This window comes from Microbispora sp. KK1-11, assembly GCF_006874435.1.
Taxonomy (GTDB): Bacteria; Actinomycetota; Actinomycetes; order Streptosporangiales; family Streptosporangiaceae; genus Microbispora; species Microbispora catharanthi.
This window is the reverse complement of record NZ_VIRJ01000004.1, coordinates 286,792-340,618: the sequence shown is the minus strand read 5'-3', so window position 1 is coordinate 340,618 and position 53,827 is coordinate 286,792. Positions and strand designations below refer to the sequence as shown.

The 53,827-nt window shown below is 72.0% G+C and carries 47 protein-coding genes and 2 rRNA genes (1 of these 49 cut by a window edge); 34 read left to right on the top strand and 15 right to left on the bottom strand.

What is annotated here, in order from left to right:
• From FLW16_RS09175 to FLW16_RS09165, 3 genes are all read left to right on the top strand, one after another.
• Positions 1-84 (top strand): 23S ribosomal RNA (locus FLW16_RS09175); the annotation flags it as partial.
• A 65-nt stretch (positions 85-149) separates the two neighbouring features.
• Positions 150-266, top strand: a 5S ribosomal RNA gene (rrf, locus tag FLW16_RS09170).
• A gap of 1,869 nt (positions 267-2,135) precedes the next feature.
• The gene (locus tag FLW16_RS09165; protein WP_260615071.1) at positions 2,136-3,248 is read left to right on the top strand and encodes a hypothetical protein; all 1,113 of its coding nucleotides are present in this window, start codon (positions 2,136-2,138) and stop codon (positions 3,246-3,248) included.
• A 92-nt stretch (positions 3,249-3,340) separates the two neighbouring features.
• Here the strand turns inward: FLW16_RS09165 and FLW16_RS09160 are convergent, their stop codons facing one another.
• Complete coding sequence (locus tag FLW16_RS09160) at positions 3,341-4,267, bottom strand: MBL fold metallo-hydrolase (RefSeq protein ID WP_260615070.1); 927 nt, start codon at positions 4,265-4,267, stop codon at positions 3,341-3,343.
• Positions 4,268-4,371: 104 nt separating this feature from the next.
• Here FLW16_RS09160 and FLW16_RS09155 point away from each other — a divergent pair, with 104 nt between their 5' ends.
• Positions 4,372-4,899, top strand: coding sequence for a single-stranded DNA-binding protein (locus FLW16_RS09155; RefSeq protein ID WP_142559527.1), 528 nt, complete (start codon positions 4,372-4,374; stop codon positions 4,897-4,899).
• On the opposite strand, the gene FLW16_RS09150 is transcribed toward FLW16_RS09155, so the two are convergent.
• Positions 4,874-6,100 (bottom strand): DUF1015 domain-containing protein, encoded by a 1,227-nt coding sequence (locus tag FLW16_RS09150; RefSeq protein ID WP_260615069.1) that lies wholly within the window; start codon positions 6,098-6,100, stop codon positions 4,874-4,876. The genes FLW16_RS09155 and FLW16_RS09150 overlap by 26 nt on opposite strands.
• Positions 6,101-6,277: 177 nt before the next feature.
• Between FLW16_RS09150 and FLW16_RS09145 the strand changes: the two genes are divergently transcribed.
• Both FLW16_RS09145 and FLW16_RS09140 read left to right on the top strand, forming a co-directional pair.
• The gene (locus tag FLW16_RS09145) at positions 6,278-6,619 is read left to right on the top strand and encodes a M48 family metallopeptidase (protein WP_260615068.1); all 342 of its coding nucleotides are present in this window, start codon (positions 6,278-6,280) and stop codon (positions 6,617-6,619) included.
• A 20-nt stretch (positions 6,620-6,639) separates the two neighbouring features.
• A complete protein-coding gene (locus FLW16_RS09140; RefSeq protein WP_142559524.1) occupies positions 6,640-7,644 on the top strand; it encodes an HAD-IIA family hydrolase in 1,005 nt (334 codons plus the stop codon).
• Between the two features lie 210 nt (positions 7,645-7,854).
• Here the strand turns inward: FLW16_RS09140 and FLW16_RS09135 are convergent, their stop codons facing one another.
• Positions 7,855-8,202, bottom strand: a complete 348-nt coding sequence (locus tag FLW16_RS09135; RefSeq protein WP_142559523.1) for an SCP2 sterol-binding domain-containing protein — start codon at positions 8,200-8,202, stop codon at positions 7,855-7,857.
• Positions 8,203-8,708: 506 nt separating this feature from the next.
• On the opposite strand from FLW16_RS09135, the gene FLW16_RS09130 reads away from it, so the two are divergent.
• The 13 genes from FLW16_RS09130 to FLW16_RS09070 all read left to right on the top strand — a co-directional run bounded on the left by FLW16_RS09130 (position 8,709) and on the right by FLW16_RS09070 (position 22,530).
• Positions 8,709-8,930 (top strand): hypothetical protein, encoded by a 222-nt coding sequence (locus tag FLW16_RS09130; RefSeq protein WP_142559522.1) that lies wholly within the window; start codon positions 8,709-8,711, stop codon positions 8,928-8,930.
• Positions 8,931-9,009: 79 nt separating this feature from the next.
• Positions 9,010-9,819, top strand: a complete 810-nt coding sequence (locus FLW16_RS09125) for a TlyA family RNA methyltransferase (RefSeq protein WP_142559521.1) — start codon at positions 9,010-9,012, stop codon at positions 9,817-9,819.
• 25 nt (positions 9,820-9,844) lie between these two features.
• Positions 9,845-10,792 carry an NAD kinase gene (locus FLW16_RS09120; protein ID WP_142559520.1) on the top strand — a complete coding sequence of 316 codons (948 nt, stop codon included), beginning with the start codon at positions 9,845-9,847 and terminating at the stop codon, positions 10,790-10,792.
• A 182-nt stretch (positions 10,793-10,974) separates the two neighbouring features.
• Positions 10,975-12,744 (top strand): DNA repair protein RecN, encoded by a 1,770-nt coding sequence (gene recN / locus FLW16_RS09115; protein WP_142559519.1) that lies wholly within the window; start codon positions 10,975-10,977, stop codon positions 12,742-12,744.
• A 393-nt stretch (positions 12,745-13,137) separates the two neighbouring features.
• Positions 13,138-14,334 (top strand): putative cytokinetic ring protein SteA, encoded by a 1,197-nt coding sequence (gene steA, locus FLW16_RS09110; RefSeq protein ID WP_260615080.1) that lies wholly within the window; start codon positions 13,138-13,140, stop codon positions 14,332-14,334.
• Positions 14,331-15,308: a copper transporter gene (locus FLW16_RS09105; RefSeq protein ID WP_142559517.1), complete on the top strand. Its 978-nt coding sequence runs from the start codon at positions 14,331-14,333 to the stop codon at positions 15,306-15,308. The genes steA and FLW16_RS09105 overlap by 4 nt, the downstream gene beginning before the upstream one ends.
• A gap of 52 nt (positions 15,309-15,360) precedes the next feature.
• Positions 15,361-16,314 carry a hypothetical protein gene (locus FLW16_RS09100; RefSeq protein ID WP_142559516.1) on the top strand — a complete coding sequence of 318 codons (954 nt, stop codon included), beginning with the start codon at positions 15,361-15,363 and terminating at the stop codon, positions 16,312-16,314.
• 82 nt (positions 16,315-16,396) lie between these two features.
• Positions 16,397-18,055 carry a murein biosynthesis integral membrane protein MurJ gene (gene murJ / locus FLW16_RS09095; protein WP_142559515.1) on the top strand — a complete coding sequence of 553 codons (1,659 nt, stop codon included), beginning with the start codon at positions 16,397-16,399 and terminating at the stop codon, positions 18,053-18,055.
• Between the two features lie 46 nt (positions 18,056-18,101).
• Entirely contained in the window at positions 18,102-19,214 is a 1,113-nt protein-coding gene (locus FLW16_RS09090) for a glycosyltransferase family 4 protein (RefSeq protein ID WP_142559514.1), read from the top strand.
• Between the two features lie 280 nt (positions 19,215-19,494).
• Positions 19,495-20,508: a TerC family protein gene (locus FLW16_RS09085; protein ID WP_185949328.1), complete on the top strand. Its 1,014-nt coding sequence runs from the start codon at positions 19,495-19,497 to the stop codon at positions 20,506-20,508.
• 138 nt (positions 20,509-20,646) lie between these two features.
• Positions 20,647-21,306, top strand: a complete 660-nt coding sequence (locus FLW16_RS09080) for a phosphatidylserine decarboxylase (protein WP_142559568.1) — start codon at positions 20,647-20,649, stop codon at positions 21,304-21,306.
• The gene (gene pssA / locus FLW16_RS09075; RefSeq protein WP_142559513.1) at positions 21,293-22,132 is read left to right on the top strand and encodes a CDP-diacylglycerol--serine O-phosphatidyltransferase; all 840 of its coding nucleotides are present in this window, start codon (positions 21,293-21,295) and stop codon (positions 22,130-22,132) included. Before FLW16_RS09080 ends, pssA begins: the two co-directional genes overlap by 14 nt.
• 101 nt (positions 22,133-22,233) lie before the next feature.
• Positions 22,234-22,530 (top strand): hypothetical protein, encoded by a 297-nt coding sequence (locus FLW16_RS09070; protein WP_030507339.1) that lies wholly within the window; start codon positions 22,234-22,236, stop codon positions 22,528-22,530.
• A 106-nt stretch (positions 22,531-22,636) separates the two neighbouring features.
• Here FLW16_RS09070 and menC read toward each other — a convergent pair whose 3' ends face one another.
• From menC to FLW16_RS09050, 4 genes are all read right to left on the bottom strand, one after another.
• Complete coding sequence (menC, locus tag FLW16_RS09065; protein WP_142559512.1) at positions 22,637-23,737, bottom strand: o-succinylbenzoate synthase; 1,101 nt, start codon at positions 23,735-23,737, stop codon at positions 22,637-22,639.
• A 67-nt stretch (positions 23,738-23,804) separates the two neighbouring features.
• Positions 23,805-25,211 carry a gluconate:H+ symporter gene (locus FLW16_RS09060; RefSeq protein WP_142559511.1) on the bottom strand — a complete coding sequence of 469 codons (1,407 nt, stop codon included), beginning with the start codon at positions 25,209-25,211 and terminating at the stop codon, positions 23,805-23,807.
• A gap of 144 nt (positions 25,212-25,355) precedes the next feature.
• On the bottom strand, positions 25,356-26,000 hold the full coding sequence (locus tag FLW16_RS09055) for an MBL fold metallo-hydrolase (RefSeq protein ID WP_142559510.1): 645 nt from the start codon (positions 25,998-26,000) through the stop codon (positions 25,356-25,358).
• A 12-nt stretch (positions 26,001-26,012) separates the two neighbouring features.
• On the bottom strand, positions 26,013-26,813 hold the full coding sequence (locus tag FLW16_RS09050) for a maleylpyruvate isomerase family mycothiol-dependent enzyme (RefSeq protein ID WP_142559509.1): 801 nt from the start codon (positions 26,811-26,813) through the stop codon (positions 26,013-26,015).
• Between the two features lie 271 nt (positions 26,814-27,084).
• Here FLW16_RS09050 and uvrA point away from each other — a divergent pair, with 271 nt between their 5' ends.
• The 11 genes from uvrA to FLW16_RS08995 all read left to right on the top strand — a co-directional run bounded on the left by uvrA (position 27,085) and on the right by FLW16_RS08995 (position 40,168).
• Complete coding sequence (gene uvrA, locus FLW16_RS09045) at positions 27,085-29,925, top strand: excinuclease ABC subunit UvrA (RefSeq protein WP_142559508.1); 2,841 nt, start codon at positions 27,085-27,087, stop codon at positions 29,923-29,925.
• A gap of 165 nt (positions 29,926-30,090) precedes the next feature.
• A complete protein-coding gene (locus tag FLW16_RS09040) occupies positions 30,091-30,531 on the top strand; it encodes a Rieske (2Fe-2S) protein (protein ID WP_142559507.1) in 441 nt (146 codons plus the stop codon).
• A 275-nt stretch (positions 30,532-30,806) separates the two neighbouring features.
• The gene (gene uvrC / locus FLW16_RS09035; protein ID WP_142559506.1) at positions 30,807-32,828 is read left to right on the top strand and encodes an excinuclease ABC subunit UvrC; all 2,022 of its coding nucleotides are present in this window, start codon (positions 30,807-30,809) and stop codon (positions 32,826-32,828) included.
• Between the two features lie 260 nt (positions 32,829-33,088).
• Entirely contained in the window at positions 33,089-33,958 is an 870-nt protein-coding gene (gene rapZ, locus FLW16_RS09030) for an RNase adapter RapZ (protein ID WP_142559505.1), read from the top strand.
• A gap of 222 nt (positions 33,959-34,180) precedes the next feature.
• On the top strand, positions 34,181-35,140 hold the full coding sequence (gene yvcK, locus FLW16_RS09025) for a uridine diphosphate-N-acetylglucosamine-binding protein YvcK (RefSeq protein ID WP_142559567.1): 960 nt from the start codon (positions 34,181-34,183) through the stop codon (positions 35,138-35,140).
• 63 nt (positions 35,141-35,203) lie between these two features.
• A complete protein-coding gene (whiA, locus tag FLW16_RS09020) occupies positions 35,204-36,184 on the top strand; it encodes a DNA-binding protein WhiA (RefSeq protein WP_139573156.1) in 981 nt (326 codons plus the stop codon).
• Positions 36,185-36,418: 234 nt separating this feature from the next.
• Positions 36,419-37,423 carry a type I glyceraldehyde-3-phosphate dehydrogenase gene (gene gap / locus FLW16_RS09015; protein WP_142559504.1) on the top strand — a complete coding sequence of 335 codons (1,005 nt, stop codon included), beginning with the start codon at positions 36,419-36,421 and terminating at the stop codon, positions 37,421-37,423.
• On the top strand, positions 37,423-38,610 hold the full coding sequence (locus FLW16_RS09010; protein ID WP_142559503.1) for a phosphoglycerate kinase: 1,188 nt from the start codon (positions 37,423-37,425) through the stop codon (positions 38,608-38,610). Before gap ends, FLW16_RS09010 begins: the two co-directional genes overlap by 1 nt.
• On the top strand, positions 38,611-39,390 hold the full coding sequence (gene tpiA, locus FLW16_RS09005; RefSeq protein WP_142559502.1) for a triose-phosphate isomerase: 780 nt from the start codon (positions 38,611-38,613) through the stop codon (positions 39,388-39,390).
• Positions 39,391-39,514: 124 nt separating this feature from the next.
• The gene (secG, locus tag FLW16_RS09000) at positions 39,515-39,745 is read left to right on the top strand and encodes a preprotein translocase subunit SecG (RefSeq protein WP_142559501.1); all 231 of its coding nucleotides are present in this window, start codon (positions 39,515-39,517) and stop codon (positions 39,743-39,745) included.
• Positions 39,746-39,820: 75 nt separating this feature from the next.
• Positions 39,821-40,168, top strand: a complete 348-nt coding sequence (locus FLW16_RS08995; RefSeq protein ID WP_079319880.1) for an RNA polymerase-binding protein RbpA — start codon at positions 39,821-39,823, stop codon at positions 40,166-40,168.
• Between the two features lie 45 nt (positions 40,169-40,213).
• On the opposite strand, the gene FLW16_RS08990 is transcribed toward FLW16_RS08995, so the two are convergent.
• Positions 40,214-41,101 carry a LysR substrate-binding domain-containing protein gene (locus FLW16_RS08990; protein ID WP_142559500.1) on the bottom strand — a complete coding sequence of 296 codons (888 nt, stop codon included), beginning with the start codon at positions 41,099-41,101 and terminating at the stop codon, positions 40,214-40,216.
• 116 nt (positions 41,102-41,217) lie between these two features.
• On the opposite strand from FLW16_RS08990, the gene FLW16_RS08985 reads away from it, so the two are divergent.
• Positions 41,218-42,111 (top strand): MBL fold metallo-hydrolase, encoded by an 894-nt coding sequence (locus tag FLW16_RS08985; protein WP_142559499.1) that lies wholly within the window; start codon positions 41,218-41,220, stop codon positions 42,109-42,111.
• Between the two features lie 29 nt (positions 42,112-42,140).
• On the opposite strand, the gene FLW16_RS08980 is transcribed toward FLW16_RS08985, so the two are convergent.
• Complete coding sequence (locus tag FLW16_RS08980) at positions 42,141-42,782, bottom strand: response regulator transcription factor (protein WP_142559498.1); 642 nt, start codon at positions 42,780-42,782, stop codon at positions 42,141-42,143.
• Positions 42,779-44,692 (bottom strand): histidine kinase, encoded by a 1,914-nt coding sequence (locus FLW16_RS08975; RefSeq protein ID WP_185949327.1) that lies wholly within the window; start codon positions 44,690-44,692, stop codon positions 42,779-42,781. Before FLW16_RS08975 ends, FLW16_RS08980 begins: the two co-directional genes overlap by 4 nt.
• 167 nt (positions 44,693-44,859) lie before the next feature.
• Here FLW16_RS08975 and FLW16_RS08970 point away from each other — a divergent pair, with 167 nt between their 5' ends.
• The gene (locus tag FLW16_RS08970; RefSeq protein WP_142559496.1) at positions 44,860-45,462 is read left to right on the top strand and encodes a hypothetical protein; all 603 of its coding nucleotides are present in this window, start codon (positions 44,860-44,862) and stop codon (positions 45,460-45,462) included.
• Positions 45,463-45,475: 13 nt separating this feature from the next.
• On the opposite strand, the gene FLW16_RS08965 is transcribed toward FLW16_RS08970, so the two are convergent.
• Both FLW16_RS08965 and FLW16_RS08960 read right to left on the bottom strand, forming a co-directional pair.
• Positions 45,476-47,083, bottom strand: a complete 1,608-nt coding sequence (locus FLW16_RS08965) for an amidohydrolase (protein WP_142559495.1) — start codon at positions 47,081-47,083, stop codon at positions 45,476-45,478.
• 11 nt (positions 47,084-47,094) lie between these two features.
• Entirely contained in the window at positions 47,095-48,492 is a 1,398-nt protein-coding gene (locus tag FLW16_RS08960; protein WP_142559494.1) for an FAD-binding oxidoreductase, read from the bottom strand.
• 196 nt (positions 48,493-48,688) lie between these two features.
• Here FLW16_RS08960 and FLW16_RS08955 point away from each other — a divergent pair, with 196 nt between their 5' ends.
• On the top strand, positions 48,689-49,765 hold the full coding sequence (locus FLW16_RS08955; protein ID WP_142559493.1) for a GNAT family N-acetyltransferase: 1,077 nt from the start codon (positions 48,689-48,691) through the stop codon (positions 49,763-49,765).
• A gap of 71 nt (positions 49,766-49,836) precedes the next feature.
• On the opposite strand, the gene FLW16_RS08950 is transcribed toward FLW16_RS08955, so the two are convergent.
• Positions 49,837-50,385 (bottom strand): YciI family protein, encoded by a 549-nt coding sequence (locus FLW16_RS08950; RefSeq protein WP_142559492.1) that lies wholly within the window; start codon positions 50,383-50,385, stop codon positions 49,837-49,839.
• Between FLW16_RS08950 and FLW16_RS08945 the strand changes: the two genes are divergently transcribed.
• Positions 50,384-51,325 carry a hypothetical protein gene (locus FLW16_RS08945; RefSeq protein ID WP_142559491.1) on the top strand — a complete coding sequence of 314 codons (942 nt, stop codon included), beginning with the start codon at positions 50,384-50,386 and terminating at the stop codon, positions 51,323-51,325. The genes FLW16_RS08950 and FLW16_RS08945 overlap by 2 nt on opposite strands.
• Before the next feature lie 65 nt (positions 51,326-51,390).
• Here FLW16_RS08945 and FLW16_RS08940 read toward each other — a convergent pair whose 3' ends face one another.
• On the bottom strand, positions 51,391-52,041 hold the full coding sequence (locus FLW16_RS08940) for an SLATT domain-containing protein (RefSeq protein ID WP_142559490.1): 651 nt from the start codon (positions 52,039-52,041) through the stop codon (positions 51,391-51,393).
• Positions 52,042-52,179: 138 nt separating this feature from the next.
• On the bottom strand, positions 52,180-53,827 hold the 3' end of the coding sequence (locus FLW16_RS08935) for a pentapeptide repeat-containing protein (protein WP_142559489.1). Its footprint extends 3,521 nt past the window's final position; only the last 1,648 of its 5,169 coding nucleotides appear in the window; its start codon lies beyond the right edge, outside the window; its stop codon occupies positions 52,180-52,182.

Genomic DNA, 53,827 nt, shown 5'->3' with positions numbered 1-53,827 from the left:
GAGATGATGGGGTTGATAGGCCGGAAGTGGAAGCGCAGTAATGTGTGGAGCTGACCGGTACTAATAGGCCGAGGACTTGACCATGATGTGCTCGCGTTCACTATGTGATCTCAGAGACAGCAACCGTGTGGTTGTGTGTTTCGTGGGGTTACGGCGGTTATAGCGGTAGGGAAACACCCGGTTACATTCCGAACCCGGAAGTTAAGCCTGCCAGCGCCGATGGTACTGCACCGGGGACGGTGTGGGAGAGTAGGACGCCGCCGGACAATCTTTTGGGAGGGCCACCCCGGTTTGGGGTGGCCCTTCCGCGTTTATGAGGCCATTTCTTCACCAGGCCGAAACCCGCGTCGACGGGGAGCGAAAGCTCCTGTCGAGGCCCGGGCGGTGGTGATGGCGCGCTAGGCTGGCAGTGCCGGGCCACCCCCACGGGTGGCCTTCGTCGCATCGGACGAGAAGCGAAGGCTGCGGCGGCCGCGATCTCAGCGGACCTGCGGCGCAAACAACATGTCTTCCCTGGAACTCATCGGGTATGGGGCAGATCCCCAATAGTCAGAACAGCGGGAAGACAGAGCCCTGCGGCCGGCGAACCGGACGCGGTGAGCAAGCAACAGAGGACAGAAGTGAACAGAGAAGACGGGCGCGACGGCGCGGGCCGTGGCGAAGACAACCGCGAAGAGAGCAGAGACCGGGCTGAGCGCGCCGGAGGATTCCGCGGTAACGGAGGAGGCGGCGGCTTCGGCGGTCGCTATGGACAGCGGCGGGAAGGCTTCCGGAGCGACCGCGGCGAGCGTGGCGAGCGTCCGTTCCAGTCCGACAGGCGCGGCGACCGTGGCGAGCGCCCGTTCCAGTCCGACAGGCGCGGCGACCGCGACCAGGGCGGATCGTCCGGGGGACGCTTCGGTTCGCGTGATCGTGGCGACAGGGCGACCGGTTCCTATGGGAATCGCGACAGGCGTGATGGTTATCGCGACCGGGATGACCGCGGTCGCCGTCCCTTCGGTAGTGGGGATCGCACAGGTGGCCGCACCGACAATCGCGGCGGGTACCGCGACCGCGACGGAGGGCGGAGCTTCGAGCGCGGAGGCGACCGGCCGCGCGGGGCCGGCGGATTCGAAGGACGCAGGGAAGCCGGAGGCTCCGAAGGACGCGGGGAGCGCGTCTATCAGGACCGGGACTCCTTCCGCAACGATCGGCCGCGCCGCTCCTACGGAGACCGCGACGGCTCCCGAGGCGGTCAGGGCTTCCGGGATCGCGAGGAACGAGGCGGACGCCCGTTCCGCTCCGACGACCGGGGCAGCCGGCCGTACGGTGAGCGCCGCACGGATCGGCGGGAGGGCGGCGGGTACGGAGACCGCCCGCAGCGCCAGGGCGGCGGTTTCGGCGGGCGCTACGGCTCCCGCGAGCGCGACGGCCGTGAGGGCCGGGAAGGACGCTCTTTCACGCCTCGGTACGAGCGCGGCGATCGTGACGCGTCTGGCAGCCGCCCGCCGCGACGCACGGACCAGGAGCGCGGTTACGGCCGCGACGACAGGGGCGGAAGCGGATACGAGCGCCAGGACCGTCCCCGGCGTCCGTACGGCGATCGAGGTGGCGATCGGGGCACCGATCGAGGCTTCGGCGGCGAGGAGCGGCCGCGGCGTTCGTTCGGCGACCGCGACGACAGGGGCGGCGGGGACAGGCCCAGGCGCCCCTACGGGGACCGGCAGGACGCGGGTGGCGCCCCCCGGTACCGTGACCGGGACTCGTTCCGCGACAGGCCGAGCCGTACGTCGGGAGACAGGCCCGGCGGGTCCTTCCGGGATCGCGACGACAGACGTCCGGGCCGCGACCTTGAGGAGGGAGCGCGGACGTTCCGCGGGCGTGAGTCGGGCTCCGGTGACCGGCCACGGCGCCAGTTCGGCGACGATCGCGGTGCCCGGCCGTTCGGCGGCAGGGACCGTGACGAGTCCAGGCCGTTCAGCGGCGACCGCGGCGCGGCGCGTCCCTTCAGCCGCGACGAGCGGGGCGGCAGCCGTAGCCGTTACGGCAGGCCGGACGAGCCGACCAGGCCGAGAACGCGGGAGGAGATTCCTCCGCTCGACCCGGACATCACGCCGGACGAACTGGACAGGGAGGCGCGTGCGGAGCTTCGCTCGTTGCCGAACGACCTGGCGGACCTCGTGGCCAGCCACCTCGTGGCGGCCACCCGTGCGCTGAGTGCGGAGGATCCGGAGAAGGCCTACGAGCACGCCAAGGTGGCCCGCCGCTTCGCGGGCAGGATCGGCGTGGTCCGCGAGGCCACCGGGATCGCCGCCTATCACGCGGGTCAGTACGCCGAGGCGCTGGGCGACCTCCGGGCCGCCCGACGGATCAGCGGCTCGGACGAGTACCTGCCGATCATGGCGGACTGTGAGCGTGGGCTCGGGCGGCCCGAACGCGCGCTCGACCTCGTCCGGTCGCGTGAGGCCGAACGGCTGGACCGCGCGGGCAAGATCGAGCTGGCCATCGTGGAGTCCGGGGCCCGTCGCGACCTCGGTCAGCACGACGCGGCCGTGATCACGCTGCAGCGGGTTCCCGAGTTGCGTGACCCTCAGCCGAAGCCGTGGTCGGCACGCCTCGCATTCGCGTACGCGGACGCCCTGGCCGACGCGGGGCACGAGGAAGCGGCGACCGACTGGTTCGCTCGTGCCATGGCGTTCGACGAGGACGGCGAGACCGATGCGGCCGAACGCTACGCCGAACTGACCGGCGGACTCATCGAGGACCTGGAGGAGGACTACGACGAGTCCGGCGCCGAGTCCGGTGACCTCCTGGACGACGACCTTGCCGACGATGAAGAGGACACCGGCGACGAGGGCGTTCGAGAGGCGGTCAAGGACGAGGAGGCTGAGGAGGACGAAGCGGACCTCCCCGGCGGCCCCCGGGAGGACGACCTCTCCGACGAGGACGATCTGACCGAGGACCCGGAGGACGGCGACTCCGCGGGCGACGATGCGGCCGCGACGTCCTCGGCCGGCGAGGTGTCCGCACCAGTGGCGCCTGTGGCGACGCCGGCATCGGGCGGCGAGGTGTCCGCACCGGTAGCGCCTGGGGCAACGCCGGCATCGGGTGGCGAGGAGACGCGCGCCGCCGATGAGGGGGCCGAGCAGCCTTCCGCCAAGAGCGCGCCGTCCTACGGCCCCGCGTTCATCGAGCCGAACTTCGGCGACGTGCTCGACGGCCCCGAGGACGCCGAGGACACCGAGGATCGGGCGAAGCGCCAGCCCTGACGTTCCGAACGGGCGCCGCCTCGGCGGCGCCCGTTCACTTTCCCGGGAGAAGCCGCGCCTCAGGGACCCGGTCTTCCTGGGAGGGCCGTGAGTCAGCCCGGGGTGCGATCCAGCCAGTGCATGATCCCCGCGACGTTCGACGGCGCGCCGCTCAGCAGCTCGAACTGCTCGGCGGTGGTCTCGTCGGCGCGTAGCGCGGCGTACCGCTCCCGCGTCCGGTCGCGCACCATGGCGACGGCGTGATCGAGGTCGAGTCCCTCGTCCCTGGCCCGTCTGGTGAGGTCCACCCAGATCCGGAGCTCCTCTGCCGACCGTTCGAGGGTCGAGGGCACGTCCTCCACCGGTCCGTAGTGGCTGAACAGCAGCCGCTGTGGTCTCAGGGCCGTGAACAGCGCGATCGAGCCGAGGGCGACGTCGAGGTCGAAGTCCGGCGGCGGCGTGGCGGGCCGCAGGTCTCCGGTCTCGGGCAGATACACACCGGCGGCGTCGCCCACGTACAGGTCGCCGGTGAGCGAGTCCAGCAGGCCGACATGGTGCTTGGCGTGGCCGGGGGAGTAGTGGCTCGCCAGCGTGCGGCCGTTGCCCAGATCGACCGTGCCGGTGTCGCCGAGGGCCCTGATGCGGGCGGCGTCGGTCGGCGCCAGAGTGCCGAACAGTACGTCGAGCTTGTCGCCCCAGACCATCTTGGCACTCGCCATGAGCCGGGAGGGATCGGCGAGATGACGGGCGCCCTTCTCATGGACGACGATCTCCGCGGAGGGATAGTAGTCCGCGATGTCTCCTACGCCGCCGGCGTGATCCAGGTGGATGTGGGTGACCACGACGGTCGCGAGGTCGTCCGGTCCCACCCCGAGGGAGGACAGGGCGTCCCTGACCACGGGAGCCGAGGTCGAGGTGCCCGTCTCGACGAGGCAAGGGCGGTCGCCGAGGATCAGATAGCCCGCGGTGATGCCGGAATAGCCCGCCATCCGCGTGTCGATCTCGTAGACGTCGCCGCCGAGTGGAGTCACGTTGTCCACAGCCCACTCCTGAAACTAGAACCGGTATTCACAGAATGGCATTCAGGGCCGCGCCGGCCCAACCTGGTCACAGATAGTGATCTCCACGGCAGAGAGGAGATCACATGCACCGCAACGAGGTGGTGCTGGCCGGGCGGCTGTCCATGGAGCCGGCACACCGGGAACTGCCGAGCGGAGCCCTGCTGACGCAGTGGCGTCTCGCGGTCCGCAGGCCGGGGAGCCGCTCGGGCCATCAGCGGTCGGACGCGATCGAGTGCGCGACGCTCGACGACGGCGTGCGCGACATGCTGAGCGGCTGGCGACTCGATGATCTGGTCGAGGTGGAAGGCGCGCTGCGCCGCCGCTGGTGGCGTGGCGGCAGCCGCTACGAGATCGAGGTCCGTACGGCACGCCGCGTCGAACCGGCCGCGCCCCGCGGCAGGCCACGCAGGAGAACGCCCCACGCCGATGACGACACCGCCGCCGAGACCGGTCAGGCCGGTGCTGCCGAGGTCGCCGATGCATGTGCGACCGGCGAGGCGTCCTCCGGTGGTGAGGCGTGCTCCGGTGGTGAGGCGTGCTCCCACCGGGACGACACCGTCTCGGCGGAGCCCGGCGACGAGGTGGTCAGTCAGCGGCGAAGGTCCGCATGACCAGGCCCGTCCGGGGCTTGGGGCCGAACGAGGTCGACTTGCGAGGCACCCGCTCACCCTGTGCCGCGACCGTGAGGACGTCCTCCGTGGACAGCGGATTCAGCAGCACCGCCGTCCCGCCGAGCCGGCGCGCCCTCTCCACGGCGGCGAGCGGGTCGTGGTGCACGACCATCACCGACTGGTCGCTGTCGGTGATCCCCCACACCTTGGGCAGGAGGAACGTCGTGAGGACCGAGGTGTCGAGCATCCGCCACCGTGGGGACTGCCCCGACGGCATGGCGTGCTCGACCTGCAGCGGGTCCGGATCCGTCAGCAGATGGGCGGGTCCCTCGCCGGCGAGCACGAAGGCGGGGCCGGTCGCCGTGGCGAGACCCGCGAGGGCGTCCTCGACCAGGGGGAACTCGTGGACCTGCCAGGCGCCCTTGGCCCGGGCGGCGGCCTCCTGCAGGGGCAGCCCCGGGATGACACGGTGGATGGCCCTGAGGTCGGGCGGGTAGGCCGTGGAGTCGACCAGGTACGCCAGGCCGTAGTCCCAGGGGCCGGGACCCACGTGGTCCTTCTGCAGCGCCTCGTAAGTGGCGTAACGGTGGTGACCGTCGGCGATCAGCGCCTGTCGATCACGCAGGTCCTCCGCGACGGCTTCGATCTCGTGGGGGTCGGTCACCGCCCAGAGCCGGTGGTGCACGCCCTCACGGGTGCGGACGTCCATAAGGGGGAAACGCTGTGTCGCCACGTCGTCGACGAGCCGGGAGGCGGTGCCCCCGCCTTCGTACAACAGGAAGATCGGCTCGAAGTTGGCCTGTGTCGCCCGCATCAGGGCGAGCCGGTCGGCGACGGGCTCCGGCAGGACGTTCTCATGCGGAAGGATCGCGGTCGACCCGATCCCGACGCCTCCGATGAGGCCCCGCTGCAGGAAGCCGACGCCGCTCTGCTCGTACACGTACAGGCCGGGCAGGGAGTCGACCGTCAGCACTCCGTCGGCGAGCCACTCGCTCAACGTGGCGCTCGCCTCGCCGTAGTGGCTGATCCCGGGAAGGATCAGGCGCACTACGTTGTTCGGATGACGACTGAGCAGTTCCCGCAGTTCGTCAGGAAAGATGAGATCGTACGGCGGGGAGGTGACTGCGGCCAGATCGTCCACCGCGTAACGGACGCCGTGGAACGGACGTAGCACCAGTCCCGCCCGTTCAGAACTCTCCATACCGGGCATGTTGCCATAAGTGCCCGGACTCCCCGACGCTGCGGTGCCCGGTTGCTTGTGAAATCGGAGTGCAGGAGGGCTTACCCCATGATCGAAGGACGAAACGAGGCCTCTGCTTCTTCCAATGATCCGGGCGGTACGCCTTCCGGCGGCGTCTATGAGTGGTTCAAGCGTGGCATGAAACTGCTCGAAGAGGGGAGCCCGGCCGCGGCGGCGGCGATCCTGGAGCACGCCGTACGGGCCGAGCCCGACTCGCGCAGTATCCGCGAGGCCCTCGCGCGGGCCCAGTTCAACTCGAAGCGCTACGACGAGGCCGCGGGGAGTTTCCGCTGGATCGTCGACGCCAACCCCGCCGAGGACTACGCCTACTTCGGTCTCGGCTTGTCACTGTGGCGCAGCGGAGACATCGAGGGGGCGCAGGAGCCGCTCGCGGTGGCGGTGGCGATGCGCCCCGACCTGCGGCACTACGTGTCCGCGCTGAAGCAGGTCAGGGCCACGCTGCGGGCGAGGCGGGCGTGACCGTAGGCCATACTTCCGACATGCCAGAAACCACCGGCGTGCTCGTGGACGCCTACGACACGCTGCTGCTCGATCTCGACGGTGTCGTCTACCTCGGCAAACACGCGGTCCCCGGCGCCCCCGAGGCGCTGGTGAAGGCCCGGGACCAGGGCGTGCGGCTCGCGTTCGTGACGAACAACGCGTCCCGCACGCCGGGGGCGATCGCCCAGCACCTCAGCCATCTGGGCATTCCGGCCGCCCCGCAGGACGTGGTGACGTCCGCGCAGGCGGCGGCCCGGCTGGTCGCCGAGCACGTGCCTGGGGGCTCCGCCGTCCTGGTGGTAGGAGGCATGGGACTGCGGATGGCCCTGCGCGAGCACGGCCTGCGCCCCGTGACCACGGCCCTGGACGCGCCCGCCGCCGTGGTGCAGGGCATCGCCGACAACCTGTCCTACGGGCTGCTGTGCGAAGGGGCGCTCGCCGTACGCCAGGGGGCGTGGTTCGTCGCGGCCAACGGCGACACGACCATGCCGACGGGCCGGGGCGAGCAGCCGGGGAACGGGTCGATGAGCCGCGTGATCGCCACCGCGACCGGCGTCGAGCCCGTGGTCGCGGGCAAGCCTGAGCCGCCGCTGCACCGCGAGTCGATGATCCGCACCCGCGCCGAGAGGCCGCTGATCGTCGGCGACCGGCTCGACACCGACATCGAGGGCGCGACCAGGGCCGGTGTCGACAGCCTGCTCGTGCTGACCGGCGTCGCCACTCCTTTGGACGTGCTCACCGCCGCTCCCCATCACCGTCCCACCCACATCGCCGCCGACCTGTCCGGCCTGCACGTCCCCGTGGTCCCCGTACGGTGTGGCTCGGAGGGCTGGACCTGCGGCGGGTGGACGGCCGCGTGGCAGGACGGGGAGCTCGTGCTCTCCGGGGAGGGCGACCCCGTCGAGGGGCTGCGCGCGGCGTGCGCCGCCACCTGGGACGCGGCGGGGGACGGCCAAGCGGACGAGGACGCGGTGAAGGCCGCCCTGGCGGCGCTCGGCCGCTGACCGACGTGGTGGCAGCGTCGCCCGGCGATCGCGTTTCGCGGTCCAGGCCCCGCCTTCTGCACGGCGGGGTCTCGGCGCGGGGTGCGTCACGGTTCGGGCCGGAATCTGGGCGCGGGGTGCATCACGGTTCGGGCCAGGGTCTCGGCGCGGGGTGCGCCGCGGTTCGGGCCAGGGTCTCGGCGCGGGGTGCGTCGCGGTTCCGGCCAGCGGTCAGAGGAGTTTGCGAAGGCGCAGCAGATCTCCGAGGCTCGCGTCGATCTTGACCCGGCCGCCCAGCAGCGCGCGGCCCATGTCGAGCTCGCCGTTGACCATCGAGACCAGGTCCTCGCTCTTGAGCGTCAGCTTGACCTCGGCGGGCCGGCCGTCCCCCGGGGGCACCTCCTTGAAGGGGTCGAGCCCGCCCCGGTGGATGCGACCGTAGAAGGTCACGCCGAGGTCGGAGATCCGGCAGGCCAGCCGGCGTTCGACCACGTGCTTGGCACGGTCCTCCTCGCTTATCTCGTCGAAGTGCTCGACGAGTTTGTCCAGCGCCGCCCGGCATTCCTCGACGGTCGCCATGCGCCTGCCTTTCTCCTCGCGGACCGTGTCTTCTCGCGGACCGTGTCTCCTTGAAACCGCGCACGGATCACCGGTCGACGATGTGATTCCCCTCTACCTACCGACAGTAGCTTTCCACGAGCGGCCTGCGCGAAATCCGCGTCGGGTCATGGAAAGGTCACGGCACGCGCCCGGCGGTCCGCGAGCCGTAGATTTCGCAACCAAAGGGACCACGAGATGAGCATGGCCTCCCTCAGGCACCTGAGGCGAGATCATCGGGGGAGGGCCCGCGGTCCCCAGTGGAACGGCCGGACGGCGCACGATCGTCGGTGGGGTCCGATAGCGTCGAGGCGACCAGCCGCAGGGGCTCGTACGGAGACCCGCGGCATGGCCGCGTGCCGTCCGGCGACGTCCGGGACCCGATCCGGCGAGAGCCGGGCCGAAGCCCCGGATCGAGCGTGCGGCCGCGCACGGGGAAGCGTCACAGGCAAGCGTGACGGGGCAGCTGATCGGAGCGGGAAGGGACCATGACGGACAGCGGGATCGCGGCCGGGGAGCACCTCGCCTCGGGCGCCGACGGCGTGCAGGCCGCGTTGTCGCCCCTCGGACGGCTGGCTCACGCGCCGGTGTCCGAGCACGTGGGCGTCTTCGAACAGGTCCTCACCGGCCTCGAAGCGGTGCTCGCGTCCGTGGAGGACGCCGGCGGACGGCAGCCCGAGGCGCACGGCGGCCGGGAGAGCGGTCGGTGAGCGCCACGGGAGCGGCCGCGGACGCCGCGAGCCGGGCGCAGGTCCGGACGGCACGGGACGGCGCGGCGGGGCGGGCCCGATGAAGCGTGTCCGGCTGGACAGCGAGCTCGTCCGCCGCGGGCTCGCCCGGTCCAGAGAGCAGGCGGTCCAGCTCATCGAGGCGGGCCGGGTCAGTGTCGGAGGCCAGGTGGCGGGCAAGGCGGCCACGCAGGTGGACACGGCCGCCCCCATCGTGGTCGCCGAGACGGCCGAAGGCCCCGACTACGTGTCCAGGGGCGCCCACAAGCTGCTCGGCGCGCTGCGCGCGTTCGAAGGGCTCAACGTCGAGGGACGCCGGTGCCTCGACGCGGGAGCCTCGACCGGCGGCTTCACCGACGTGCTGCTCAGGCACGGCGCCGCCCACGTGCTCGCGGTCGACGTGGGGTACGGCCAGCTCGCCTGGTCGCTGCGTACGGACGAGCGGGTCACGGTGATGGAGCGGGTCAACGTCCGCGACCTGACCCCGGAGATGGTGGGCGAGCCGCCGACGCTGATCGTCGGGGACCTGTCCTTCATCTCCCTCCGGCTCGTCCTCCCGGCCCTGGCGCGCTGCGCGGCCGAGGTGGCGGAGTTCGCGATGCTGGTCAAACCGCAGTTCGAGGTCGGCAAGGAGCGCGTGGGCGCGGGAGGCGTCGTACGCGACCCGGCCCTGCGGGCGCAGGCGGTGCGGGACGTCGCGGCGGCGGCGGGCTCGCTGGGCCTGACCGTGAAGGGCGTGACGGCGAGCCCGTTGCCGGGGCCGTCGGGGAACGTGGAATACGTTTTGTGGCTCGGGAAGGGGCCGGGACACGACCCCGTGCCCGACGTGGACGCGGCCGTCGACACGGCGGTCGCGGAGGGACCCCGGTGAGCGCGGGCGGCGAGGCGTGGAGACGATGAGCGCGATGAGCACGGGCGGCGCGGCGGGCGACCGGGCGGACGCCAAGAGGACGGTCCTGGTGACGGCGCACACCGGCCGTGAGGCGGCCGTGCGCAGCGCCCGCCTGGTCATGGAACGGCTGATCGGGGCGGGCATCAACGTCCGGGTGCTCGACGAGGAGGCGGAGGAGCTCGGCTGCGCCCACGTCGAGGTGGTCCCGGAGAACGGGGCGGCGCTGGAGGAAGCCGAGCTGATCATCGTCCTGGGCGGTGACGGCACGCTGCTGCGCGCCGCGGAACTGGCCCGCACGGCCGCGGTGCCGCTGCTCGGCGTGAACCTGGGGCATGTGGGCTTCCTCGCCGAGGCGGAGGTGGAGGACCTGGCGTCCGTGGTGGACCTCGTGGTCGAGGGCCGCTACGAGGTCGAGGAGCGCATGACGGTCGAGGTCGTCGTGCGCCTGAACGGGTCGGTTCTCGCGCGGACCTGGGCGCTCAACGAGGCGTCGGTCGAGAAGAAGGACCGCATGCTGGAGGTCGTCGCGGAGGTCGACGGCCGCCCGCTGTCGCGCTGGGGATGCGACGGCGTGATCTGCGCGACCCCCACCGGATCGACGGCGTACGCCTTCTCGGCCGGCGGTCCCGTCGTCTGGCCCGAGGTGGAGGCGCTGCTCCTGGTGCCCAACAGCGCCCATGCCCTGTTCGCCCGGCCGATGGTGGTGTCGCCGAAGTCCACGCTCGCGCTGGAGATCCTCCCCGACACCAGCGCCGGTGTGCTGTGGTGCGACGGCCGCCGCCGCTTCGACATCCCGCCCGGCGCCCGCGTGGAGGTCCGCAGGGGCGAGGTGCCCGTACGGCTGGCCCGGCTGCTCGGTGTGGAGACCACCGGGGCGCCCTTCACCGACCGCCTGGTCGCGAAGTTCGGCCTGCCGGTGCAGGGCTGGCGAGGCCGCGTACGCTCCGGCTGACCGGGTGAGGCGCCGCGATCCACAGCGGGTTGTGGCGGTTGGTGGTGATATGCCGGATGAGCAGGGCTTTTGTGTCCACAGATTCTCGTTCGGGTCGCGGTCCGGACACGCTGTCCTCGAAAATCTTGACGAGTTACGCGTAGGATCTCTGGCGAGTTCGGTCGGCAAAACGGGAGGGACCAGTGCGGCCACGGGTCGAGGAGGTCCGCATCCAGGGGCTCGGCGTGATCGACGAGGCCGTACTGGAGCTGTCGCCGGGTTTCACCGTCGTGACGGGTGAGACGGGGGCCGGCAAGACGATGGTCGTCACCGGCCTCGGCCTGCTGTTCGGGGGGCGGGCCGACCCGGCGAGGGTCCGGCCGGGCGCCGACAAGGCGCTGATCGAGGGCACGCTCGTGATCGAGCCCGGGGGCCGCGTGGCTCAGCAGGTCGCCGACGTCGGTGGCGAGGTCGAGGACGGGCAGCTGATCATCTCCCGGTCGGTCTCCGCGGAGGGCCGCTCCCGCGCCTGGCTGGGCGGCCGAGCCGTGCCGGTGGGCACGTTGACGTACATCGCCGACGACCTCGTGGCCGTGCACGGGCAGATGGACCAGCAGCGGCTGCTGCAGCCCGGCAGGCAGCGCGCGGCGCTCGACCGTTACGCCGGCGACGAGCTGGTCAAACCCCTGCGGGCCTACGAGCAGGCATACAAGCGGCACAAGCAGGTGGGGGAGCTGCTCCACGAGCTGACCGTCAAGGCCAGGGAGCGGGCGCAGGAGGCCGACGTGCTGCGGTTCGGCCTCGAGGAGATCGAGAAGGTCGAGCCCAGGCCCGGGGAGGACGCCGAGCTGAAGGAGGAGGCCGAGCGGCTCTCCCACGCCGACGCGCTGCGCACCGCCGCCACGACCGCGCACGCCGCGCTGCTCGGGGATCCGATGTCGAGCGCGCAGGACGTGCAGGACGCCGTGTCGCTGCTCGGTCACGCGAAGGCGGCCGTGGAGTCCGTGCGCGACTTCGATCCCGCGCTCGCCGGGCTCGCCGACCGCCTGGCCGAAGCGGGTTACCTGGTCTCCGACGTGGCGACCGAGCTGGCCGCGTACGCCGAGTCGGTCGAGGCCGACCCCGCGCGGCTCGCCGCGGTGCAGGAGCGCAGGGCGGCGCTGAACGGGCTCATGCGCAAGTACGGCGAGGACGTCACGGCCGTGCTCACATGGGCGCAGCGGGCCGCCGAGAGGCTGACGGAGCTCGAAGGCGACGACGAGCGCATCGAGGAGCTGACGCGGGAGCACGGCGAGCTCACCGAGCGGCTTGGCGAGCTGGCCGGTGAGCTGACGGCCATCCGCACCGTCGCCGCCGACCGGTTCGGCCGGGCGGTGACCGAGGAGCTGACCGCGCTCGCCATGCCGCACGCGCGGGTGAGCGTGGCGATCACCGCCACCGACGGGTTCGGCCCGCACGGCGTGGACGAGGTCGAGCTCCGGCTGGCGTCCCATCCCGGCGCGCCGCCGCTGCCGCTGACCAAGGGCGCCTCCGGCGGCGAGCTGAGCCGGGTGATGCTCGCCATCGAGGTGGTCTTCGCCGGGGCCGACCCCGTTCCGACGTTCGTGTTCGACGAGGTCGACGCGGGTGTGGGCGGCAAGGCGGCCGTGGAGATCGGCAGGCGGCTGGCCAAGCTCGCCAGGACGGCGCAGGTCATCGTGGTCACCCACCTGCCGCAGGTGGCGGCCTTCGCCGACCAGCACCTCGTGGTCGAGAAGGCGAGCGACGGCAGGGTCGTCCGCAGCGGCGTCGTGACGCTCGACCAGGAGGGCCGCGAGCGGGAGCTGTCGCGGATGCTCGCCGGGCTGGAGGACTCCGAGCTCGGCCGGGCGCACGCCGCCGAGCTGCTGTCCATCGCCGCCGCCGACAAGGCCGCCTGGGAGAAGGCGTCCTCGGGAGCGGCCAAGCGCTCGGGCCGCCGAGCCGCGGGCTGAAAGCCTTCGGGTCGCCGGGCTGCGGGACTCCCGGCCTGCCGGGCTGAGCGCCTCCGGCCCCGCCGGGCTGAGGGCCTCCGGGCGGAGGGACTCCAGGCCGCCGGCTGAGGGCCGCCCCGCGCCGCCCGGTAGTGCCGTGCGGGCCTGCGGACGCGCGTACACTCGGCGGGGCGCGCGGGGGTGACGTGTTTGGAGCAGGGCGCGCCGGGAAGCAGTCAAACCCCGGCATGAGGGGGCGGAGGAACGGGGGCGGACAGCGTCGCGGAAGGTGTGCGTTGACTCGGCTGCCCCCGGTCGGCGCACCTCGGCAACATCCCTGACTTGCAGTGACAATTCAGACGAGCCGTGGGGTGTGGAAGCGTGGCGGTCGCCGCCTCTGGCAGGATGGTCATGATGAAGGTCCCGAGCTTGAATGTTCCGGGCCTCCGCCGCAGGAAGGCCGACGGCCTTCCCGGGGTGACGGCAGTGGCGAGAATCGACAGGCGGACGAAGAGGCTGACCAAGCGCCTCAAGCCCGGGGAAATCGCGATTATCGATCACGTCGACATCGACCGGGTCAGCGGGGAGGCTCTCGTCGCGTGCGGCGTGGCGGCCGTGGTCAACGCCGCCGCGAGCATCAGCGGCCGTTACCCCAACCTCGGGCCGCAGATCCTGATCGACGCGGGCGTCCCCCTGATCGACAACGCGTCGCCGGAACTGTTCGAGCGGATCGCCGACGGCGACGTGATCCGCGTCCACGACGGCATGGTCTACCTCGGCGAGGAGCTGGTCGGCAAGGGGCAGCCGCAGACCGCCGAGAGCGTCGAAGCGGCGATGACCGAGGCCCGCGCGGGCCTCGCCGTCCAGATCGAGGCCTTCGCCGCCAACACGATGGAGTACGTCCGGCGCGAGCGCGACCTCCTGATCGACGGGGTCGGCGTGCCCGACATCCGCATCTCCCTGGAGAACCGCCACGCTCTCATCGTGGTGCGGGGTTACCACTACAAGGAGGACATCGCCACGCTCCGGCCGTACATCCGGGAGTACCGCCCGGTGCTGATCGGCGTGGACGGCGGGGCGGACGCGCTCCTGGAGGCCGGGTACGTGCCCGACATCATCGTGGGCGACTTCGACTCCGTCTCGGAGAAGGCGCTGTGCTGCGGCGCGGAACTGGTCGTCCACGCCTACCGCGACGGGCGGGCGCCGGGCCTCGAGCGGGTGCACAAGCTGGGCCAGGAGGCGGTCGTGTTCCCCGCGACCGGGACGAGCGAGGACATCGCGATGCTCCTGGCGGACGACAAGGGCGCGACGCTGATCGTCGCGGTCGGCACCCATTGGACGCTCGACGAGTTCCTGGACAAGGGCAGGTCGGGCGCGGCGAGCACCTTCCTCACCCGCCTGCGTGTGGGCAGCAAGCTCGTGGACGCCAAGGGCGTGAGCAGGCTCTACCGCAGCCGGATCTCCACGTCGTCTCTGTTGCTGCTCGTGGCCACCACGCTGGTCACGATCGGTGTGGTCCTCTCGGTATCGCCGATCGGCCAGGTGTGGCTGAACGGCCTGCGCGTGGCCTGGAACGGCTTCATCTTCTGGCTGGTCGGACTCTTCTCGTGATCGATTTCCGTTATCACCTCGTCTCGATCGTGGCGATCTTCCTCGCGCTCACGGTCGGCATCGTGCTGGGCAGCACCGTGCTCGAGCCCACGTTCTTCAAGTCGGCCGAGGAGATGACCGCGTCGCTGCGGCAGGCCAACGAGAAGTACCTGACGCAGATCTCGGAGCTGCAGACGCGTGAGGAGGGCGGCGACTCGCTGGTCACGACCCACCTGCCCGAGCTCGTGCGCGGCCAGCTCGCGGGCGAGCGCGTCGTGCTCGTCGAGGCTCCCGGTGCGTCGGCCGCCCTGCGCGACCCGGTCGAGAAGCTCATCACGAGCGCGGGCGCCGCCTACACGGGCAGGGTCAGCCTGACCGAGAAGTTCCTCGACGTCGAGCAGGCGAGCGTGGTGGACGGGCTCGCCACCAACCTCGCCCCGGCCGGCACCACCTTCCCCGACGGGGCCACGCCGTACGACAAGGCCGCGGCGATGCTCGCCGGCGCGATCGTGACCAACGACCGCGCGCAGGCGGGCCGGACCAACCCCGCGGCCACCGGCGTGCTGGAGGCGTTCCAAGCGGGTGACTTCCTGACCCTGAACGGCGACCCCGAGCAGCGCGCGACGATGGCCATCGTGCTCGCACCGGCCCAGCCGTACGAGGGGGAGGACGCCGACCGGCAGACGAACGCGCTCGTCTCGGTCGCGGCCGGCCTCGACGGCGGCGCTCTCGGCACCGTCCTGGCGGGCACCGTCACCGCCTCCGCCAACGGCGGCGCCATCGCGGCGCTGCACGACACCGGCGGCGTGGCCTCGGCGGTCTCGACCGTCGACACGGTCGATTTCGCCGCGGGCCGTGTCGTGGTGGTCTACGCTCTGCGGGAGCAACTGGCCGGCCGTTCCGGCTCGTACGGCATCGGCAGCGGCGCGACGGCGTTCGAGCCCACGGTGACCGCGCCCAGCCAGACCCCCACCCCGGCGGCGAGCCGGGGCTGAGCCGCCGGTCGGCACACCACGCCTGACGAATACACAGAGAAGGGCAACAGCCGTGGCCAGACGTCCCCAGGCCGGCACCCGCGCCGCCGCGGCGCTCGGGGCCGCCGTCGGCGCCGCGCTCGGCGCGGCCGCCGCGCGCGCCGCCTTCGCCGCGTTCCGGCGCCGCCCGCCGATCGGCGACGAGAAGACCGCCGACGAGTACTGGACCCGGGTCAACCACCGGGGTGAGCCGGTCACGCTGCTGGAGGGCCCCGCGTTCGCCGCCGGCGCCGTCGCCGCCTCCGCCCTCGCCCCCGGGCTCCCCGTACGGGCCCGCGCGGCCGCCGTGCTCGCCGGCGCGGGCAGCGGCGTCCTCGGCGCGTACGACGACCTGTTCGGCACGACCTCGTCCAAGGGATTCAAGGGCCACCTGGCCGCGCTCGCGCGCGGTGAGGTGACCAGCGGAGCGGTCAAGATCCTCGGCATCGGCGCGACCGGGCTCGCCGCGGCGGCGCTCGCCCCCTGTGACGCCCGGGACGGGGGCGCGGTGGCGCGGTCCTTCGACACGCTCGTCGACGGCGCGCTGATCGCCGGCAGCGCCAACCTGGCCAACCTGTTCGACCTGCGGCCCGGCCGCGCGATCAAGGTGGGGCTGCTGGCAGGGGTTCCCCTGCTGGCCGCCTCGATCGCCGCGCCGTACGGCCCGCGCTCCCGCCGGGCCGCCGCGCTGGCCGCCGTCCCGCTGGGCGCCGCGGCGGCGCTGCTGCCCGAGGACCTGGGCGAGCAGGCGATGCTCGGCGACGCCGGGGCGAACGCGCTCGGCGCGCTGCTCGGCCTGGCGGCCACGGCCCGGCTGGGCAGGCCCGGCCGGATCGCCGCGCTCGGTGTCGTCGCCGCTCTCACCGCCGCCTCGGAGAAGGTCAGCTTCACCAAGGTCATCGCCGGCAACCGGGTGCTCAACCGCCTGGACATGCTCGGCCGCCGCGCTCCGCAGACCGCCCCTGGCACGTCGGGGTCGCGCGGGTGACCTGGACGACCAGGGCCGTCCGCGGAGGCGTACGGCACCGGCATGGATAGACGGCCATGGTTGAGCGGCATGGTTGAGCGGCATGGTTAGACGGCTCGGGGCGGGGATCGCGGGGGCGGCGGTCCTCATCGGGGTCATCACGGTCCTGGCGCGGGTGACCGGCTTCGCCAAGCAACTGGCGTTCGCGCGCACGGTCGGCACGAACTGCCTGGCGACCGCCTACTACACCGCCAACAACGTGCCGAACATCGTCTTCGAGGTCGTGGTGGGCGGCGCGCTCGCCGGGATGGTCGTCCCGGTGCTCGCCGGCGCCGCCGCCAGAGCCGACGGCGGGGCGCGTGCGGAGGTCGGCCGGATCGCCTCCGCGCTGCTGACCTGGGTGGTCGTGCTGCTGGTGCCGCTCGCGGCACTGACCGCGCTGGTCGCGGCTCCGGTGGCGCGGCTGCTCGTCGGCTCCGAGGTGAAGGGATGCGACGTCGGCCAGGTCGCCGCCGTGGCCGCGCGCATGCTGGTCGTGTTCGCGCCGCAGATCCCGTTGTACGGCATGGCCGTGGTGCTCTACGGCGTGCTGCAGGCCCATCGCCGGTTCTCGGGGCCGGCGCTGGCGCCGCTGGTGTCGAGCGTGGTGGTCATCGTCGCCTACCTGGCCTTCGGGCCGCTCAGCGGCGGCCACAAGGACCCCGCCACGGTGCCGGGACCGGCCGAGATCGCGCTGTCGGCGGGCACGACGCTCGGCGTGCTGGCTCTGGTCGTCACCGTGGTCGGGCCGACGTGGCGGCTCGGCCTGCGGTGGCGGCCCACGCTCCGCTTTCCCGAGGGCGTCGCCGTACAGGTGCGGCGGCTCGCCCTGGCCGGGCTGAGCGCGCTGGTCGCCCAGCAGGCCGCCGCCGCGATCCTGATCCCCATCGCCAACCGCGTCGGCGGGGGCGCGCTGCCCGCCTACAACTACGCGTGGGCTATCTACCAGGTGCCGTACGCCGTGCTCGCGGTGCCGATCGCGACCAGCGCGTTCCCCGCGCTCGCCGCGCGGGCGCAGGCCGAGGACGACGGCGAGGGCTTCGCGGCGCTGGCGGCGCGGACGACGCGCGCGGTCGTGCTGGTCTGCGGCCTGGCGGCCGGCGCGCTCGCCGCGGTCGCGGTGCCGGTCGCGCATGTCTTCCTCGCCCGGGCCGACACCGCGGTCGCCGCGGCGGAGTTCGCCCGGGGGATCGCGCTGTTCGCGCCAGGACTTGTCGGGTATGGCCTGGTGGCCCACCTCAGCCGGGTGCTGTACGCCGCCGGACAGGGCAGGGCGGCGGCCCGGGGACAGGTCGCCGGGTGGCTGGTCGTGGCGGTGGCCCAGGTGGCGTTCGTCCTCGTGCTGCCGGACGGCTGGGGCCTGGGCGGGCTCGCGCTCGGCCAGGCGGCCGGCATGACGGTGGGGGCCGGGCTGCTGCTGGTCTCGGTCGTGCGGGCGCGAGGCGTGCGGGCCGCCCACGGCGTCTCGCGGGCCGGTCTGGCCGCCCTGCTGGGCGGGGGTGCGGGCTTCCTCGCGGGCGCGGCGGCCGCGCGGCTCCCTCTGCCGGGCGAGGGCCCGTGGGGCGGCCTCCTGACGGCCGCCGTGGCCGGTCTGACGGCCGTGGCCGCGGGGGTCCTCGTCGCCGCGCTCGTGGACCGGGGAGACCTGACCGCCGCCCTGTCCGGAGTGAGACGCGGGAGAGGCGCCAGCCCGGCGGACCCGTCGGCCGAGGAGGCGGTATGAGCAAGCGGATCAGCAGGCCGCTCCAAGCCGGAGGTGAGGAGAGGGCATGAGTCGCGTCGTGCTCGTCCTGGGATCGAGCGTGGGGGGCGTGGCCCGGCACGTACGGATGCTCGCCGGCGGGCTCGTCACGCGGGGACACCGCGTGCTGGTCGCGGGTCCCGGCAGCACCGAGGAGGCTTTCTCCTTCACCGGCACCGGAGCGGGCTTCGCCGAGGTCGAAATCGCCGACCGGCCGCACCCCGCGCACGACCTGCGGACCGCCCTGCGCCTGCGCGGGGTCGCCCGTGGCACGGACGTCGTCCACGCCCACGGCCTGCGGGCCGGCGCGCTGGCCGCGCTCGCTCTCACGGGATCGCGGGGGTGGCCGCGCCTCGTGGTCACCCTGCACAACGCGGTCACGGCGGGCGGCGCTGTCGGCGCGGTCTACCGGCTGCTGGAACGGATCGTCGCCCGGCGTGCGGACCGCGTTCTGGCGATCTCGCCGGACGTCGCGGAGCGCATGCGGGCCAGGGGCGCCCGGGGGGTGGACCTCGCGGTGGTGCCCGCGCCGCCGCTCGCCGAACCAGCCCGCCCGGCTGAGGACGTGCGGGCCGAGATCGCCACCCGGCTGTCCGGCGCTGAGCACGCGCCGCAGGCCGCGCAGGAGCGGCCGATCCTGCTCACGGTCGCCCGGCTGGCCCAGCAGAAGGGCCTGGAGACGCTGCTCGACGCGGCGGCCGGGCCGTACAAGGGGGATCCGGTCTTCGTGATCGCGGGCGACGGGCCGCTGCGCGAGGAGCTTCAGGCCCGCGTCGACGCCGAGGAACTGCCCGTGGTCCTGTACGGCTGGGCCGAGCCGGCCGACCTGCTCCAGGTCGCGACGGCGGTGATCGTGCCCAGCAGATGGGAAGGACAGCCGCTGAGCGTCCAGGAGGCGCTGCGGGCGGGCAGGCCGATCATCGCGACCCGGGTGGGCGGCCTGCCCGCGATGGTGGGCGAGGCGGCCCTGCTGGTGCCGCCGCAGGACCCCGGCGCGCTGAGCCGGGAGATCGGCCGTCTGCTCGGCGATCCCGCCCTGGCCGCCCGCCTGGCGCAGGCGTCCGCACGCCGGGGCCGCGAGCTGCCCGACGAGGACGCGGCGCTGCGGGCGGTGCTCGCGGCGTACGGCCTGGCGTCGTAGTGGCGACCCGGGTGGCGAGAGGGTGCGACCATCCTCTCGCGCCGGTGACACAAGACCGTCGACCTGGTGAGCCGTCGCCTGTTCTCGCCGACGAGCGCCGACGTTCCGGCAAGGATTAGGTGAGGCTAAGCCTGATCCATATACTGGACGGGTTGGGGGGGAGTATCCCTTCGCGGCGGTCCCGTCATCACGGTGTCAGCACCCGGGGCCGTCGGTCCGCCGTGCGCGTACGGGCGGGAGAGACCTCCGGCAGTGTGTTCAGCGCGCGCCGGAGGTAATCGTGGTACATGCGCCCCTGTGGTTGTGGGCCCTGGTCATCGTGGGTCTCGTCGTCGTGGTCGCCATCGACCTGTTGATCGTCGATCGTGGTGAACCACGCGAGTTCTCCATGCGGCAGGCAGGCATCTGGGTGGGTTTCTACGTCTGCCTGGCCGTGTTGTTCGGCATCGGGTTAACGGTCTGGGCCGGTCCCGGGACAGGTGGCGAGTTCTTCGCGGGCTATCTGACGGAATACAGCCTCAGCGTCGACAACCTGTTCATCTTCTACATCATCATGACCCGCTTCGGGGTGCCCCGGATCTACCAGCACAAGGTCCTGCTGGTCGGGATCGTCCTCGCGCTCGTCATGCGCGGGATCTTCATCGCCATCGGCGCCGCCGCGCTGAGCCGCTTCGGCTGGCTGCTGTACGCGTTCGGGGCCTTCCTCATCTACACGGCGTACACGCTGGTCAGGGACCACAACAAGGAGGACGAGGAGTTCAACGAGAACATCCTCCTGCGCTGGGCCCGGCGGGTCTTCCCGACCACTCCCGACTACGTCGGCTCCCGGGTGACCGTGCGGGTGGACGGCAAGCGCATGGTGACGCCCATGCTGATCGTGATGATCGCCATCGGCACCACGGATCTGCTGTTCGCCCTCGATTCGATTCCGGCCATCTTCGGCCTCACGAAGGCGGCCTTCATCGTGTTCTCCGCGAACGCGTTCGCGCTGATGGGGCTGCGTCAGCTCTACTTCCTGCTGGGCGGACTGCTGCAGCGGCTGGTCTACATCAGCTACGGATTGGCGTTCATCCTCGGTTTCATCGGGGTTAAGCTGATTCTCGAAGCACTTCACGAGAACGAGGTCCCCTGGGCCCCTCAGATCCCCATCTGGGTGTCGCTGGCGGTCATCGGTGTGACCATGGCCGTGACCACCGTCGCCAGTCTCATCAAGGCTCGTCGCGACGAGAGGACCACTACTCCGGCGGAAGCCTCCCAGACGGAGGCGTCTCAGGCGGAAGCCCCGCAGGGCTAGCGAAACGGGCACTCACCCTGTTTGCTTGTTCTCGTTGTGCCACGCATTGACTGCCGGATCGGTAATATCGATCGTTAGCTCGCATGCCGCTTCATAGTCGCCAGAAGAGTACAAAGGTCATCTGTGTCCAACGAATCGTTGCCCCGCGGCCCTGAATCCGGGCTCGCGGGAAGTGCCCGGGGCCGAGTCAGGCTCGCACGCGGGGTGTCCCCGTGGCTGGCTCCGACCGCCGCGGCGGCGGCCGTCACCGCCGTTCTCACCCGTAGGTCGCCCCGTTGGGCGCTGGCCGCGGCGCCGCTCGCCGCCCTCACCGGCGGGATGCTGTGGTTCTTCCGCGACCCCGAGCGGACGCCCGGCCAGGGCAGGCTCATCTCGCCCGCCGACGGCGTCGTGCAGAGCATCGACCCGTGGCCGGACGGCCGCACCCGGGTCGCGATCTTCATGAGCCCGCTGAACGTGCACGTCAACCGCGCGCCCGCGGCCGGGACGGTCACCGCGGTCGAGCACGTGCCCGGCGGCTTCGTGCCCGCGTTCAACAAGGACAGCGACAAGAACGAGCGTGTCGTGTGGCATTTCGACACCGCGCTCGGGGACATCGAGATGGTGCAGATCGCCGGCGCCGTCGCGCGCCGCATCGTGCCCTACCTGTTCGCGGGCGCGAAGGTCGCCCAGGGCGAGCGGGTCGGGCTGATCCGTTTCGGCTCCCGGGTGGACGTCTACCTGCCCGAGGGCATCAGGCCGGCGGTCACCGTCGGCACCCGGACCGTCGCGGGGGTGACACGCCTTGACCACATCTGACCTCGGCGCCGAAGCCGCCTGGCCGGTGGAGGAGGTTGATGAGGAGCCGCGCGGGCCCGTCGGCAAGGCCTTCCGCCTGTCGGCCGCCGACTCCCTCTCGCTCGGCAACGCCCTCAGCGGCTTCCTCGCCGTCTGCGTGCTCGCCTGGTCGGCGATCAGCAACCTGCAGGCAGGCGTCAAGTTCGTCCCCGACCCGCGCTTCTTCGGCACGGCCGTGGTGCTGCTGCTCATCGGCGCGACCTGCGACCTGTTCGACGGCCTGGTGGCCAGGAAGTTCCGCGCGTCCGCGATGGGCGCCGAGCTGGACAACCTCGCCGACGTGATCAGCTTCGGCTTCGCCCCCGCCTTCATGGTGATGATCTGGGCCGGCTTCTCCGGCAAGCTCCCGCTGTGGCTGGTGCTGTGCGCGGCCGCGTCCGTCCTGCTCGCCGGCGTCGTACGGCTGGCCCGCTTCGCCTGCGTGAAGACCAAGAGCGGCGACTTCATGGGCCTGCCGATCCCGATGGGCGCGATGACCGTGGTGTCGATCGTGCTGCTCTTCCAGCCGAACTACGTCACGCTCGCCGCCATCTTCGCCGTGGCCTGGCTCATGGTCAGCCGGATCGAGTACCCCAAGCCGAAGGGCAATCTGGCCGCCGTCGTGCTGGCCTGGATGCTGATCAACGTGGCCTGCCTGACGATCTGGGCGGCCGGTCTCACGGGCGGCGACCAGCTCATCAAGGTGGGCGCCACCATGCAGATCGCGATCGTGTCCGCGATTCCGCTTCGCGTTCTCATGTTCAAACAGCAGCAGCGCAGGGAACGACGCTCGGAGAACGCGGGCTGACGTCGTCGCACGGACAGGGCCCCGGTCGGCTGGGGCCCGCCACCTTGGGCCCGGGCCAATCACGTGGAGATAACGCCTAGTCCAATGGAGCCCTGGTCGCCATGCCTCGTGAGCACACCCGGACGTACTTCCTCGGCAAACTGGCCCGGGAGCTTGAGCTGCGGGGGCTGGAGGCGTCCCTGCGCCCCGACCCGCCCTCGCTGAAGGTCCGCGACCCGGACGCCGCGCTGTTCACCGAGACCGTGGACTGCGTCGCGATGTCCGACGGCTGGTTCTACCGCTGGTCCTGGGGCGACGTGGTGGAGAGCGCGGAGGAGCCCGCTCTCGCGGCCGACCGCATCGTGAAGGTCTTCACCACCGGCGAGCCCCGGCCGCACCCCGCCCTCGGCGACGCCTGACGGGTCGTACCCTGCCCTCGGCGACGCCTGACGGGTCGTACCCTGCCCTCGGCGACGCCTGACGGGTCGCACCCCGCTCTCGGCGGCGCCTGACCGGTTCGGGCCGTCACAGCCGGATCCACTCCGTCGCGGTGGTGACCTCGTCCAGGACGTCCGGGACGGGGGTCACGCCCAGCCCCGGGCCGTCCGGCACGTCGAGGTGCCCGCCGTCCAGCTCGAACGGCGGGGTCACGTCGGTGTGGAAGTAGCGCCGGGAGGCGGAGGTGTCGCCGGGGAGCGTGAAGCCGGGAAGCGCGGCCAGCGCGACGTTTGCCGCCCGGCCGATCCCGGTCTCCAGCATTCCGCCGCACCACACCGCGACGCCGTGGGCGCGGCACAGGTCGTGGATGCGCCGGGCCTCCAGGTAACCGCCCACCCGCCCCGGCTTGATGTTGATCACCGAGCACGCGCCGAGGCTGATGGCCGCCGCCGCGTGGGCGGCCGACTCGATCGACTCGTCCAGGCAGATCGGCGTGCGGATCGACCGGGCGAGCCGGGCGTGCTGCACGAGGTCGTCGTCGGCCAGCGGCTGCTCGATCAGCAGGAGGTCGAAGTCGTCCAGCCGGGCCAGATGGCGGGCGTCCGCGAGCGTGTAGGCCGCGTTGGCGTCCACCTGGAGCAGCAGGTCCTCCCCGAACCGCTCGCGGACCGCGCGGACCGGCGTCACGTCCCACCCCGGCCCGATCTTCAGCTTGACCCGTACGTACCCTTCCTCGACGTATGCGCCGACCGTGTCGAGCAGTTCGGCCACCGAGCCCATGATCCCGACCGAGACGCCGCAGGGGACGCGGTCGCGGGTGGCGCCGAGGTAGCGGGCGAAGGACTCGCCGGTGATCCGGAGCGACGCGTCGAGCACGGCGGCCTCCAGCGCCGCCTTGGCCATCCGGTGGCCCTTGAACGGCGCGAGGGCGGGACCGACGGCCTGCGGGTCCGGCTCGCGGGGCAGCGCGGGGATCAGGAAGCGCCGCAGCACGTCGGCCGCCGCGTCCACGTACTCGGAGGAGTACAGCGGCTCGGACATCGCCACGCACTCGCCCCAGCCCTCGGCCTGCGGCGTCACCACCCGCACCAGCAGGACGTCGCGGCTGGTCTCGGTGCCGAACGACGTCCGGAACGGCGCGACGAGCGGCATCGCGATCCGGCGCAGTTCGATTCCAGTGATCTCCATGAGGTGCCCGGGCTCCAGGGGAAGGACGATGTGCGCCGACCACTATACGGACGCCGTTCCGCGGTCCTCAGACCACCAGCCCGAGCAGGAGCACGCAGCAGAACGACACCACCGAGATGATCGCCTCCATGACCGACCAGCTCCTGATCGTCTCGCCGACGGACATCCCGAGGTACTCCTTGACCAGCCAGAACCCGGCGTCGTTCACGTGGGAGAAGAACAGCGACCCGGCGCCGATGGCGAGCACGAGCAGGGCGAGGTGTGCGGGGGAGAGCCCGGCCGCCAGCGGCGCGGCGATCCCGGCGGCGGAGATCGTGGCGACCGTGGCGGAACCGGTGGCCAGCCGGATCCCGACGGCGATCAGCCAGCCGAGCACGAGCACGGGCACGTTCGCGCCCTGCGCGGCCTCGCCGATGACCTTCCCGACGCCCGAGTCGACCAGGGTCTGCTTGAATCCTCCGCCCGCGCCCACGATGAGCAGGATCCCGGCGATCGGCGGCAGCGAGTCGGCGATCGCCGAGGAGATCCGGGCCCGGCCGAAGCCCGCGGCGCGGCCCAGCGTGAACATCGCGACGATCACGCCGATCAGCAGGGCGATCAGGGGAGTGCCGAGGACCTCGAACACGGTGCGCACGGTGTGGCCCTCGGGCAGGACGACCTCCACGACGGCCCGGCCCAGCATCAGCACGACCGGCAGCAGGATCGTGGCCACCGTGACGCCGAACCCCGGCCTGGGGCGGTCCGCGTCCCCGGGCACCGCGTTCTCGGAATCCCGGGTCTGCTCGCGTTCGAGGCTCTCGGGCGGCGCCGGCCGCACCCACCGGGCGGCGAACCTGGCGAACAGCGGGCCGGAGACGATCACGGTCGGGATCGCCACCAGCAGGCCCAGCCCGAGCGTGAGCCCGAGGTCCGCCTTGAGCGTGTCGATCGCGACCAGCGGCCCGGGATGCGGGGGCACCAGGCCGTGCAGGACGGACAGGCCCGCCAGGGCGGGGACCGCGATCAGCAGCAGCGGACGGCCACTGCGCCGGGCCACCAGCAGGATGACGGGGATCAGCAGGACCAGCCCGATCTCGAAGAACATCGGCAGTCCGATGAGCACCGCGATGAGCGTCATCGCCCACGGCAGGGCCCGGTCGCCGCTGCGGCGCAGGATGCCGTCCACGATCTCCTCGGCACCGCCCGAGTCGGCCAGCAGCTTGCCCAGCATGGCCCCGAGGGCGATGAGCACGCCGACGCCGGCCACGGTCGAGCCGAGCCCGGTGGAGAAGCTGTCGATCAGCTTCTCGGGGGCCATGCCGGCCACCAGGCCGAGCACGCCCGAGCCGAGCGCCAGGGCGAGGAACGGGTGGGTCCGCAGCTTCGTGATCAGCAGCACGATGGCCGCGATGCCGGCCAGGGCGGCGATGATGAGGCGGGTGTCGTGGCCGCTCCACGCGGCCGTGCTCGCGAGGGGGGTCACGAGGGGGATCATCCGGGGCTCCTCCGACGGTTCGTGCGGTAGCCGCTGCCCCGCAGGAGCCCCCCGAATCACGCGGCCCCCGGGCGGATCGAACCGGGGGCGCCGGGACGAGGCCGGCGGTCCGCTGCGGGACGCCGGCCGTCCGGGCGTGTCATGTCACCAGCCGCGGGCCTTCCACTCGGGCAGGTGCGGCCGCTCGGCGCCGAGCGTGGTGTCCCTGCCGTGGCCCGGGTAGACCCACGTCTCGTCGGAAAGACGGTCGAAGATCCGTTCCACCACGTCCGTGAACAGCTGCTCGAACCGCGCCGGGTCCTTCTGGGTGTTGCCGACGCCCCCGGGGAACAGGGAGTCACCGGTGAACAGGTGGCGGTCCTGGTAGAGCAGCGCGATCGAGCCGGGGGTGTGGCCGCGCAGGTGGATGACGTCCAGCGTCACCACGCCGACCGTCACCCGGTCGCCGTGCCCGACCTCCCGGGTGATCTCCACCGGCAGCTCGGGGGCGTCGAGGGGGTGGGCGACGGTCTGCGCGCCGGTGGCGCGGGCGACTTCCTCCAGGGCCCCCCAGTGGTCGGGGTGCCGGTGGGTGGTCACGATCGAGCTGATCGGCATGTCGCCGATGAGGTCGAGCAGCCGCTCGGGCTCGGCCGCCGCGTCGATCAGCAGCCCGTCGCCGGTCTCGGCGCACCGGAGCAGGTAGGCGTTGTTGCCGAAGTCGCCGACCTCGATCTTCGAGATCGTCAGCCCGGGGACCTCGCGTACGTCGGCGGGTCCGCCCTTGGTGACGTTTCCGGTATAGGTCATGGTCGTTCCTCTCTAGTTCCCGGCGGGCGGCCAGGACGACGGTGGCTCGGCGGGCAGTCCCGCCGGGGACGGCTTCGGCCAGGGAGGCGGGGACGGCGGCCTCCCGGCCTGCTGGAGACGCCCCTGCGGTGAGGCGAGTCGCAGGCCCGTGCCGTCGGTCCTGCCCGAGAGCCAGGCGAGCAGCTCGCGCGGCGTGCCCTCCACGGCCGGGCCGTCACCGAGGCCGGCCCACGTCCTCAGGACCTCACCGGTGCCCGGGTCGAGGGCGACGACCTCGCCCACCGGGCTCTCGTCGCCGAGCCAGAGCATCGTGTCGTGCAGCTCTCGTCTCACGTACGTCTCGGGCCAGTCGGCCCATCCGTAGCCTGCCCCGAGATCGGCGTGGTGCACCTCGACCTCCCTGAGCCGGCGGATCGGGACGTACCAGGCGGGATGGTCGGGCGGGTTCATCCCCGAGACCGACGCCGTCCACGCGTCGGCGGGCATCCGCCCGGCCGCCGCGGCGAACCGCTCCGCGCTGTCGCGCAGGTCGGCGAGCTGTTCACCGGCCGGGCGACCGGCGCCCGCCTCGATGCCGGCCTCGCGGGCCCGCGCCGACGCGTACTGCGGGGTGCGCACCCCCGTGCGCGCCCAGGCCAGCAGGTTGACGTAGCTGTCGGCGTTGCGGGCGACGTGCGCGAGCACGTGTCCCCTCGTCCACCCGGGCAGCAGGGACGGCGCGCGGAGATCCTCGTCGGTGAGGCCGGCGGCGGTCGCCAGGAGGCGCTCGGTCGCCTCGGCCAGTTCCCGCTCGATCTCGTCGATAACGGACATGGAGAGAATCATGGACCCTGGAGTCCCCGGCCGCCGTCCCCGTAACCGCGAGGGAAGAGGAGGGCGCCCCCGGCGGTTGTATGAGCAGGGGTTTCGCGCGGTTGCCGGGCGCGGGTTTGACGAAGCTCATACCCTGGTTCACGGAGCGTGTCCCACGGAAGCACGCGGGGCCGCCCCCTTCGGCCGCCGGACGATGCCCCCCGAAATTGTCGGTGGCTCTGGATAGCCTGCCCGTGCACCTCCATTCACTCATCGACCTATCGGGACCACCGTGGCTGACCGCCTGATCGTGCGTGGCGCACGCGAACACAACCTGAAGGACGTCTCGCTCGACCTCCCGCGAGACGCTCTGATCGTCTTCACCGGGCTCTCGGGCTCCGGCAAGTCCAGCCTGGCCTTCGACACGATCTTCGCCGAGGGACAGCGGCGATACGTGGAGTCCCTGTCCGCGTACGCCCGGCAGTTCCTGGGTCAGATGGACAAGCCCGACGTGGACTTCATCGAGGGCCTTTCCCCGGCCGTCTCCATCGACCAGAAGTCCACCAGCCGCAACCCCCGTTCGACCGTCGGCACGATCACCGAGGTCTACGACTACCTGCGTCTGCTCTGGGCGCGCATCGGCAAGCCGCACTGCCCGCAGTGCGAACGCCCGATCGCCCGCCAGACACCGCAGCAGATCGTCGACCGTGTGCTCGAACTGGAGGAGGGCACCCGCTTCCAGGTCCTCGCCCCGATCATCCGCGGTCGCAAGGGCGAGTACGCCGAGCTGTTCCGCGAGCTGCAGACCAAGGGCTACGCCCGCGCCCGCGTGGACGGCACGATCGTGCGCCTGGAGGAGCCGCCCACCCTCAAGAAGTACGAGAAGCACGACATCGAGGTGATCGTCGACCGGCTGTCGGTGAAGGAGAGCGCGCGGCGCAGGCTCACCGACTCGGTGGAGACCGCGCTGCAGCTGTCCGGCGGCACGATCACGCTCGACTTCGTCGACCTTCCCGACGACGACCCCAACCGTGAGCGCTTCTACTCCGAGCACCTCTACTGCCCCTACGACGACCTGTCGTTCGAGGAGCTGGAGCCCCGGTCGTTCTCGTTCAACTCGCCCTTCGGCGCCTGCCCCGAGTGCACCGGCCTCGGCACCCGCATGGAGGTCGACCCCGACCTCCTCGTGCCCGACCCGGAGCGCACGCTGGGCGACGGTGCGGTCAGCCCGTGGGCGAACGGCCACACCAGCGACTACTTCGTGCGGCTGCTCGAGGCGCTGGGCAACGCGCTGGGCTTCGACCTCGACACCCCCTGGGAGCGGCTGCCGAAGAAGGCGCAGAAGGCGATCCTGCACGGCCACGACGAGCAGGTCCACATCCGCTACAGCAACCGGTACGGCAGGCAGCGGTCCTACTACACCGAGTTCGAGGGCGTGATCCCCTGGGTCCAGCGCCGGCACGCCGAGTCGGAGAGCGACGCCAGCAGGGAGCGGTTCGAGGGCTTCATGCGCGAGGTGCCCTGCCCGGCCTGCAAGGGCCGCCGCCTCAAGCCGGTCTCGCTGGCCGTGACCGTCGGGGACGCCTCGATCGCCGAGGTCTCGGGCATGTCGATCGCCGACTGCGCCAAGTTCCTGTCCGGCCTGCGGCTGTCCGAGCGGGACATGCACATCGCCGAGCGGGTGGTCAAGGAGATCAACGCCCGGCTGGGCTTCCTGCTCGACGTCGGCCTCGACTACCTCACGCTCGACCGCGCCGCCGGCACGCTGGCGGGCGGCGAGGCGCAGCGGATCCGGCTGGCCACGCAGATCGGCTCCGGCCTGGTCGGCGTTCTGTACGTGCTGGACGAGCCGTCCATCGGCCTGCACCAGCGGGACAACCAGCGCCTGCTGGAGACGCTGATCCGGCTGCGCGACATGGGCAACACGCTGATCGTGGTCGAGCACGACGAGGACACGATCGCCGCCGCCGACTGGGTGGTCGACATCGGCCCCGGCGCGGGCGAGCACGGCGGCCAGGTCGTCGTGTCCGGCACCGTGCAGGACCTGCTCGCCAGCGAGGAGTCGCTGACCGGCGCCTACCTGTCGGGCCGCAAGGCGATCACCGCGCCGGAGATCCGGCGTCCGCGGGACAAGAAGCGGCAGCTCGTCGTGAAGGGCGCCCGTGAGCACAACCTGAAGGGGGTGGACGTCGAGTTCCCGCTCGGCGTCTTCACCGCGGTCACCGGCGTCTCGGGGTCGGGCAAGTCGACGCTCGTCAACGACATCCTGTACGCCGCGCTGGCCAAGGAGCTGAACGGCGCGAAGACCGTGCCGGGACGGCACTCCCGGGTGGTCGGCACGGACCTGGTGGACAAGGTCGTCCACGTCGACCAGTCGCCGATCGGCCGTACGCCGAGGTCCAACCCGGCGACGTACACGGGTGTCTTCGACCACGTGCGCAAGCTGTTCGCGGCCACGACCGAGGCGAAGGTCCGCGGTTACCTGCAGGGCCGGTTCAGCTTCAACGTCAAGGGCGGGCGCTGCGAGGCATGCGCCGGCGACGGCACCATCAAGATCGAGATGAACTTCCTGCCGGACGTCTACGTCCCGTGTGAGGTCTGTCACGGCGCCCGGTACAACCGGGAGACGCTGGAGGTCCACTACAAGGGCAAGACGATCTCCGAGGTCCTCGACATGCCGATCGAGGAGGCGCTCGAGTTCTTCGAGGCGATTCCCGCCATCCGCCGTCACCTGCAGACCCTCAACGACGTCGGTCTCGGTTACGTACGGCTGGGCCAGCCCGCGACCACGCTGTCCGGCGGCGAGGCGCAGCGGGTGAAGCTCGCCTCCGAGCTGCAGCGGCGCTCGACCGGCCGCACCGTGTACGTGCTGGACGAGCCCACCACCGGCCTGCACTTCGAGGACATCAGGCGTCTTCTCGGCGTGCTCAACCGGCTCGTGGACGCCGGCAACACGGTGATCGTGATCGAGCACAACCTCGACGTCATCAAGACCGCCGACTGGATCGTCGACATGGGGCCCGAGGGCGGGTCCGGAGGTGGCAGGGTCATCGCCGCCGGCACGCCCGAGGAGGTCGCCCGGGTCGAGGAGAGCCACACCGGCGCGTTCCTGCGCAAGATCTTGGGCGTATGAGTATTCGTCTCATGATTTCTCCCTACTGTTCTCCTTCCGACCGCGTCACTCTGAACCGGCCACGGGGTGATGGCCGTACCTGAGGACACACAGGGTGACGCGTCGCACAGGGGAAGGACCCGGGGCCGTGGACGTCCCGGGCCGCCGCATCAGGGAAGGATGAGCATGACGGATACGACACGCCGGGCCGTGATCTTCGGCGCCGGAGGCGCCGGGCTGGCGGTGGCGCTGAGCGCGTGCGGCGCCTCCGACGGGGAGATGACGGCGTCGGCGGACCAGGGCGGGTCCCAGGACGGCCAGTCCCAGGCGGCACAGGGCGGAGGCGAGCTCGCGAAGACCTCCGACATCCCCGAGGGCGGCGGCAAGGTCTTCAAGGACCAGGACGTCGTCGTCACGCAGCCGGCGGCCGGCGAGTTCAAGGCGTTCAGCGCGAAGTGCACCCACCAGGGCTGCCCAGTCGCGAGCGTCTCGAACAACGAGATCGTCTGTCCGTGCCACGGCAGCAAGTTCAGCGCCAAGGACGGCTCCGTGACCAACGGCCCGGCGACCAAGCCGCTCGCCGAGAAGAAGATCACGGTGAGCGGCGACAGCATCACGCTCGCCTGACGGGGGGCTACCGGGTCCGGTGTCCGGGCAGCTCGGTGTCTGGTGGCCGCGGGCGGGCGAGCACTCCCTCGCCTGAGGGCGCAAGGAGACACCGCCGCCCGTCATCGTGTGGAAGTCGGCGCGATGGCGGGCGGCGCCCGCGGGCGGCTCCGGCTTCCGGGTCTTCGCCGGACTCGGCAGGCGCCACATCTTTGATCTACAGCGTAAAGGCCGGTTCGTGGTCCACCGCCCGTGAGGGCGACGGGAATGTCGGCGGGGGCCAGTAGTCTTTGGGTGTGGCGGATCCGGCAACTTATCGACCGGCGCCCGGATCGATTCCCGAGTCGCCAGGCGTCTATCGCTTCCGCGACCCGGGCGGCCGGGTGATCTACGTGGGCAAGGCGAAGAGCCTGCGGCAGCGGCTCAACTCGTACTTCGCGGACTTCGCCGGCCTGCACCCGCGGACGCAGACCATGCTGACGACCGCGGCGTCCGTGGACTGGACGGTGGTCGGCACCGAGGTCGAGGCGCTCCAGCTCGAATACTCCTGGATCAAGGAGTTCGACCCCCGGTTCAACGTCAAGTACCGCGACGACAAGTCGTACCCGTACCTGGCCGTGACGATGGGGGAGGACTTCCCCCGCGTGCAGGTGATGCGCGGGGCCAAACGGAAGGGCACCCGCTACTTCGGCCCCTACTCGCACGCCTGGGCCATCAGGGAGACCGTCGACCTGCTGCTGCGCGTCTTCCCCGTGCGGACGTGCTCGGCGGGGGTCTTCAAGCGGGCGGGCCAGATCGGGCGGCCCTGCCTGCTGGGATACATCGACAAGTGCTCCGCGCCGTGCGTCGGCCGGGTCACCCCCGAGGAGCATCGCGCCCTCGCCGAGGACTTCTGCGACTTCATGGCCGGCAACACCGGCCGCTTCATCAAGCGGCTGGAGCGCGAGATGCGCGAGGCGGCGGCCGTGGAGGAGTACGAGCGGGCCGCGCGGCTGCGCGACGACATCCAGGCGTTGCAACGGGCCCTCGAGAAGCAGACGGTCGTGCTCGGCGACGACACCGACTGCGACGTGATCGCCCTCGCCGAGGATCCCCTCGAGGCGGCGGTCCAGGTCTTCTACGTGCGCGGCGGCAGGATCCGCGGGCAGCGCGGCTGGGTGGTCGACAAGGTCGAGGAGGCCGGCCCCGGCGAGCTGGTGGAGCAGTTCCTGCTCCAGATGTACGGCGAGGCGACGATCCCCCGCGAGATCCTCGTGCCGGCGCGGCCGCCGGACGAGGCCGCGCTGATCGAGTTGCTGAGCGAGCAGCGGGGCTCCCGCGTCGACCTGCGCGTTCCCCAGCGCGGCGACAAGAAGAGCCTCATGGAGACCGTGGAGCGCAACGCCAAGGAGTCGCTCGCCCAGCACAAGCTGCGCCGCGCGAGCGACCTGACCACGCGCAGCCGGGCCCTGCAGGAGATCGCGGACGCCCTCGACCTCGACCAGGCGCCGCTGCGGATCGAGTGCTACGACGTGTCGCACATCCAGGGCGAGAACGTCGTGGCCTCGATGGTGGTCTTCGAGGACGGCCTGGCCCGCAAGAGCGAGTACCGCCGCTTCTCCATCAGGACCGCGGAAGGCGACGTCGCCTCGATATACGAGGTCATCTGCCGGCGGTTCAAGCGCTACCTGGAGGAGCGGGCGGCGACGGGCGAGCTGGACGCGGAGAAGGAGGACGCGGCAGGGCACAACGGGGCAGGGCGCGACGAGACAGGGCACGACGGGGCGGCGCACGACGCGGACGGGTACGACGCGGCCGAGCGCGGCGGCGCGGGGACGCCGATCGACCCGGAGACCGGCCGTCCCCGCAAGTTCGCCTACCCGCCCAACCTCGTGGTGGTGGACGGCGGCCCGGCGCAGGCGGCGGCGGCCCAGCGGGCGCTCGACGAGCTCGGGATCGACGACATCGCGGTGTGCGGGCTGGCCAAGCGGCTGGAGGAGGTCTGGCTGCCCGGCGACGACCAGCCGGTGATCCTGCCGCGCAGCAGCGAGGGCCTCTACCTGTTACAGCGCGTCCGCGACGAAGCACACAGGTTCGCCATCACCTACCATCGGACGAAGAGGTCGAAATCGCTCAAGGAGAGCGCGCTCGACCACGTGCCGGGCCTGGGCCCGGCACGCCGTCAGGCCCTGCTGCGGCACTTCGGCTCGGTGAAGCGGCTGCGGGAGGCGAGCGCGGAGGAGATCCGCGAGGTCCCCGGCATCGGCCGCGCGACCGCCGAGGCCATCGTCGCGGCGCTGCGCGGTGAGAGCCCGTCCCCGGCGGGGCAGGGGTCGTGAGGTGCTCGCGCGAGCACCTCGGCATGTGCCGTCCCGGCCAGAGCAGCAGGCAGGGGCGGCAGGGAGGGCGCCGTCGGAGTCGCCCGGCGTGGCGGTGGCGCGATCAGGTGAAGAGGTGTCATGCTCCGGCACCAGAGGGTCCCTCCTGTGGGGAGCGGCCCCGTCCCCGGCGGGCGGGTCGGCCGTCCCGCGTGGGCGCGGACGGTGGACGGGGCTGACTTTGGGCGAGCTGACATGGGCGGCAAGGCGGTGAGCGGGCGATGAGCACGACTGAGCCGGCATTCGTGGTGATCACCGGAATGTCGGGGGCGGGGCGCAGCACCGCCGCGAAGGCTCTGGAGGACCTCGGCTGGTTCGTGATCGACAATCTGCCGCCGGGGCTGCTGTCCTCGCTCGCCGAGGAGGCGGGCCGGGTGAAAATGGCGACCGACCGCGTCGCGGCCGTGGTAGACGTGCGCAGCCTCGCCTTCACCACCGACCTGAACGCGGCGATCGAGGAACTCGACGGGCGCGGCGTCGGCGTCCGAGTGGTGTTCCTTGAGGCGAGCGACGAGGAACTGGTCCGCAGGTTCGAGAACGTCCGGCGTCCCCACCCCCTCCAGGGTGACGGGCGGCTCGTCGACGGCATCGACCGCGAGCGCGGCATCCTGCGCGAGGTCCGCGCCAACGCCGACCTCGTCATCGACACGTCCCTGCTGAACGTCCACGAGCTCCGCAAGAAGATCGTGTCGTTCTTCGGCGGCGAGGACCGCCCGGGGCTGAAGGTGAACGTGGTGTCCTTCGGCTACAAGTACGGCCTGCCGGTCGACGCCGACCTCGTCGTGGACTGCCGGTTCCTGCCCAACCCCCACTGGGTGCCGGAACTGCGGCCCATGAACGGGCTCGACGCCCCCGTGCGCGACTACGTGCTCAGCCAGCCCGGGGCCAAGGAGTTCCTCGACGGCTACGAGGAGGTCTTCGGCGTCGTGGCCGCCGGATACACGCGGGAGGGCAAGGGCTACGCCACCCTCGCCGTGGGCTGCACCGGAGGCAAGCACCGCAGCGTCGCGATGGCCGAGCAGCTCGGCGCCCGCCTGCGCGAGCGCGGCATGGACGTCCAGGTCAGCCACCGGGACACGGGCCGGGAGTGACGGCCCCCGCCCGGTCCGCCGGCGGGTCCGCGGGCGGAACCTCGTACGGCGAGCCCCGGCAGGCGCCGGGGCCGGGCCGATCGGCACGACATGAGCGCCACGGCTCCGCAGAGCGGTGCTCGTGGCGAGGCGAGGAGGACGATGAAGGACCCCGCCCCGGAAGAACCCGCGGACCCCTCCGTCCCCGATCATCCCCGGAAGTCCCCCACCCCCGGCAGACCGATGCTTTCCCCGAACTCCGCCACCGCCGCGAGCGGTCCCAAGGTCGTCGCGCTCGGCGGCGGTCACGGTCTGTACGCCTCCCTGTCGGCCCTCAGGACCGTCACGGACGACCTCACGGCCGTGGTGACGGTCGCCGACGACGGCGGCTCCAGTGGGCGTCTCAGGCGCGAGCTGGGGGTTCTGCCGCCCGGTGACCTGCGGATGGCGCTCGCGGCCCTGTGCGGCGACGACGAGTGGGGCCAGACCTGGAGCGAAGTCGTCCAGCACCGTTTCAGAAGCGAGGGCGAACTGCACGGCCACGCCGTCGGCAACCTCCTCATCGTCGCGCTCTGGGAGCTGCTGGGGGACCCCGTCGTGGGCCTGGAGTGGGTGGGCCGGCTGCTCGGCGCGCACGGCCGGGTGCTGCCCATGGCCTCCGTGCCGCTCGACATCCAGGCGGAGGTCGAGCTGGACGGGACGGTCACGACGGTGCGCGGGCAGGTCGCCTGCGCGCTGACGCCCGGGCGGGTGCGCTCCATCTCGCTGGTGCCGTCCGACCCGCCCGCCTGCCCCCAGGCGGTCGAGGCGATCGAGGCCGCCGACTGGGTGGTGTTCGGGCCGGGCTCCTGGTTCACCAGCGTGCTGCCGCACCTGAAGGTGCCCGGACTCGCCCGGGCGCTGCACGAGACGAGCGCCAGGCGGCTGGTGATCCTCAACCTCGCACCGCAGGCGGGGGAGACCGACGGCTTCTCGCCGGAACGCCACCTGGAGGTGCTCAGGGAGCACGCCCCCGCACTGGTCGTCGACGCGGTGATCGCCGACGGCGGTGTGGTCGCCGACCCGAGGGCGCTGGAGAAGGCGGCCTGGTCGATGGGCGGCCGGGTCGTTTTGGCCGATGTGGCCGCCTCTGACGGATCTGCACGGCACGACGGACCACGTCTTGCCACTGTCCTGGATGAGATTTTCCGTGAGAAGCGGTGATTGCGTGCTCGCCAGGTGCGAGAGACTGACGGGCAGAGTCTGTCTGGGGGAGGACACGAGCTGATGGCCATGACGGGTGTGGTGAAAGACGAGCTGAGCCGCCTTCCGGTGCTCAAGCCCTGCTGCCGCAAGGCGGAGGTCTCGACGCTGCTGCGGTTCGCCAGCGGGCTGCACCTGGTGGGCGGGCGCATCGTGATCGAGGCCGAGCTCGACACCAACGCCACCGCCCGCAGGCTGATCAAGGACATCGGCGAGGTCTTCGGCCACAAGGCCGAGGTGCTGGTCCTGGCCCCCGCGGGGCTGCGCAAGGGCTCGCGCTACGTCGTGCGCGTCTACAAGGACGGCGAGGCGCTGGCCCGGCAGACCGGCCTGATCGACAACCACGGGCGTCCCGTGCGCGGGCTGCCCAGGCAGGTCGTCTCCGGGGCCACCTGCGACGCCGAGGCGGCCTGGCGGGGCGCGTTCCTCGCGCACGGCTCGCTGACCGAGCCCGGCCGGTCGATGTCGCTGGAGGTGACCTGCCCCGGGCCGGAGGCGGCGCTGGCCCTGGTCGGCTCGGCCCGGCGGCTCAAGATCCACGCCAAGGCCCGCGAGGTGCGCGGCGTCGACCGCGTGGTCGTGCGCGACGGCGACGCGATCAGCGCGCTGCTGACCCGGCTCGGCGCCCACGACAGCGTGCTGGCCTGGGAGGAGCGGCGGATGCGCCGCGAGGTGCGGGCCACCGCCAACCGCCTGGCCAACTTCGACGACGCCAACCTGCGCAGGTCGGCCAGGGCGGCCGTCGCCGCGGGCGCGAGGGTGCAGCGGGCGCTGGAGATCCTCGGTGACGACGCCCCCGAGCACCTGGTGATCGCCGGTCGGCTGCGGGTCGAGCACAAGCAGGCGTCCCTGGAGGAGCTCGGCCAGATCGCCGACCCGCCGCTGACCAAGGACGCCATCGCCGGGCGCATCCGGCGGCTGCTCGCGATGGCCGACAAGCGCGCCCAGGATCTCGGCATCGCCAACACCGAGGCCAACCTCACCGCGGACATGCTCGTGCAGTAGCGACGCCTCCCCGGTTCCGTCCCGGCCCCGCCGGTGGAACGGGGCGGTGGAAGGGGTGCGGCAGGGTCGCCGTCGTGCGGGAAGGGCCCGCTCACCGGCTCGTACGGGCTGACACGCCGTCAAAGCGTGGCCCGGTGGTCTACACCAATTTGGGTCCGATAAGGTCTGTCATTGAGGTTTAACACAGCCCTGGCGCCGGTACACCGGCGCACGACGTACGAGGAGATCGGATCCGTGAGCATCCGCGTAGGCGTCAACGGCTTCGGCCGTATCGGCCGCAACTTCTGGCGCGCTGTGGCGGCCAGCGGCAAGGACATCGAGGTCGTCGCCGTCAACGACCTCACCGACAACGCCACGCTGGCCCACCTGCTGAAGTACGACAGCATCCTGGGCCGCCTGCCGTACGAGGTCAAGGCCTCGGCGGACGAGATCACCGTTGACGGCAAGGCGATCAAGGCGTTCGCCGAGCGCGACCCCGCCAAGCTGCCCTGGGGCGACCTCGGCGTGGACGTCGTCGTCGAGTCGACCGGTCTGTTCACCGACGCCACCAAGGCCAAGGTGCACGCCGACAACGGCGCGAAGAAGGTCATCATCTCCGCTCCGGCGAAGAACGAAGACGTGACGATCGTCATGGGCGTGAACCACGAGAAGTACGACCCGGCCGCTCACACGATCATCTCCAACGCCTCCTGCACCACCAACTGCCTGGCCCCGATGGCCAAGGTCATCAACGACACCTTCGGTATCGAGAAGGGCCTGATGACCACCATCCACGCCTACACGCAGGACCAGAACCTGCAGGACGGCCCGCACAAGGACCTGCGCCGCGCCCGCGCCGCCGCGCTGAACATCGTCCCGACCTCCACCGGCGCCGCCAAGGCCATCGGCCTGGTCCTGCCGGAGCTGAAGGGCAAGCTCGACGGCTACGCGCTGCGCGTGCCGATCCCGACGGGCTCGGCCACCGACCTCACGGTCGAGGTCGGCCGCGAGACCACCGTCGAGGAGGTCAACGCCGCGCTGAAGGCCGCCGCCGAGGGCGCGCTCAAGGGCTACCTCAGCTACACCGAGGACGAGATCGTCTCCAGCGACATCGTCACCGACCCGTCGTCCTGCATCTTCGACGCCGGCCTCACCAAGGTCATCGGCAACCAGGTGAAGGTCGTCGGCTGGTACGACAACGAGTGGGGCTACTCCAACCGCCTCGTGGACCTCATCGAGTACGTGGGCGCCTCCCTCTGATGATCGGAATCGACGAGCTCGACGTGAAGGGCCGGCGCGTGTTCGTGCGCGCCGACCTCAACGTCCCCCTCGACGGGGAGACGATCACCGACGACGGTCGCATCCGGGCGTCGGTGCCGACGATCAAGAAGCTGATCGAGCGCGGCGCGAAGGTCGTCGTCGCCGCCCACCTCGGCCGTCCCAAGGGCTCCGTCACGCCGAAGTACTCGCTCGCCCCGGTCTCCCGGCGGCTGGCCGAGCTGCTCGGCGAGGACGTGGCGTTCGCCACCGACGTGGTCGGCGAGTCCGCGCAGAGCGTGGTGGCGGGCCTGCAGGACGGGCAGGTCGCCCTCCTGGAGAACCTGCGCTTCGAGCCGGGCGAGGAGTCCAAGGACGACGCGGTCAGGGGCGAGTTCGCCGGCAAGCTGGCCGCCCTCGCCGAGCTCTACGTCGGCGACGGCTTCGGCGCGGTGCACCGCAAGCACGCCAGCGTCTACGACCTGCCCAAGCGGCTGCCGCACGCGGCGGGCGATCTGGTCCTCGCCGAGGTCGAGGTGCTGCGCAAGCTCACCGAGGACCCGGCCAGGCCGTACGTCGTCGTGCTGGGCGGCGCGAAGGTCTCCGACAAGCTCGGCGTGATCGCGAACCTGCTGTCCAAGGTGGACCGCCTACTCATCGGCGGCGGCATGGCCTACACGTTCCTGAAGGCCCAGGGCCACGAGGTGGGCAAGTCGCTGCTGCAGGAAGACCAGATCGACCAGGTCAAGGGCTTCCTCGACGAGGCGGCCTCCCGTGGGGTCGAGCTGGTGCTGCCGGTGGACGTGCTGGCCGCCACGGAGTTCGGCGCCGACGCGCCGCACGACGTCGTGGACGCCACCGCGATCCCGGCCGACCGCGAGGGCCTCGACATCGGCCCCCGCACCCGGGAGCTGTTCGCCTCGAAGCTGGCCGACGCCCAGACCGTGTTCTGGAACGGCCCGATGGGCGTGTTCGAGTTCGACGCGTTCTCCGGCGGCACCCGCGCGGTGGCCGAGGCGCTGGTGAACTCCAAGGCGTTCACCGTGGTCGGCGGCGGCGACTCCGCGGCGGCCGTGCGCAGGCTCGGCCTGCCCGAGGACGGCTTCTCGCACATTTCCACCGGTGGCGGCGCGAGCCTCGAGTATCTCGAAGGCAAGACGCTGCCCGGACTCGCGGCGCTGGAGGAGTAGATGGCTCGCAAGCCGCTGTTCGCCGGCAACTGGAAGATGAACCTCAACCACCTCGAGGCCATCAACCTGGTGCAGAAGCTGGCGTTCACGTTGACCGACCGCGACTACGACAAGGCCGACGTCGCGGTCATCCCGCCGTTCACCGACCTGCGCAGCGTGCAGACGCTCGTGGACGCCGACAAGCTCCGCATCGCCTACGGCGCCCAGGACCTGTCGGCGCACGACTCCGGGGCCTACACCGGGGAGATCTCCGGGGCCATGCTGAGCAAGCTCGGCTGCACGTACGTGCTGGTGGGGCACTCGGAGCGGCGGCAGTACCACTGCGAGGACGAGGCGCTGTGCAACGCCAAGGTCAAGGCCGCCTACCGGCACTCGCTGACGCCCATCCTGTGCGTGGGCGAGGGGCTGCCGGTGCGCCAGGAGGGCCGCCACGTCGAGCACACGCTGGCGCAGCTCGACGGCGCCCTGGAGGGCGTGCCCGCCGAGCAGGCGAAGTCCATCGTGATCGCGTACGAGCCGGTCTGGGCGATCGGCACCGGTGAAGTCGCCACGCCGAAGGACGCCCAGGAGGTGTGCGGCGCCATCAGGACGCGACTCGCCGAGCTTTACGGTGCCGATGTGGCCTCTGTTGTCCGTATCCTTTACGGTGGCTCGGTGAAGTCGGACAACGTCGCCGGCATCATGGCGGAGGCCGACATCGACGGCGCCCTCGTGGGAGGGGCCAGCCTCGACGCGGGAGAATTCGCCAAGATCTGCCGATTCGGCGAGACCGCCGGCTAGCTGAGCCGTTTGGGGGGTGCGACTTGACATCAGGACGTACCCTCGAAGAACACAATTGAATCGTCACGCCGATGGCATCGTGCACAACGCGTCGTGCACGCCCGGACATAGGAACAGGTCTACGGTGACAATCGGAATCTCCATCGCCCTCATCCTGTCGAGCGCTCTGATGGTGCTGCTCGTCCTGCTCCACAAGGGCAAGGGCGGCGGCCTGTCCGACCTGTTCGGAGGCGGGTTCACGTCCTCCTTCGGCGGTTCGTCGGTGGTGGAGCGTAACCTGGACCGTCTCACCATCATCACCGGCATCGTCTGGTTCGTCTGCATCATCGCGCTGGGCCTGCTGCTCAAGCCGTAGCGGACGGCCTCCGGCCACGCGTGACAGAGATTCACCTCCCCCCGTCCGCGGGGCGATCGAGCAAGGAGTTCATCGGTGGGTAGTGGCAACGCGATCCGTGGCAGCCGAGTCGGCGCCGGCCCCATGGGAGAGGCCGAACGCGGCGAGGCCGCCCCCCGTGTGCGGGTCTCGTTCTGGTGCGCGAACATGCACGAGACGCGCCCGAGCTTCGCCAGCGACGCGGCCGTTCCCGAGTTCTGGGACTGCCCGCGGTGCGGACTGCCGGCCGGGCAGGACCAGTCGAACCCGCCTGCTCCGCCGAAGAACGAGCCGTACAAGACGCACCTCGCGTACGTGAAGGAGCGCCGTAGCGACAAGGACGGCGCGCAGATCCTCGCCGAGGCGCTGGAGCGGCTGCGCTCCTCCTCCCGCCCGATCTACTGATCCGGACGACCGTACAGGCCCTTCCCGCTCAGGCGGGGAGGGCCTTCACGTATGCGCCGGCTCCCGGCTCGGGGAGCGGTACACGGCCGCGGCGATGTGGGTGAACGAGCGGATCAGCGGGTTCGCGTCGGCGCTGTTCCAGGCCAGGACGAGGCGGCTGGGCGGCATGTCGGCCAGCGGCACCGACGTGAGCCCCTCGGGCAGCGTGTGGGCCGTCGGCGCCAGCCCGACCGTGCCGTTCCACAGTACGGCCTGCAGGCACTCGTGGACGGTGCGCACCACCGGGCCGTCCCTGAGCCCGCCGCCGGGCGTGACGGCGTTCCAGTAGGCGCGCCAGACGGGATCGGTGCCGTCGGGCAGCCGGAACCACGGGCGGTCGGCGAGATCGCCCAGCCGCAGGGTCTCGCGGCGGGCGAGCGGATCGTCGGTCCGCAGGACCACCCCCATGGGGTCGGAGCGCAGCAGGCGGGTGGTGATCCCGGTGTCGTCGAACGGCTCCCTGGTGAGGGCGACGTCGACGAGGCCGGCCCGAAGGCCCGTGGTCGGGTCGGCGAAGTCGGCTTCACGGACGCGGACCTGGACTCCCGGGTGACGCCGGCGGAAGGCCGCGGCGAGCCGGGCCCCGGCCTGCTCGGCGCTGTCCGCGAGAGTGCCGATGGTCAGGGTGGCGGTGCCGGCCGTGGCGGCGACCCGGGCGCGCACCCGCTCGGCCTGCTCCAGCAGCGCGCGTGCCTCGTCGTAGAGCGCGGCGCCTGCGGCGGTCAGCGTGACGCCGGTGGGCGACCGGCGCAGCAGGAGTGCGCCGAGATCGGCCTCCAGTTGCCGTACGGCGCGGCTCAGCGGCGGCTGGGTCATGTGCAGGCGCGCGGCCGCCCGCCCGAAGTGGCGCTCCTCGGCGACCGCAACGAAATAGCGCAGCGAGCGTAGGTCCATCACCGGCGACGATACCGGCACGGTATTCGGCGTGCGCAACCGGTGTTGGACGCGCCGGAGCATCCTGTCATGGACTGGAGCGGCCCTGTTGTCAGGCTCTCCAAGGATTGGATCCGATGTCCGAATACATGCTGCCCGAGCCCGTCGTGCGGATCGAGGAGGTGCGGGAGCTCGCCCGCGACCTGGTCGTGATCCCCAATCGCCGGGTGCAGTTGGTGCCCAACATCGGCGTCATCGGCGGCACGCACTCCGTGCTGGTCGTCGAGACCGGAATGGGCCCGCGAAACGCCGAGACCGTGCTCACGTTCGCGGCCGAGTACGCGGCGGGCCGCAGGCTCTACCTGACCACGACGCACTTCCACCCCGAGCACGCGTTCGGGGCGCAGGTGTTCGCCGGGGAGGCGACGTTCCTGGTCAACCGGGCGCAGGCCGAGGACCTGGCCGCGAAGGGCGCCGCCTACCTCGACATGTTCAGGGGACTCGGCGAAACGGTCGCCCGGCAGCTGGAGGGCGTCGAGATCGCCACCCCGGACGTCGTCTACGACGACGCGTACGACCTCGACCTGGGCGGCCGGGTGGTGCGGCTGCGGGCCGCCGGCCGGGCGCACAGCAGGGGCGACCAGGTGATCACGGTCCCCGACGCCGGGGTGATGTTCACCGGCGATCTCGTGGAGGCCGGGCAGTTCGCCATCTTCCCGTGGTTCCCGCCGCACGACACCGACGTGTCCGGCACCCGCTGGATCACCGTGATGCGGCGCCTGGCCGACGCGTCGCCGCGCGTGGTGGTGCCCGGCCACGGCGACGTCGGCGGCCCGCAGTTGCTCGCCGACGTCCGCGACTACCTCGAACTGCTGCGCGACGAGACCTGGGCGCGCCGGGACTCGGCCGTGAGCGAGCAGACGATCGTCGAGGAGGTCGGGGCGCTCATGATCGAGCGGCACCCGGAGTGGGCCGGCCGGGAATGGATCGAGAAGGGCGTCGGCTGCCTGTGCGCCGAGCATCCCGCGTGACGCACGCGGCGGCGCCTGCGGGGAGCGCGTCAAAGTCCGCATTCGTAGGCCAGCACCACCGCCTGGATCCGGTCGCGGGCCCCGAGCTTGGCCATGATCCGGGAGACGTGTGTCTTCACGGTGGCCTCCCCGACGAACAGTTCGGCGGCGATCTCGGTGTTCGACAGGCCCCGGGCCACGAGCCTCCAGACCTCGACCTCTCGGGGTGTCAGCCTGTCGGCGCCCGGAGGCAGGGCGGCCTGCGCCGGAGGACGCCGCGTGTACGCCTCGATCAACCGGCGGGTGACGGACGGAGCCAGCAGGGTGTCCCCCCGGACCACCGTGCGCACGCCCGCCACGAGTTGCTCGTCCGGAAGGTCCTTGACGAGGAAGCCGCTCGCTCCCGCGCGCAGTGCCTCGTAGACGTACTCGTCCAGGTCGAACGTGGTCAGCATGATCACGTGGACGTCGGGCGCGGTGGCGAGGATCTGGCGTGCGGCGGCGAGCCCGTCGAGCCGCGGCATGCGGATGTCCATCAGCACGACGTCGGGCCGCAGCTCGCGGGCGAGCGCGACGGCCTCGTGACCGTCCCGCGCCTGGCCGGCGACGTCGATGTCGGGTTCGGCCGACAGAATGGTGCGCAGCCCGGTCAGCACCAAGGGCTGATCGTCGGCGAGCAGGACGCGGATCACGCTGCTTCCTCCAGGGGGAACACGGCACGGACGCCGAAGCCGCCGCCGGGCCGGGGGCCGGCCGCGAACGTGCCGCCGCAGGCGGCGCTCCGCTCGGCCATGCCGCTGAGGCCGTGCCCGCCGGAGGTGGACAGCGCCGGCCGGTCGGCGGGCGGGGTGTTGCTCACGTCGATCGCCAGGGTCTGCTTCGTGCGTGTGATCCTGACGCGCACGAACGCGCCGGGAGCGTGCCGGGCCGCGTTGGTCAGCGCTTCCTGGACGATCCGGTAGGCGGCCGCGTCCACCGCAGGCGGAAGCGGCGCCCCCGTGCCTGTGTCCGGGTCCACTTCCAGGGCCACCCGCAGGCCGCAGGCGCGCGCTCGGTCCGCGAGCGTGGGCAGGCCGGCGAGCCCGATCGCGGCGGGGACGTCGGCGAGCGAGAGTGAGAGCAGGAGCGGGCGCAACTCGCCGAGCGCCTCCGCGAGCGTGCGGCGCAACACGGCCACGTGCTCGCCGGCCAGACCGGGCCGGCTTTCCCAGACCCGCCGCGCGGCGGCCGCCTGCAGGACGATGACGGTCATCATGTGCCCCGCGGCGTCGTGCAGGTCCCTGGCGAGGCGGGCGCGCTGTTCGTCCAGCGCGGCGGCCGCCCTTCTCCGGTTCTCCTCGGCGGCGGCGATGGCGGCCCGCGCCCGCGCGGCCAGCGCCTCGGCGCCGCCGCGCAGCACCCGGCCCGCCGCCCAGCACCCCACGATCACCGCGACGGCCCCGGCCGCCTCCGGCGCCGTGATCACCGCGGCGGGATTGGCCAGGCCGAGGGCCGCGCAGCCGAGCAGGCAGAGCGCGAGTCCGGCCAGCGCCCGGCGGATCGGGCAGGCCACACCGAGTATGAACGGCGACACGACGAGGACCCCGCAGGGCACGAGACCGTCGAAGGGATCAGGGCTCGCGGTCGCCGCGGTGTACGCCGGCGTGACGGCCAGGCAGATCACGGCGCAGGTCAAGGGATGCCGCCCGGCCCACGCCAGTGGAGCAGCGAGGCGCGCCGGCACCGCGTCCCGCCATCCCGAGGCGGCCAGGGTCCACCTGCCGGCGGGGCGCAGCCCGCTCCAGTTCGTGTCGGGCAGATTCGCGGCGGCGAGCGCCTCCCGCACCTGCGTCCGCAGCTCCGCGACCTCGCGGATCGGCCGCCTGTCGTCGGGGCTCGGCGCCCGCAGCTCCCCGACCAGGATGCGCATCCGGGTCAGCAGGTCCCGGGCGATCCGTTCCAGAGCGGTGACGTCCGCAAGCCCGGCGACCGCCGCGTGCCGCCTGGTCTCGTCCAGGCCGCCGAGCAGAACCTCCAGGGCGGCGAAGACCCGCCGCCGTTCGCGTGCGAGCTCCTCCGCGATCCGCTCGTGCCGCGCTGCCCGCAGCCGTTCCGCCCCCGCGTCCAGCCGCCGTGCGAGCCGGTCGCGCGCGCCCACGACGCCGCCGACGACCGCCGGAGCCAGCACCAGCGACGCCACCAGGAACAGGTCGGCGGAGGCGCGCGAATACCCCTGCGACGGCCCCAGATACTGCGCGGTCGCCACCCCGGCCGTGGCCGTCGCCAGGCCCGCGACGAGCGGCCAGGTCGACGCGTACGCGCCGAGCGAGTACGCGGCGACCATGATGGCGAGAAACGCCGGAGCCGTGCTGGCCTGCGGGGAGGCGACGACCTCCGTCACGGTGACCACGATCACGACGGCGACCGCCGTCGCCGGGCGGCGGCGCCGGTGAGCAAGGACCAGCAGCCCGCCCGCGGCGACCACCGCGCCCACCCGGCCGCTGAGGGTCGCCGGCCCGTCCAGGGCGGCCGCCGCGGCCATGACCAGCGCGAGCGCGGCCGCGAGCAGCAGATCGCCGCTGACGGCCGTACCCCAGCGGGATGACGGGAAGAGCCGGTCCATCGCCCGAAGATTAGGCCCCCGTCCGCGCCGTGTCGTCCCACCACGGGGGGACTCCCGGCTCACACGGCGGGCGGACGGGATTTCCCCGTGCGGCCGGACGACCGGTGGCCACCCGGTTTCTAGTGTCATCGCCGACCGTCGAATCACCACATCGAGGGAGGACACCGATGACGACATCGGCCACCCAGGCCCACACCGGACCCGCTCGCCTGCCGTACCGGCTGGCCCAGGCCGGCCTCATGACGGGCGCGGCGTCGGCCGCCGCGCTCGCCCTGCTCGACCTGTTCACCTCCGTGCCGCAGCACGACCGGCTGATCGACCTCGCCGACTACGCCTTCACCGCGGACGGGTTCCCGCTCGTCCTGGGCATGCTGGCGTCGGTCGCGGCGATCCACTCGCTGCACGGCGGCCGGGACGGCCGGCTCGGCTCGGTGGCGCTCGTCCTCACGACCGTCGGCATGCTCGGCTTCCTGCCCCCGCTCGTGGTGTCGCTCGTCAGCGGCGACGCGGAGTCGCTGGGCCCGGTCTACCTCCTGTCCATGCTCGCCTCGCTGATCGGGCTGGTGCTCTTCGCCGTCGGCCTGCTCCGCGCCGGGGTGCTGCCCTGGTGGGCCGGTCCGTCGATGGCCGTCGGCTGGGTGGTGGGCGGCCCCGTCGGGGAGGACGGCCCGCTCGGCTTCCGCGGCTCGGCGCTGCTGCTCGCCGCGGCCTGCCTCGCCGTGGCGTTCGCCGTGTCGCGGCGCCGCCCCGCCCTGACCGGGGACCGCTGAGGCGCCGAGCAGGTCAGCCGCCGTGCACCGGCTCGCCGTCGAGGAACGTCATGACGACCTCGGTCGTCCAGATGTCCTTCGGGTCGAGGACGAAGGGGTCACGGTCGAGCACGACGAGGTCGGCCGGGCGGCCCTCCTCGATCACCCCGGCGGGGGAGCGGTTGATCCAGGCCGAGCCCTCGGTGTAGGCCGTCATGATGGTCCGCAGGTCGAGGCTCTGCTCCGGCAGGAACGGGGTCTGGGCCGTGGGGTACGTCGCGTGGACGGAACCGCCCGGCTCGGTGCGGTTGACCGCCACGTGCATGGCCTCCAGGGGCTTGGGCGAGGAGACCGGCCAGTCCGAGCCCCCGGCGAAGCGGGTGCCGTGCCGTACGAGGTCGGCGAAGGGGTATTGCCAGGAGGCGCGCTCCTCGCCCAGGTAGGGGATGCACAGCTCGTCCATCTGCAGGTGGTGGGTGGCCCACAGCGCCTGCAGGTTGGCCGTCACACCGAGCTCGGCGAAGCGCGGCACGTCCTGCGGCGTGATGATCTGCACGTGCGCGATGTGGTGCCGGTTGGCGGGGTCGGTGCCGGTCAGCGCGTCGAGCGCCTCACGCACGGCCCGCTCGCCGATGGCGTGGAAGTGCACCTGGAAGCCCAGGGCGTCGAGCTCCTTGACGTACCCGCCGAGCAGCGCGGGGTCGATGTACGACAGGCCGGTGCCGCCGCAGCGGCAGTAGGGCTCGATGACGGCGGCGGTGAAGTTCTCCGGGATGCCGTCCTGCATGATCTTGACCGAGGTCGCCCGGAACCGGTCCAGGCCCTCGGCCATCGCGCGCCGTTCGACCAGGCTCGGGATCTGCTCCGCGCCCTGCGTGCGGTCCCACCACAGGGCGCCGACCACGCGCGCCTTCAGCCGCCCGGAGGAGGCCGCGGAGATGTAGGCGGGCAGCTGGTCGTCCGACCCGGCGTACGACCCGACGATGGCGTCCTGCCAGCCGGTGATGCCCAGCGAGAACAGGTGGGCCTGCGCGTCCATCAGGGCGGCGTCGACGTCGGCCGGGGTCGGGCGCGGGGTGAGCAGGCCGACGAGGTCCATGGCGCCCTCGTGCAGCACGCCGCTCGGCGTGCCGTCCGGGTCGCGCTCGATGCGGCCGTCCGCCGGGTCGGGGGTGTCCTTCGTGATGCCGGCGAGCTCCAGAGCACGCGTGTTGACCCAGGCGGCGTGGTGGTCGCGCTGCACGAAGTACGCCGGGCGGTCGAGGAAGTCGAGCTGGGACCGGTGGGGGAGACCGCCGGGGAAGGCCGACATGTCCCAGCCGCCGCCGTCGATCCACGTCTTGTCCGGATTGCTGACGGCATAGCCGCCGATCTCCGCTGTGTAGGCGTCGAGCCCGTACACCTCGGACAGGTCGCACCTGGCCCGCTCCAGGCCGGCCTGCACCGGGTGGATGTGGGCGTCGGTGAACCCCGGCGTCAGCAGGCCGCCGCCGAGGTCCACCGGCTCGGCGTCCGGCGCCAGCCGTACGAGGTCGGACTCGGCGCCGACGGCGGCGATGACGCCGTCGCGGACGAGGACCGCCTCGGCGAACCCGCCGGGGACGAAGACGCGGCCGCCGCGGAACAGGAGGGAGGAGCTCACAAATCAGCCTTTCAGTGCCCGGTGATCTTGTCGGCGATCCTGGCCAGTACGGACGTCCTGGTCATGCCCCTGTTCTCGCGGGCGTCGGCCAGGCGGTAGAGACGGTACATCGAGTGGACGCCGAGCCAGCGCAGCGGCTCGGGCTCCCAGGCGCGCACCCGCCGGTCCACCCACGGCATCCGGGTCAGGTCGGTGTCGCGGCGCAGCACCAGGTCGCACAGCGTGCGCCCGGCCAGGTTGGTGGTGGTCACGCCGTGGCCCGTGTAGCCGCCCGCCCAGCCGAGGCCGGTCGCGGGGTCGACGTGGACGGCCGAGCACCAGTCGCGCGGCACGCCGAGCACGCCCGACCAGGCGTGCTCCACCCGCGACCCGGCGACGGCGGGGAAGAACGCGACCAGCAGGTCCCACAGGGCGTCCACGGTCCAGTCGTGCGTGTGTCCCCGCTCGTCGATCCTCGACCCGTACAGGTAGGGCCTGCCGCGCCCGCCGAAGGCGATGCGGTCGTCGGCCGTCCGCTGGGCGTACATGTAGTAGTGCGCCATGTCGCCGAGCAGTTCGCGGCCCTGCCAGCCGATCTCCGCCCAGACCCGCTCGGGCAGCGGTTCGGTGACGATCATGGAGCTGTTCATGGGGAGCCAGTCGCGGTGGTGACCGGTGATGGTGGCGGTGAACCCCTCGGTGCAGCGCAGCACGTGGTCCGCCCGCACGGTCCCGTACGGCGTGACCGCCCGGCCCGGCGCGATCTCGGTCACCGGGGTCCGCTCGTAGATCTCGACGCCCAGGTCACGTACGGCCCGCGCCAGGCCGCGGACGAGCTTGGCCGGCTGGATCCTGGCGCAGTGCGGGCTCCAGGTGGCCCCGGTGGCGCCCGCGACGCGCAGCCGGTCGTTCATCTCGTCGGTGGTCAGCAGCCGGACGTCGTCGGCGTCCCAGCCCCAGGCGCGCTGGCCCGTCAGCTCCTCGCGCAGCCGCAGGTCCTGCGCCGGGCCTCGGGCGACGGTGAGGAGGCCGCCCTTGACGATGTCCGCGTCGATGCCCTCCTCGCGGGCGACGCGGATGACCTCGTCGATGGCCTCGAACATCGCGCGCTGCAGCCGCTGGGCCCCGTCCCGCCCGTGGGTCTTGGCGTACCGCTCGGGTGATCCGGCCAGTGCGCCGGTCAGCCAGCCTCCGTTGCGTCCCGACGCGCCGAACCCGGCGAACTCCTTCTCCAGCACGACGACCCGCAGCGACGGGTCGGCCTTCTTCAGGTAGTAGGCGGTCCACAGTCCGGTGTAGCCCGCGCCGACCACGGCCACGTCGGCCTGCAGGTCGCCGCCGAGCGGCTCTCCGGGCGGGGGCACCCCCAGCGACCGGTACCAGAAGGACACCTCACCGTTGACGAAAGCGGAGGACAGGGGAGCGGTCATGGTGCACATCCTGCTATATCCGTGCTCATCTCGCTATTCGGCGACGGATGTCGTGGAGATCCGTGGAGACGCATGCGGATAACCGTAGTCGTAACGTCCTCAATCGAAAGGAAACGACCGGCTCACCGCCGTGTAGCAAACGTGTAACAGCGCTCCGGCACCCTGAAGACCAGCGCAACGGAGGGAGCGGGTAGCGATGGGATTCTTCCGGATCCGTACGACCGTGGACGAGCGGCCCGGGCGGCTGGCGTCGCTGGCGACCGCCCTGGCCGACAAGGGCGGCAACATCCTGGGCCTGTCGGTGCAGCCCGACACGGACGGCACGGTCGACGAGTTCGTCACGGACATCCCCGCCTCCCCCGAGGCCGTACGCGAGGCGCTGGAGGCCGCGGGCGGGCGGCGGGTGCGGATCGTGCCCGCGACCGCGCACGAACTGACCGACGAGCCGACGCGCACGCTGCTGCTCGCCGCCCGGCTGCGCTCGGCTCCCTGGCGCCTGCCGGAGATCCTGGGCGAGCTGCTGCGCGCCGACGACGCCCGCTGGGTGTACGGCGCGACCGCCGTACGCTCGCGCAACGAGGACCGCGAGCAGGACGAGGGGGAGGCTCCGGAGCTGCCCGACCCGACCCTGCTGGTGGTGCCCGTGGCGCCGCGGCGGTCGATCCGGCTGCGCCGCTCCGGGCTCCCGTTCACCCTGACCGAGGCGGCCCGCGCCGCCGCGATGGTGAGGCTGGCGCAGCCGCCGGCGGAACCGTCCGCGGCCGAGGGGCCGGTGCGGCTCGCCGACGGCGCGGAGGTGCAGGTCAAGCCGCTGACCTCGCTCTACCGCGAGGCGCTGCGCGACCTGCACGAGCGCTGCTCGCCCGAGACACGCAGGTTCCGCTACTTCACCGCCAACCCCACCCTGCCGCCGCGCACGTTCGACCGGCTGTGCGACCGGGCCCGCGGCCAGTCGCTCGTCGCGGGGCACGACGGCCAGGTCGTCGCGCTCGCGTCGCTGATGTTCACCCCGGACCCCGGCATCGCGGAGATCGCCTTCCTCGTGGAGGACCGCTGGCAGGGCCGGGGGCTCGGCGGCCGGCTGGCCCGCATGCTCCTCGCCCAGGCCAGGGATCTCGGCTTCGCCGAGGTGCGGGCGACCCTCCTGTACGACAACACGCGCATGCGCAGGCTGTTGAACTCCCTCGGCGCGACGCTCACCCACACCGAGGATCCCGGTGTGATGGAGGCGCGGATCGCCGTGGGCGTGATGGCGACGGCATCCCCGAGCTGACGTCCTCACGGGTGATCCTCCTGGTCCGGTGTAGCTCAGGGCATCGGACCAGGACGGGTCGCCGCGGTTCGTTATCGCCGCCCGCCGAACTCCCAGTCGTGCACCTCGATGCCGGCGTACCGGTCCGGGGTCAGAACGGCGCGTGCCGCGTCCGGGTCCGGCGCCCGGACCAGCACCGCCGTACCCAGCCAGGTGGCGCCGTCGTCCGACAGCAGCGGCCCGTACGCGATCAGCTCGTCCCGGCCGGGCGGTGGGACGAGGTCGGCGGCCTCGCCGGAGCCCAGGCCCAGCACCAGATATCGGTTGCCGCCGTCCCTGCCGCCCGGAAAGTCCCACATGGTGCGCCCCAGCACGTTGCGCCATCGCCGTACCATCACGTCCCGATACACACCGGCCTGATAGTTGGGCTCGTCGAAGGCGAACGCACGCGCCGTGGCGAGATCCGGCAAGTCGACGATGTGCACACTGCCGGTGGCGATGTCGGTGACGCGGTCGAAGGTCGGGCCACGGGCGATCATCTCCGCGTCGAACCGGTCCATGTAGGACCAGTGCGCTTCCAGCAGCTCGTCGCGCAGTCGCTCCGAGCCGGGCCGGTCGCGGTGATAACAGAAGAACTCCATGGGGGGAGTACCTACCACGGTGGAACGCCGGGGGGAACTCGGGTACACGTGGTCTGTGGACTTCGACGAGGCGGCCGACCGGCTCTACGGCATGGTGCCCGAGGAGTTCACCTCGGCCCGCGACGCGCTGGCCAAGGAGGCGAAGGCGGCCGGTGACGCCGCGCTGGCCAAGCGGATCAAGGCGCTGCGCAAGCCCACGGTCGTGGCCTGGGCCGTCAACCGGACGGCCCGGGCGCGGGGCCGGGAGCTCGGCCGGCTGCTCGACCTCGGCCGGCGGCTGCGGGACGCGTGGCGAAGCCAGGACGCCGACGCCCTGGCCGACGCGGGCCGCGAACGGACCCCGCTCATCGCCCGTCTCGTCCGGTCCGTACGCGAGGAGGCGGAGGCGGCCGGGCATCCGCTGGGCTCCACGGCCGACCTGGAGATCGAGCAGACCCTCGACGCCGCCGTGGTGGACGAGGACGCGGCCGAGCAGGTGCGCCTGGGCCGGCTGACCCGCCCCCTGAGCTACAGCGGCTTCACTCCCGCCCCGGTCGTACGGCCCGCACCCGGACCGGCGGCGCGGGAGCGGCCCGTGCCCAAGGCCGAACGCGACAAAGCGGAGCGGGAACGGCACAAAGCGGAGCGAGAACGCCGCATCAGGGAGCTGGAGAACGCCCTCGCCGAGGCCGAGCAGGCCGCGCGGGAGGCGGAGCGCGGCCGCGCCGACTGGGAGGCCGAGCGGGCCGAGGCCGTACGCGAGCACGAGCGGCGCGCGGCCAGGGTCGAGACGCTCACGGCCAAGCTGGCCAAGGCCAAGGACAAGCTGAACGCGGCCGAACACCGGCTGGAGGTCGCCCGCCGCGAGGAGACGAACGCCGGACGCGCCGCCCGTTCGGCCCGTGGACGCGCAGAGGAGGCCCGTGCCGCCCTCGACGAGGCCCGCGCCTCCGGCGGATGAGCCGATCCTGCCGGACAGCGGCCTCGGTGCGGGGTTTGGCGGTTCTCGGGACCGGTGGGCGTTCTTCAGCGGTTGCCGGCCTGGTTGGTGAGCTGGGCCACCGCGCTCTGGAACTCGCTGACCCACTCCGAGGTCTCCTCCTGAGTGATCGAGGAGATGTCGGACAGGAAGGCCCGCAGCAGCGCGAGATAGTCGTGCACCGGGACCGGTTCGGCCCCCAGGGAGGCTCTGGCGTTCAGTTCTGCCCAGTCGAACTGGAAGTCCACCAGCCGCTGTTGAATCTTCTGTGCGGTCATTATGTCGCGCATCCATCGCGACGACAGGCCGAGGATGCGGTCGAGGGCGACGGAGACGCCCGCGGCGGCCAGCAGGACGTAGCCCCACGCCAGGTTGCCCCCACCGAGCTGTTCGCCAGTCGTCCCGCCCGCGGCTGCCGCCAGAGGTTGCAGACCGCCGGCTGCCGCCAGCAGGATGGCCAGGCCGCGCAGCACCTGTGAGGCGAACCGCATGCGTACCCGGTCATCGAGGTACCAGTCAGCCGCCTCCATGGCACGGGCCTGGGCGTTCTCGTACATCCTGCGCAGCGAGTCGCCGGGCTCGCGCCACTGGTCGGGCGTCAGCAGCGGGAACGGGTGGACGCGCAGATCGCGCTGCCTGCGCCCACGCAGCCAGCCCCCCTGGCGCTCCGGTCTTGACGGAGCCGGCTGCTCCGGCATGCCCGTTCCCACGAGATTCCGCGACTCGGCAGACGCCGACCGCGGCGCCGGCGGCGCCGGCGGCGCCGGTCGTGAAGGCTCGGAGCGGCCGGTTTCCGGCCGGTCCTGGTCCGGGCTGATTGTTTCGTCCGACACGGGTCACCTTTTCCGGTGCGGCGTGATCAGTTCGGCCAGCGGAGTGTCGTCGTCCACCCGCCTCAGCTCGGGGACGAACTCGTCGAGCTCCCCGGGGGCGAAGGCGCACAGGTTGACCGCCCACCAGAAGGTGGAGCCGGGCGTGCCGTGGTACTTGTAGGTCAGCCCGTCCGGGCTGAAGGCCGCCCACCCGTCCTGGAGCGGCACTACCGTCGCCACTGCCGCGCCTGACGCAGCGCTCCAGAATCGGAGCGTGCCGTCGCCGCTCACACTGAGGAGGACGGAGCCGTCGGGGCTGTAGGCCACGGCGGCGACCCTGCGAAGGTGGCCGTTCAGGGTCGACACGAGCATGCCCGTGGCGGTGTCCCAGATGCGGACGGTGCGGTCGTCGCTCGCGGTCACGATGTTGGTGCCGTCGGGGCTGTAGGCCAGCGCGTTGATCCAGCCGGTGTGGCCTTCGAGGGTGGCGAGGTGTTCGCCGGTGGCGGCGTCCCAGACGCGGACGGTGCGGTCGTCGCTCGCGGTCACGATGTTGGTGCCGTCGGGGCTGTAGGCCAGCGCGTTGATCCAGTCGGTGTGGCCTTGGAGGGTGGCGAGGTGTTCGCCGGTGGCCGGATCCCAGACGCGTAGGGTGCAGTCGTCGCCGGCGGTGGCCAGGCGGGTACCGTCTGGGCTGAAGGCGAGGGCGCGGATCCAGTCGGTGTGGCCTTCGAGGGTGATGAGGTGTTCGCCGGTGGCCGGGTCCCAGACGCGAGCGATGCGGTCGCCTCCGCCCGCCGCCAGACGGGTGCCGTCCGGGCTGAAGGCCAGTGTCTGGATCGAGATGTCGTTGCCGTGCAGCGTGCGTTCGAGCGTCCCGGCTCCGATGCCCCAGATCCGGAGGACGAGATCATCCCCGCCGGTGGCCAGACGGGTGCCATCCGGGCTGAAGGCTGTTGCCCGCGACGCCTCTGTGTGGCCGCCGAGGGTGTTCAGGAGTTTTCCGGTGGCGGCGTCCCAGACGCGCAGGGCCTTGTCACCCCCCGTCACGACCGTGGTGCCGTCAGGGCTGTATGCCGTGGTCAGCTGTGGCTCAAGGCCATAGCTGAAGGCGTGAACCCGGGTTCCTGAGGCGGTGTCCCAGACGCTCAGGACGCCCCCGCCCTTGATGGCGAGGCGGGTTCCGTCAGGACTGTACGAGACCGCTTCCAGCACGCGGATCTCGTCTAGCGGGAGCGTACGGATGAGCGTGGCGGTGCCGATGTCCCATAGTTGGAGTGTCCGGCCGTCGCCCGCCGCGAGGCAGGTCCCGTCAGGGCTGCAGTCCAGGACCGTGACGGCATCCAGGCCGGTCCCCAGAGCGCTCAGGAGAGCCCCGGTGGTCATGTCCCAGATCCTTACCACCCCATCGCTCGCGACCGTGGCGAAGCGGTCGCAGCCAGGGCTGTAGCTCGCCGACATCAGTTCGGGCTCCTCATGACGAAGTGTGCGGACGAGCGCGCCCGTGGTGGCGTCCCAGAGGAGGACGGCGTAGTCGCTGCCGGCGGTCGCGAGGCGGGCGCCGTCCGGACTGTAGCCCAGCACGTGCAACGGCTCCTCTGTGCTGCTGCGCAGGACCCGCACGACCTCACCCGTGGTTACGTCCAAGATCCCGATGGTTCCGTCGTCTCCA

Coding starts and splice junctions, on each gene's coding strand:
- FLW16_RS08970 (WP_142559496.1), top strand. CDS start 44,860: ATGACGACATCGGCCACCCAGGCCCACACCGGACCCGCTCGCCTGCCG.
- whiA (WP_139573156.1), top strand. CDS start 35,204: ATGGCCATGACGGGTGTGGTGAAAGACGAGCTGAGCCGCCTTCCGGTG.
- FLW16_RS09155 (WP_142559527.1), top strand. CDS start 4,372: ATGCACCGCAACGAGGTGGTGCTGGCCGGGCGGCTGTCCATGGAGCCG.
- murJ (WP_142559515.1), top strand. CDS start 16,397: ATGGTTAGACGGCTCGGGGCGGGGATCGCGGGGGCGGCGGTCCTCATC.
- FLW16_RS09120 (WP_142559520.1), top strand. CDS start 9,845: ATGAGCGCGATGAGCACGGGCGGCGCGGCGGGCGACCGGGCGGACGCC.
- FLW16_RS09125 (WP_142559521.1), top strand. CDS start 9,010: ATGAAGCGTGTCCGGCTGGACAGCGAGCTCGTCCGCCGCGGGCTCGCC.
- tpiA (WP_142559502.1), top strand. CDS start 38,611: ATGGCTCGCAAGCCGCTGTTCGCCGGCAACTGGAAGATGAACCTCAAC.
- FLW16_RS09070 (WP_030507339.1), top strand. CDS start 22,234: ATGCCTCGTGAGCACACCCGGACGTACTTCCTCGGCAAACTGGCCCGG.
- FLW16_RS09090 (WP_142559514.1), top strand. CDS start 18,102: ATGAGTCGCGTCGTGCTCGTCCTGGGATCGAGCGTGGGGGGCGTGGCC.
- steA (WP_260615080.1), top strand. CDS start 13,138: ATGAAGGTCCCGAGCTTGAATGTTCCGGGCCTCCGCCGCAGGAAGGCC.
- FLW16_RS08960 (WP_142559494.1), bottom strand. CDS start 48,492: ATGACCGCTCCCCTGTCCTCCGCTTTCGTCAACGGTGAGGTGTCCTTC.
- FLW16_RS08990 (WP_142559500.1), bottom strand. CDS start 41,101: ATGGACCTACGCTCGCTGCGCTATTTCGTTGCGGTCGCCGAGGAGCGC.
- FLW16_RS08945 (WP_142559491.1), top strand. CDS start 50,384: ATGGGGGGAGTACCTACCACGGTGGAACGCCGGGGGGAACTCGGGTAC.
- FLW16_RS09140 (WP_142559524.1), top strand. CDS start 6,640: ATGCCAGAAACCACCGGCGTGCTCGTGGACGCCTACGACACGCTGCTG.
- FLW16_RS08975 (WP_185949327.1), bottom strand. CDS start 44,692: ATGGACCGGCTCTTCCCGTCATCCCGCTGGGGTACGGCCGTCAGCGGC.
- menC (WP_142559512.1), bottom strand. CDS start 23,737: ATGGAGATCACTGGAATCGAACTGCGCCGGATCGCGATGCCGCTCGTC.
- FLW16_RS08985 (WP_142559499.1), top strand. CDS start 41,218: ATGTCCGAATACATGCTGCCCGAGCCCGTCGTGCGGATCGAGGAGGTG.
- FLW16_RS09055 (WP_142559510.1), bottom strand. CDS start 26,000: ATGACCTATACCGGAAACGTCACCAAGGGCGGACCCGCCGACGTACGC.
- FLW16_RS08940 (WP_142559490.1), bottom strand. CDS start 52,041: ATGCCGGAGCAGCCGGCTCCGTCAAGACCGGAGCGCCAGGGGGGCTGG.
- FLW16_RS09145 (WP_260615068.1), top strand. CDS start 6,278: ATGAAACTGCTCGAAGAGGGGAGCCCGGCCGCGGCGGCGGCGATCCTG.
- FLW16_RS08950 (WP_142559492.1), bottom strand. CDS start 50,385: ATGGAGTTCTTCTGTTATCACCGCGACCGGCCCGGCTCGGAGCGACTG.
- yvcK (WP_142559567.1), top strand. CDS start 34,181: ATGCTTTCCCCGAACTCCGCCACCGCCGCGAGCGGTCCCAAGGTCGTC.
- FLW16_RS09060 (WP_142559511.1), bottom strand. CDS start 25,211: ATGATCCCCCTCGTGACCCCCCTCGCGAGCACGGCCGCGTGGAGCGGC.
- rapZ (WP_142559505.1), top strand. CDS start 33,089: ATGAGCACGACTGAGCCGGCATTCGTGGTGATCACCGGAATGTCGGGG.
- FLW16_RS09135 (WP_142559523.1), bottom strand. CDS start 8,202: ATGGCGACCGTCGAGGAATGCCGGGCGGCGCTGGACAAACTCGTCGAG.
- FLW16_RS09150 (WP_260615069.1), bottom strand. CDS start 6,100: ATGGAGAGTTCTGAACGGGCGGGACTGGTGCTACGTCCGTTCCACGGC.
- FLW16_RS09040 (WP_142559507.1), top strand. CDS start 30,091: ATGACGGATACGACACGCCGGGCCGTGATCTTCGGCGCCGGAGGCGCC.
- FLW16_RS09050 (WP_142559509.1), bottom strand. CDS start 26,813: ATGTCCGTTATCGACGAGATCGAGCGGGAACTGGCCGAGGCGACCGAG.
- FLW16_RS09010 (WP_142559503.1), top strand. CDS start 37,423: ATGATCGGAATCGACGAGCTCGACGTGAAGGGCCGGCGCGTGTTCGTG.
- FLW16_RS08955 (WP_142559493.1), top strand. CDS start 48,689: ATGGGATTCTTCCGGATCCGTACGACCGTGGACGAGCGGCCCGGGCGG.
- FLW16_RS09130 (WP_142559522.1), top strand. CDS start 8,709: ATGACGGACAGCGGGATCGCGGCCGGGGAGCACCTCGCCTCGGGCGCC.